This window comes from Ligilactobacillus salivarius DSM 20555 = ATCC 11741 (assembly GCF_001435955.1).
Lineage (GTDB): Bacteria > Bacillota > Bacilli > Lactobacillales > Lactobacillaceae > Ligilactobacillus > Ligilactobacillus salivarius.
Map to the genome: position 1 here is coordinate 1 of NZ_AYYT01000005.1, position 57,671 is coordinate 57,671.

Sequence of the window (57,671 nt, forward strand, 5' to 3'; positions counted from 1 at the left end):
TCGCAATCATGAAAAACATGAATATCACTGTGATAATTGTAGTTATCGTTCTAACGATGACCGTATCGGTGCCATGAATATCCAATTACTTGGAACTCAGTATATTAGCGGACAAGAACAACCTAAATTTGAACTAACAACTAATGCGTAAACGTGTTAGTTAAGTGGGTGCTGTCAACCACCCAATGACGTAGCCACGTATAGTGTGGGAGCAACGAAGTTGCGTTATTACCACTGACCGTAAGGTCGTGAGTTACAAGCCTCAGTCTTTAGACTGGGGCAGTTGACTTTTGGTTCTTAATAAAGATAGACTTATTTTTGGTTCTTAATAAAGATAGACTTATAATAGTAGTATAAGGAAAATTTAGCATGAAAATAGGGGATTTGTGCTAAAATAGTTAAAGTGATTATTATTAAGGACGTGAACTAATTGAGTAATGAAGAACTATTAATTTTTCATTTGCAAGTTGCACGTAAAAAGCCAGAAAATATTAAACATCCTGAAGGTTACTGTCCTTTCTGTGATAGAGAGAATTTGACTAATATATTAGATAAGGATGGAGATTGCATCTGGCTTGTAAATAAGTTTCGTACACTTCAAGATACAATGCAGACGATCATTATTGAATCTAAAGACCATCTTGGAGATCAAAGTAGTTACAGTCAACTTGAAAATCGGAAAATTATAAAATATGCTTTAGAATGTTGGCAAAAGATGATTAATCAAAATAAGTATAAGAGTGTTTTGCTATATAAGAATTTTGGACCACGATCTGGTGGTAGTTTAAGGCATCCGCATTTTCAAATTGTAGGATTAGATAAAAAGGATGGATATGCTAATATTTCATCGAAAAACTTCCAGGGAGTAGATGTCGTTTCTAAAAATAATGTTCAACTTAACATTTCTCGCTATCCTTTAAAGGGATTTGTTGAGTTTAATGTTCAAATGTCACAAGATGGTGATGTTGCAACTTTTGCTGATTATATTCAATCAACTGTTAAATTTATTTTGAGCGATGACTTTTATCATGGACACTATGACTCCTATAATTTATTTTTCTATAATATAGATCAAAAAATCGAGTGTAAGATAATGCCACGTTATGTAGCTAGTCCATATTTCATAGGTTACCAAATTTCTCAGGTTAATAATGAGGAAAGCCTTATGCAAATTGCAGAAGCATTACAAAAAAGAATTTTAGCAGAGTAGGTGATTAAATGGGTGAAAGAATTGCCGTCTTTTCAGATGTGCATGGGAATACGACTGCATTAGAGGCAGTTTATCAAGATTCAATCAAACAAAAAGTTGATAAGTACTGGTTTTTAGGTGATTTATTTTCTCCTGGACCAGGTGCTCAGGACTTATGGGATTTATTTAAACAAATAAAACCTGAAATATGTATTCGTGGAAATTGGGATAATTTGTTTTTAAATGCTCTCAGAGGAGTAGTTGATACTGATAGGACAAGTTTAGTTTATATCTCTAAATTGGCACAAACATTGTCTAAAAGGTTAGACGCTAATGAAGTAACGTCTACTATAAAAAAATGGCCTATAAGGGAAGAAACAAGGGTTAGAGATATTAGGGTAGGATTGACACACAATTTACCTGATTTAAATTACGGACAGGCTTTGTATCCTACTGAGAAACAGCGCAATTTCAATGAATTGTTTGATGGAAATCAAAATCTTGATTTAGCTATTTATGCCCATGTTCATCACCCACTAATGAGATATAGTAGCGATGAGCAATTCGTTTTAAATCCTGGATCTGTAGGGCAGCCGTTTTTTGCATGGGATAAATTTCAAAAAGATATGCGTGCTGAATATTTGATTTTAGAAATTGATGAACATGGAATTCAAGAAACGAACTTTAGGAAAGTCTATTATGATAGAGATTTAGAATATAAGCGGGCTGAACTAGCTAATTTACCTTATTTAGACATTTATAAGTTACAACTTGTGACAGGAAAAGTACATACACATGATCATGAATTGATGAAGAAAATTAATGATGAACGTGGTTACTTAAATGATGTAATAAAATTTAATGAAAAGGTACGAAAAAAAGGATAAAGAAAAAAGCAAGTAAATCTGACTAGAGCCAGAATTTACTTGCTTTCGTTATATTATGGTCTTATTTTAGTACCAACCATGTGATTGCCAGAATTGTTGAGCAGCAACCCATGAACCATAACGTGATGTTACGTATTGGTTAGCAACTCTTTCTTGGTTAGCAGCAGAGTAGTCACCATTTAAATATGATGCAGATAATTGATACTTACCAATGTATTGACCATTAGTAGCTGTATAACTACCACCAGATTCCTTATTAGCGATCCATGCTTTAGCAGCTTCTTCACTTGAGCTACCTGTAGCTTGGTAGTTGTAACCAGAGTTAGTAGTAGCTTGAGTATTAGCATTAGCGTTGTAGCTATAGTTATTATTGTTATTGTAGCTATAGCTAGGTGTTGTAGCTGCTTGGTAATTATAGTTATAAGTTTGAGCTGGTAATTGGTAGTTATTTGTTGTAGCACTTGTTGTAGTTGCATTATCGGAAGCTGTTGCTTGACCATTTTCACCTACTTCAAGTGTTTGACCAGCATAAATTAAGTTTACGTTTGCTAAGTTATTTAATTGTTGGATACTATCAACTGTTGTATTGTGCTCTTGAGCAATCTTAGAAACTGTGTCACCAGGTTGTACGGTAACTTGGTCCGCATTTGCTGCAATAGTTCCAACTGCGAGTAAACCTGCTGCGGCTGTAACTGACAATAAAGCTTTGTTGAATTTCATATAAAAAATATTCACTCCTGTAAATTAAATCTATTATTTGTGTATCTACTTAATTCGCCTGTTATGCGAATCAACGGTTAGAAGTATACGGAAAGAATATAACAGTGAAATTCCAGAAAGGTTACTAAAATCAGCTTTAATGTAATAATTATTACAGTTTGTAGTATTCAGAAACATAAAATCGTCATTTTTTAATAAGAACATTGCTATAATAGCAATTCAAGAGTGGAAATTATATGACAAAAATCGGCTTTTTTTGTCAAGCATTTTGTTTATTAGAAAATATTTAATGATAAAAAGTAGGAATTTTTGCTAATTTTCTTTGAAAAACGCTAGAATTTGGACAAAATACCATTTTTTGTAAAATTACTGTTATTTTGAAACAAAAAATGGAAGGGCTTTCCCTTGTTTTTTTACCCTTAAAAATAAAATAACATTTTACTTTTAACTAAGAAAAGAAGATAATACATTGCAATTATTATTAAAATAGATTTTTTTCGTAAGTTTTAAAATAAAAGCTCCCATAATTAGACGACAAGTTTTAACTAGGGAGACTTCAGATAGAAATTTTTATAATAAAAAAGCAAGGACGAATCCTTGCTAAAGTTACTTATCATGTTCTAGTTTACCAGTCCAACTATTTAAGCCACCTTTAACATTGATGGCTTTATATCCTTTGTTACGCAAAATCTTAGTAGCTTCTTCACTACGTTTACCAGATTGACTGATAAGATATATTCTATTTTTCTTACTATTAGAATAGCTATCAATTTGAACCAAAGGATAATTTCTAACATTAGGTAGATGTGCAGTGTGGAATTCGGGTGGAGTCCGTACATCTAAAACTGTTATCGGAGTCTTTTTAGCTAATAATTCAGCTAATTTATCAGTTGTAATAGTAGGAGTCTTACTAAAAAAATTAGTAAAAAACATTTTTAATCACCTTTATAATTTGTATATCTAATAGACAATTTTAAGTTAAAATTGCAAAGAATACAATAAAAAAATAGGAAGATAAAAACTTCCTATATATAGTAATTATATTAATACCAGTTATTTGCTTCCCAATGAGCTTTAGCAGCAGTCCATGAACCATAACGAGAAGCTACATATTCATTAGCAACTTTTTCTTGGTTTTCGGCAGAATAGTCACCATTCAAGTAAGTTGCAGTTAATTGATACTTACCATAGTAGATACCATTCTTAGCTGTGTAACTACCACCAGATTCCTTATTAGCAATCCATTCTCTAGCAGCATCTTCATCGCTAGAAGTAGAGCTAGTAGTAGTATTTTGAGTAGCTGTTGTAGTAGCAGCAGGTGTAGTACTTGCTGAAGAATAGTTAGAGTTAGTATTAGCTACAGTATTATTTACAGAACTAGTAGTATCTGTCCAAGTTGTAGTAGGAGCTTCAGCAGGTGTATTTTCTACATATGTTGTAGTAGCAGGTGCTTGAACTTCTGCTTGTGCTTGAGTTGTTGTAGTTTTTGTTTCTACAGGAGCTGCTGTTTGATCAGTAGTATTTGTGGAAACTGCATCATTTGTTGTAGTAGCTGCTTGATCAGTATTTGTAGCATCAACTTGTGCTTCAGAAGTTGTAGTATCGCTAGCAACATTAGTTTGAGCATCTTGAGTAGTTGTATCTTCAGGAGTAGCTGTTTGGTCAACAGTAGTTGTAGTATCTTGAACTTGATCTGTTGTAGCAGGCACATTATTTTGAGCAGCACTATAATCAGTTTGAGTATAGTTAGCTTGTGCATCTGTATTTTGAGCGTAATTTTGTTGGTATTGGGATGCAGTTTGATATGTAGTTGTAGTATAACTACCATCGCCCATTTCAAGAGTTTGACCAACAAAGATCAAATCAACATTTTCAAGGTTATTTAATTGTTGTACGTTATCAACGGTAGTAGCATGGTCTAAAGCAAGTTGAGAAACAGTATCACCGGATTTTACAGTGATTTTGTCAGCTTTAGCACCATTAGCAGCTGCACCAGTTGCGATAATACCAGTAGCGGCAGTTAAGGATAATAAAGTCTTGTTTAATTTCATATACTAAGTTCACTCCAAATTAAATAGATTTTCTGTCTATACTTATATAGTATAACTAAAAATCGTTTACATTAAAATAGTAAAAATATTACTAAGTTATTAATTTTTTGTAATCTTAGCTTTTTTTAATTATTTTTTTGAAAGGGGAGAAGAAATAATAAAGTTGGGTAAAGGTTGATAAATAGCTAATAGTAAGTAGAAATTTATTTTAGATAAAGTATTGTAATTTACTGATGCTTAGTGTAGTATTAATGACATATTAATTAATAGAAAAGAAGTGATTAGATTGGATTTAATTATTCCAAAGGATTATGATCCTAAATTATCAATCCGCGAAACCCAAGAAGCAATTCGTTATATTCGCGAAACATTCCAAGATGAATTTGGCAAGGAAATGGGCTTAAATCGTGTTTCAGCTCCAATGTATGTCGAAAAGAGTTCAGGGATTAATGATAATTTGAATGGATATGAAAAACCAGTATCTTTTACTATGAAAGATATGCCTGGCGAAACCATCGAAGTTGTCCATTCTTTGGCTAAATGGAAACGTATGGCCTTAAAGAAATATGGCTTCGGCTTACATGAAGGTTTATATACTAATATGAACGCTATTCGCAAGGATGAAGATTTGGATAATTTCCATTCTAGTTATGTTGATCAATGGGATTGGGAAAAAGTCATTTCCAAAGATGAACGCAATGAAAAAACATTAAAAGAAACAGTTGAATTAATCTTTAAAGTTGTCAAGCATATGGAACACGAAGTATGGTACAAATTCCCTAATGCTGTTTACCATTTGCCTGATAAGATTCATTTTATAACTTCACAAGAATTGGAAGACAAATATCCAGAGTTAGAAGATGCTAAAGATCGTGAAAATGCCATCTGTAAAGAACTAGGTTGTGTCTTTGTGATGCAAATTGGTGATGTTCTAAAGAGTGGTAAGCGTCATGATGGTAGAGCTCCTGACTATGATGATTGGAAATTAAATGGTGACATCTTATTCTGGTATGAACCATTACAATGTGCTTTAGAATTATCAAGTATGGGTATTCGTGTTGATGAAGATTCTATGGTGGAACAGTTGAAGAAGACAGGCGATGAAGATCGTTTGAAATTACAATATCATAAGATGATTTTGAACAAAGAATTACCATACACAATTGGTGGAGGAATTGGACAATCTCGCTTATGTATGTTACTTCTAGGTAAAGCACATGTTGGGGAAGTACAAGCAAGTATTTGGCCAGATGAAATGCTTAAAAAATGTGAAGAAAATGGTATTCATATTTTGTAGTATCAAGTGATGATTATCATTAGATATAAATAATGTATGTAATTTTAAATATGATACTAAATATTTTATTAAAAGTACTAGTAATTAAATGATTACTAGTATTTTTTTGTGTATTTAAGTAAACCATCTAAATTAATTAAAATTATATTGAAAACATTTTCAAACAAAAATGGTATAAAATATTGAAAACAATTAATAAAAAGGCTAAAATAACATTGTAAAGAATTATTTAAGATTAGTGGTATACTGATTTTTTTAAAATTTGAATGGAGGTTTATCGTTATGAGTATTTTAAGTTTGGCTCGTTTCCAATTTGCCATGACGACCATATTCCATTTCTTCTTCGTTCCATTTTCAATCGGAATGGTTTTTATGGTTGCGTTGATGGAAACATGCTATGTTCGTACAAAGAACGAAGCTTATAAGAAAATGACAAAGTTCTGGGGGAATATTTTCTTGTTGAGTTTCGCTGTTGGTGTTGTAACCGGGCTTATTCAAGAGTTCCAATTTGGTATGAACTGGTCAGATTACTCTAGATTCATGGGGGATATCTTTGGTGCTCCACTTGCTATGGAAGCTTTACTATCTTTCTTCATTGAATCTACATTTATTGGTTTATGGATGTTTACTTGGGATAGAGTGAAACCAGGTTTGCACTTATTCTTTGTTTGGATGGTTGTAATTGGTACAATGACATCTGCTCTTTGGATTTTGACTGCTAACTCATTTATGCAACATCCAGTAGGTTACACAATCCGTAATGGACGTGCTGAAATGACAAGTTTTTCTGCTCTATTAAGAAACCCACAAGTTTGGTATGAATGGGGACACGTTATTTCTGGTGCTATCATGATGGGTGGTGTAGTTGTAGCTGGTATGGCTGCATTTAGACTTTTGAAGAGAAAGTCTCTATCTGAAGTAAGTAAGGATATTTTCAAACGTTCAATGCGTTTAGGTATGATTGTAAGTTTACTAGGTTCCTTATCTGTAATGGGTGTAGGTGACCTTCAAATGAAAGACTTACTTCACACACAACCAATGAAATTTAGCGCAATGGAAGCATTGTACAAAGATACTGGTAAATCAGCAGGTTGGACAGTTGTCGGAATTGCTGATACCAAGAATCATAAGACAAATTATACAATTGAAATTCCAGGTATGTTGAGTGTTCTTTCCTATGGTAAGACAACTGGTTCAGTTAAAGGTATGGACACAATCAACAAAGAATTACAAGCAAAATACGGAACTAAGAATAATTACTACGTTCCAGTTAACACATTATTCTGGAGTTTCCGTGTAATGGCAGGTTTTGGTGCTTTAACATTCCTTGTATCTGCTTTAGGATTGTTCTTCACACGTAAGAAGAAGGCAAGCTTATTTAATACAAATTGGATGTTGTGGGTTGTAGCTTTAATGACATTTACACCATTCTTGGCAAATACATGTGGTTGGTTAATTACAGAATTAGGTCGTTACCCATGGACTGTATATGGATTGTTTACAATCGCACAAAGTGTATCACCAAGTGTTTCTGCAACATCATTATTGATTTCAAACATCTTATACTTTACAATCTTCACAGTTCTAGCTATTGTAATGGTTGGCTTTGTAGTTAAGGAACTTCGTAAAGGTCCTGACGAAGCTAGTGAACCTGAATTTGCAAAACATGGTTTAGATCCTTTTGACAAGGAGGCGTTTTAGATGACTGCTTTACAATTTTTATGGTTTATTTTAATTGGGGTACTATTTGCAGGTTTCTTCTTCCTTGATGGATTTGATTATGGTGTAGGGATGGCAACTAAGACTTTGGCACAAAATGATGCTGAAAGAACTCAATTAATTAGAACAATCGGTCCAGTTTGGGACGGAAATGAAGTTTGGCTCATCACTGCTGGTGGCGCAATGTTTGCATCTTTCCCTTACTGGTATGCATCCTTATTCTCAGGATACTACTTAATTTTATTAATTATCCTATTAGGTTTAATTATTCGTGGAGTATCATTTGAATTTAGACATCATGCTGAAGGTGCTAAGAAGAGAACATGGGATTGGACTTTAGCAATCGGTAGTTTCATCGTACCATTCTTCTTTGGTATTTTATTCATCAGTATGGTTCAAGGCATGCCAATTGATGCTAATGGTAATATGCATGCTGGTTTCTTTGATTACATCAATGTCTTTTCAGTTGTTGGTGGTGTAGCTTTAACTTTATTAGTTTACTTACATGGTTTGAACTACATTGCATTGAAGACAGAAGGTGCTATCAGAGATAGAGCTAAGAACTATGCTCAATTCTTATATTGGGTACTATATGTAGGTTTGGTTGTATTTGCACTATTGTTAATTTTCCAAACAGACTTCTTGAAAGTACATCCAATTAGCACATTAGCTATTTTAGTTGTAATTGTACTTTTAACTGTTTTAGCACATGTATCAGTATTTAAAGGTAAGGAAATTAATTCTTTCATTTATAGTGGATTGACTTTAGTAGCTTTAGTAGCATTACTATTCTCAGGTTTATTCCCACGTTTGATGATTTCCTCTATCAGTGCTAAATACAATTTAGTAATTTCGACAGCATCTTCAACACCTTATACTTTGAAGATCATGACAATTGCAACATTCTGTCTTTTACCTTTTGTATTGGCATACACAATTTGGGCATACTATATCTTCAGAAGAAGAATTAAAATGCCTACTATAACGGAGGGTGAATAATGTTTGATAAGGGTTTATTAACCCTGACAGACATTAAAAAAACTATGAGAGGGCTTGTAGGACTTTATATCCTACAAGCTTTTCTTATAGTTGGTCAAGCTGTCAGTCTAGGGTTAGTGATTACACATTTATGGAATGGAAAACCGCTTAAGGAACAATTTATCTATATTATTGGTTTTATGATTTCTTTTGCCGGAAGAGAAGGACTACAGTGGTGGAGCAATCGCTGGTTAGACGATTATGCACGTGTGGAAGCAAAAAAATTACGTAAAACTTTATTAGAAAAAGTCTTCATTTTAGGACCAGAATTGGTACAGAAACAAGGAACTGGACACATGGTCACTTTGACTTTAGATGGTATTTCTGAAGTTGAAGATTATATTCAACTAACACTTAGCAAAATGATTAGTATGATGATTGTGCCAATTGTAGTTTTAGCGATGGCCTTTTATCTGGATTGGGTATCAGGAGTAATCTTATTCTTCATCTATCCTTTAATTGTATTGTTTATGATTATTTTAGGATATGCAGCTAAGGCTAAGGCAGATAAACAATTTGTTTCTTTTCAACGTTTATCCAATCACTTTATTGATTCTTTACGAGGAATTGATACATTAAAATACTTTGGTTTAAGTAAACGATACGCCAACAGTATTTATAAGACAAGTGAACGCTTTAGAAAGACTACAATGAGTGTATTACGCGTTGCAATTCTTTCAACATTTGCGTTAGACTTTTTTACAACTTTATCAATCGCGGTAGTAGCTGTATTTTTGGGATTACGTTTGATCAATGGTGAAATTACATTATTTCCAGCTTTAACAGTATTGATTTTATCGCCGGAATACTTCTTACCAATTAGAGCATTTGCTAACGATTATCATGCAACTTTAAATGGGAAAAATTCTTTCCACTCAATTCAAGAAATTATCAATAGTGCTGAAGTCAAAGAAAGTAAGTTAGAGCTTCATCAATGGCAACCTACAGATAGTTTGAAACTAGATAATATTGAGTTTGCTTATGATGATAATGCAGAGCCAGTTAAGTTTAATACAGAGTTTACAGGCTATCAAAAAGTTGGAATTATTGGAATGAGTGGGGCTGGTAAGACAACTCTAATTAATTTGTTAAGTGGCTTTTTACCTTTGAAAAATGGAAAATTTGAAATTCAAGGTAAAGAAACCACTGATTTAAATGAAGATGCATGGCGAAACCAAATTATCTATATTCCACAAAGCCCATATATCTTTGATAATACTTTGCGTTACAATATTGCTTTCCATACACCTGATGCTAGCGATGAAGAAATTATTGAAGCAATTAAAGCAGTAGGATTGGAAGATTTATTAGAAGAACTTCCAGATAAACTTGATACATTAATTGGTAATGGTCAAAGAACTTTAAGTGGTGGACAAGCTCAACGAATTGCTTTAGCTAGAGCATTTTTAGATAAGCAAAGAAAAGTATTGATTTTTGATGAACCAACAGCTCACTTAGATATTGAGACTGAATTGGAATTAAAGGAAAGAATGTTACCTTTAATGAAGGATAGATTGGTAATTTTTGCTACACATCGTCTACATTGGATGAAAGATATGGATAAAATCGTCGTCTTAAAGGATGGAAAAATTGCCGAAGAAGGACAATATGATGAATTGTTAGCTCATCAAGCATATTTCTATGAATTATTAAATCGAGCAAAAGGTGGTGAAAAGAATGTTTAAGAAAATTCCATTATTACAAGAATTGAAAAAAGATACTTGGGTTAAGCCTTTCTTGAAAAAATACAAGAAAACTTTGGTACTAGCAATTTTCTTAGGAATTTTAACATTCTTTTGTGCAGGAGCCTTGATGTTTAATTCTGGTTATCTAATTAGTCGTTCAGCTACACGTCCAGAAAATATTTTGCTAGTTTATGTTCCAATTGTTTTGACACGTGCATTTGGTGTAGGTAGACCGGTATTCCATTATCTTGAAAGATTAACAAGTCATAACTGGGTTTTTAAAATGACTTCTGATTTACGTGTTAAGTTATACAAAGCTTTGGAAAAAGATGCTGTATTTTTTAAGAGTAAGTATCAATTAGGCGATGTCTTGGGATTGTTATCAGAAGATATTAATCACATCCAAAATTTGTATCTAAGAACTATTTTCCCAACCTTTGTTGCATGGGGACTTTATGTATTTATTGTAATTGGAGTCGGTATTTTTTCAATTTGGATGGGACTTTTGATGTTATTAATGATAGGCATTATGTTAGTAGCATTCCCAATCTGGTCAGTTATCGTAAATGGTGCTAGACAAGAATATGAAAAGAAAATAAAGAATGAATTATACCTAGACTTAACTGATAATATTGTTGGGATTACAGATTGGATTTTTGCTCAACGTGGTCGTGATTATGTTAAGCTACATGAACAAAATGAGGAAAAATTGATAGATGTTCAAGAAAAACTACATCATTTTGATCAAATCAGAGATTATCTCTTACAGTTAGTGTTTATGTTGGTAGTTGTGAGTCTTATTTTATGGGGCGGTACATACCTAGGTGGCAGTAATGGAGTATATACAGGTCTAGCTAACTGGATTGCTGCTTTTGTTTTGTGTCTTTTCCCTGTGGTTGATGCATTTGCAGTAATTCCAGCTGCTTCACAAGAAACTAATGTATATAAGGATTCTTTAGTTAGATTAAATAGACTACAAGATAATTCATTTGAAGAAGAAAAATCAGAAATTAAATTAATTGCACCTTATGATATTAAATTAGATAATGTGCATTTTAGATATGAAAATGGTAGTCGTGAAATCCTTAAGGGTATTAACTTAGATATATCTTCTGGCGATAAGTTAGCAATTTTAGGTCGAAGTGGTTCAGGTAAAAGTACGTTAGCTAACTTGATTAGAGGGGATAGAGTTGCTACTGAAGGTACGATTACTATAAATGATATTGACGTAAGCAAAGTTGGCGATCAAATTTCCAATTATATTGGAGTAATACATCAGACTCCATATTTATTTAATACTACTATTTTAAATAATCTTAGAATCGGAAATGAAGAGGCTACTATCGAGCAAGTATGGCAAGTGCTGGAACGTGTAGGCTTGAAAGATATGGTTAAAGCTTTACCACAAGGGCTGGAAACAATGGTGGACGAAGCCGGAATGCGTTTTTCTGGTGGTGAAAGACATCGAATGGCATTGGCAAGAATTTTGTTAAAAGATGCTCCAATTATCATTTTAGATGAACCAACTGTGGGCTTAGATCCATTAACTGAACAAGAAGTAATTTCAATTTTTAATCGTGAATTGAAAGATAAAACTTTAATTTGGATAACTCATCACTTACAAGGTGTTGAAGCAATGGATCAAGTTATCTTTATTGAAGATGGAACTATTGAAATGCAGGGTAGTCCTGATTATTTGAGAAAAACAAACGAACGTTATCAAAAGCTTAAAGCAATTGATGAAGGACGATAAAATAAAAGTCATCATTCTAAAAAATTAGAGTGATGACTTTTTAATTTGTACGTTTTAATAAGACTTTAGTAAGTTTAGCAAGTTTCTTTTTAGCTGTAGAATCAGGTAATTTATCGATATCAATAAGTGCTTTATTAGTAAATTTAGCAGCTAAATCTTTAGCTTTTTCTACACCACCTAATTCAACGACTAAAGCTTGGATACGTTGAATTTCAGGTAAAGTTAGGTCTTGCTTTTTAGCTAATAAAGTATGTAATTCATCTGAATCTTCATTAAGAACTAGCAATAATGGTAAAGAATAAACCCCAGTTGCCAAATCTTCGAGAGTTGGTTTATTAAGTCTTGATGCGTCAGAATAATCAAGAATATCATCTAAAATCTGGAAACTAATTCCGATATTTTGTCCGATTCTAGTAGCTAAGCTAACGGTTTGTGAAGAAGCTCCACCAAAATATGCTCCTTCAGCACTTGCTAAGCGGAAAAGATAGGCGGTCTTACCATTTACATTACGCAAATAATTCAAGAAAGTTTGTTGGGTATTGTAGCGATGTTTCATCTGATTTAATTCGCCTAATAAAATTTTCTTCATAGTTCTTGAATTGATCTTAAAAAATGGTGTGTCTAAAACATTATCAGTGATTAAATCAAAGAAGACTGTAAATAAATAATCACCAGCATAGACTGCAATATCCTTACCAAATTGGCTTTGGACACTAACTTCACCACGCCGTTTAGGAGAATCATCAATAATATCATCATGAATAAGTGTGGACATATGTAAAACTTCAAGTGAAGTAGCTATATCAATGAGTTTTTTATCGTCTACACGATTTTGTGAGTCTGCTGTTAATTTGGTAAATAGTAAGAAAAAGGCTGGACGTAAAAATTTACCGCCATTGCTTGCCATTTTTGATAGAGCAGCTTGTAAATCAGGATAGTCGACAGAGATTTTATCTTGAAGATTATGTTTAACTTTTTCGATATCTTTTGCCAATTCAGGGTACTGTAACCATAAATTGAATGCCATTTTTTCACCACCTTAATGATAGTCTATGTTTCTATTTTACCCTAAAATAGCCTGTGCAACCACGATGAATTAAAAATTATTTTGAAGAATATGATTTTGTAATGAGTAAATAAAAAATTGAGACAAATAAGCAAAATTATTTTGCTAAATATGAATTTTTTGAGAGATTATTGTAACTAATTACATAAGAATATGGTAATATATTATGTAGAGGGTAATATATTTTATTTTACTAGGAGGCAGAGTTTTGTCTTTAAAAGTCTTCCTAGAGCTTGTTGAGATCAAAGCTAAAACGGCAAGTATTTTACCATTTTTGATAGGAATTTGTTTTAGTTATTACTACTATAACTCAGTACACTTAGGTCTATCGGTGGTATTTTTTATTGCGATGCTTTTGTTTAATATGGCAGTTGACGCATTAGATAATTATAATGATTATCACCATGCAGTTGATAAACTAGAATATAAGCGTAAGACAAATATCATCGGAAGAGAAAATATCTCTCCTAAATTGGTATTTGTAATTTTAGCAATTATGACAGTAATTGCTGCAATTATGGGACTATATCTAGTATATGTAACTGGCTTGCCATTGCTTTGGATGGGAATGTTTTGTTTTGCTGTAGGAATTTTCTATTCCTCAGGTCCACGTCCTTTATCTAGTTTACCTTTAGGAGAATTTTTCTCCGGTATTACAATGGGTTTTGTAATAAGCTTAATCTGTGTTTATCTTAATTCATACCAAATATTTTCATGGCATTGGGAGAATCTAGCTAAGGTATTTTTGATTTCTTTACCAAATATTTTATGGATCTCTAATCTAATGTTAGCTAATAATATTTGTGATTATGACGAGGATGAAAGAAATAATCGACACACAATTGTTCATTTTATTGGTGTAAAAAATGCTTTATTTGCATTTAGCTTGAAGAATGTTTTAGCATTTGCTGCAATTATTCTATCTTTTTATCTCAAGCTAGCACCATGGACAAGTTTGTTAGCTTTGTTGGCAATACCATTTGTATATAAACAAGATAGGATGTTGATGAAAGAACAAGTTAAATCCAAAACATTTAAGTGTGCAGTAAAGATTTTAGCTTTTGGTTCATTTATACAAGTTCTAACCTATTCTATTGGATTATTATTTTTGTAGGAGGTTTTAAACCATGAAAGAAGTTTTAGTTTTAGGTGCTGGCTATGCGGGCTTAAAAGCAGTTAGAAATCTTCAAAAAGAAGTAGGAGACAACGCTCATATTACTTTAGTTGATATGAATGACTATCATTATGAAGCTACAGAATTGCACGAAGTTGCTGCAGGTTCTGTAGACAAGAATAAAATTACATATCCAATTAAAGATGTTTTGAATAACAAGGTTAAATTTATTCAAGACGAAGTAGTTAAAGTAGATGCTGATAAGAAGACTGTTGAATTGAAGAATTCAGGTCAATTACGCTATGACTACTGTGTATTAGCTTTAGGTTTTGTATCTGAAACATTTGGCATTAAAGGTGCTTTAGATAATGCTTTACAAATGACAGATATTGACCAAGCTGTTGCTATTCATGAACACATCGTTGAAACTATGAAGAAGTATCGTGAAACACAAGACAAGGAATACTTGAACATTGTTGTTTGTGGTGCTGGTTTCACAGGTATCGAATTAGCAGGTGCTTTAGTTGATGAACGTCCAAAATATGCTAAGCTTGCAGGTGTAGACGAATCTGAAATTTCTATCACAATTGTTGAAGCTGCAACTAAGTTATTACCAATGTTTAGTGAAAATCTTGCAAACTACGGTGTATCATTAGTTAAGAGTTTAGGTGTTAAGATCATGACGGGTTGCATGATTAAAGAAATCCAAGATGGTCGTGTAATGTACGCAACACAAGATAACGAAGAACTTCAAGCAGTTCCAGGTAAGACAATTATTTGGACAACTGGTGTTAGTGGTAGTCCCGTTATGGGTGAATCTGGTTTCAAGGAACGTCGTGGTCGTGTAATTGTTAATGATAACTTACTTGATCCAGATCATGATGATTTATACATCATTGGTGACGTATCTGCTCTTATGGATAAGGCAACAGATCGTCCATACCCAACAACAGCTCAAATTGCTACACGTATGGGTGCTTATGTTGGACATGCAATTGCTCAACGTTTGAAGGGTGAAGTTCCAGAACCATTTAGTTACAACTCCTTAGGTACAGTTGCTTCTGTTGGTAACACACATGCCTTTGGTCTTGTAGGTAAGAAAGAATACAAAGGTTTCCCAGCTTCATTCGTCAAGAAGATGATTATGAACAAATCATTAGCTGATATTGGTGGGGCAAAAGAATTATTTGCTAAAGGTCGTTTCGACTTATATCACTAGAATTAATGACAAGAGAGCTATCTCACTTAGGTGAGGTGGCTCTTTTTTATGGGCTATCCCTTGACTATGAAACCTATTTCCGCTACATTAAAATAGTTGCACTTTAAGAGAAAGGGCGAAAGTATGGAAAATAAAATAAAAAGATCTTGGCAACCCAAGAAAACACCAATTCAAAAGGAAATTTTAGCAGGGATTACAGGATTCTTTGCAATCTCTTATATTATTATTGTTAATCTGATAATTTTAACTGATGCAGGAATTCCAGCTAATTTAAGTGTCTTTGCAACAATTTTTTCTTCATTTATAGGTTCATTAATAATGGGTATTTGGGCTGATGCGCCAATTATCATTACTCCAGGAATGGGGGTTAATGCATTTTTTACCTATACTTTAGTTGTAGGGATGGATTTAACTTGGGAACAAGCTATTGCGATCTCAATAATTAGTAGCTTTTTATACATGGTAATAGCGTTTACTCCAATTAGTGAGTATTTAGCACAAAAGATACCACAAAATTTAAAGATAGGGATAACAGCTGGAATTGGAATGTTCCTAGTAGTTTTAGGATTAGAAAAAGCTGGCATTGTTAAGTCAGGTGGCAGTCGATCTTTACTAGCTATGGGTAACTTATTAGCACCTGAAGTTATTCTATCCTTATTAGGAATAATGTTAACTTTGATCTTATTTTTACGTAGAGTTCCAGGTGATTTTATAATAGGAATAATTGTGATTAGTATTTTAGGGAATATCATCGGAGTGAAGGGCTCGAACGTACCTAATATTAGATTGACCGAGATTAGTAAGTACAGTGAAATTGTTGCTCAAGGTGATTTTAGTCAGCTATTTACGTTAAAATTTTTAATAGCAATCTTTTCTATGACAATGATCTTAGTTTTTGAATCGATGGGGATTTTAGAAGGGTTACTGCCAATTAAATCACAGTTCAAAAAGGCATTTCAAGCAAGTTCAATTGCAGCTTTTCTTTCAGGATTTTTAGGAACTAGTCCAACAGTAGCAGCAGCTGAAAGTGCTTCTGGTATTCAAAGTGGTGGTCGTAGAGGGGCAATGGCAATTACTTCAGGTTTATTGTTTTTAGCAGCAATTTTCTTGATTCCATTATTATCATTTATACCTGAATCAGCGATTGCACCAGTAATAATTATTACAGGAGCCATTATGATGCAACAGTTAAGATTTGTAAAATTTGCAGATTTTAGTGAATGGTTCCCAACATTCTTGATCCTAGTCTTAATCCCTTTAACTAGTTCAATATCAACAGGTCTAGCTTTTGGATTCATCGTATATCCAATCTGTAAATTAGTAGTAGGAAATTATCGCGATGTATCTAAAGTGATGTATGCTTTAAGTTTATTATTTTTGATTCAACTAGTTTGCGAATCAATTATAGGATAGTATCAAAACGTTTGCGTGAATACGTAGACGTTTTTTTGATTTGCATATTAAAATTAATAAATTAAAATAATATTTTTTCGCTATATAAATTAATATCAAAAAATAAATAATGATTTATTGAAAAAAATTGCTGATATACGAAATTTTATACTTATTACTCACTTTGAGAAATATAAACGTTTATTAATAGTATCATTAAATATTCAGTTGTGATACTTGGCAAAAAAACTAGGATATAATTAGTAATCCTTATTAAAAATAGCGATTATATCACTAAAAAATGATGATTGACAACTAGAGCAAATATTTATATTATCTAATAGTACGAGTAATAATTTAAGAGTGAAAGATAATTTATTTTAGTATTTAGGTGGTGAAACACTATTGTACAAGGCGATTATTTTGTCTTTAGTGATGCCTCTGATGATAGTTAGCTTATTATACAGTCAGTGGACTTTTTATAAAAGTTATATTGAGGAACGTTTAAGTAAGGTTCAAAGTTATGTTGCTGTATTATTAATCTTTTGCTTATATCAATTCTTTATTATAGAATTTTGTCGCTCCACAATTGATGGCTTGTATTATCAATATTCAATGGCGATTTTGAGCTTCTATTTATCAAATTACATGCGTGAAAAATATTTAGGACATGTAATGTTAGTGCTTGCGCCATTATTTGATAATTTCTTTCTATATACTATCAACGATATTCCTGCAGCAGCGATGCTTAATTTTGCTTGGGAAGGTGCACTATTACTAATTATATGTGAAATCTTCATTAGAATTGAAGCACTGCCACTGATCTACCGCTGTACATTAGAATTCCTAATTGTTAACCAAATTCCACCATTGGTATATTTTGTATTGCCTGGTAAATATCATGCGATGAGTGCAACACATTTTACATTTGCATCAATAATAGATGTAACCTTAGGGACGTTATTAATGTTTGCAGTGGCAAATGTTTACGTTAACTTCCTAACTAAGCAATATGAAGAATTGAGAATGGCAAGATATGATGTATCTCATGATGGACTAACAAACTTGTTAAATTATGATTCATTTCATAGTCATATGAATGAGTTATCACAAAAGAGCAGTAGACATCAAATAATTTGCATCTTAGATATTGATGATTTTAAAAAGTTTAATGATACTTATGGTCATCTTGAGGGTAATGATGTATTGGTTTATTTTACTAAACGTTTGTTTGCTGAAGTTAAGGCTCATTTTGGTGAATTAGCTTCAGTATATCGTTTTGGTGGAGAAGAATTTTGTGTTTCTGTACATGGAGTAACAGTTGAAGATTGTCTAGAGATGACAGATAAACTAGCTGAAGAATTACGAACTAAAGATTATGTAACAGCAACCGGTGATAAAATTACAGTCACATTTTCTGGAGGAATTGCCCTAGGATGTGATAAGAAAGATATCAAAACTGTTTTAAGAGAGGCCGATAAAGCACTCTATTACAGTAAACGACATAAAAAGGGGAGTGTAACCTGTGCTAAAGATTTGGAAAAGAAGTCTACTGATACTGATATGCCTCTTAGCTACTAATTTTCCAAATTTAGTTAAGGCAGATACAGTTACTTCTAGTGATGCACTGGTTCATTTCATAGATAATAAGCTAACAGGAAAATATGGAATATATACTAATTATTTAGCAAAAATAGGCAATGATGATACTTTAGCAACAGGTCATCAATATTTAAGTGAATCATCTGGATATTATCTGCAATATTTAGCTGAAACAAAGCAAAATAAAAAGTTTAGAGCATTTTATGCGTTAACGAAGAAAACTTTTTATCGTCAAGGAGTATTCTTATATCGTTTTGATGCCAAACATCCAGATAAATATCAAGTTAATGCAACAGTGGATGATTTGCGTATTATATCCGCATTAGTGACTTATGATAAAGTTAATCACACAAAAAAGTACCAGTCTGAAGTTAAAGATCTATACAAGAAATTAAGTATAAGAGTGAAACAAGCAGGCTTATTGACTGATATGTATAGTCTTGATAGTAAGACACATAATCAGTTGGTTACTTTGTGCTACCAAGATTTATCTGTTTTGAAGAAATTAGATTCAAGGAGTTATCACAAAGCTTTACGAGTAGTGGAAGAGGGTAAAATTAGTCGTGAAGTGCCATTATATTATCAAAGTTATAACTTAAAGGATAAAAAATATGCTAAAGATAAGTTGGTAACTCCTCAGCTTTTAATAACATTTTTACATTTAGCTGAGGTAGATAAGTTACCTAAAGATAGTTTGAATTGGGTAAAACAAAAAGTAGACACACAAACTTTATACAATGCTTATTCTGTTACAGGAAAGGCAGAAGATAAGTCTACTTCAGCAGCTAATTATGCAATTGCGATGATGATAGGGAATGCAGTTCATGATGACCAATTGTATGATGCTGCAAAAAAAGTTTTACTATCGATGCAAGTTACAGATAAGAAATCTGAAATTTACGGAAGTTTTGGAGATAGTAAGACTAAACAGGTATATTCATTTAATGAATTAAATGCTTTAGTAGCATTAAATCAATAGGAATGTGAGTAATGATAGAAAAATTTAGGAAAAATATTTCTCCGCCCCTACTAGCCTGTGTTTTAGCAGCAGTGATAGTGGGGTATTTGTTATTTGTATCTCCAATTAATGGATATGCAGATAACGGGGATTTTGCCAGGGTAATTTATATTAATGGAATCTACCCATTAGATACGAAGAATTACCAGTATACAACTTATTTAACGCAACATTATGGGTTATTTAAATACTACAATGAACATATTGCGATGCTATTTTCTTCACAGGGTATTTTTGTAAAAACAGCAGTATTGTTAAATAAGTTATTCTACAGCAAAACAGTGTTTGATATTAGGTTTATGGGATTAGTTTATTACGTCTTTTATTTAGGGGCAATTTACTTACTAACTCTAGCTGTAACAAACTCAAATAGGCGCAAAAATGTAGATTATGTAATAGCACTAATTGTAGTTTTGATGTTTGCTGATTCATCGCTGACATTGTATTTTAACTCTTTTTTCGCTGAACCAGTTATGATAATAGCAATGATGTATATTACAGCTTCTTTATTATTACTGATGAAAAAACATTTTGCTCGTAGTTGGTATATGCTAGCAGTGTATTTTTTGTCATCATTAGCATTGGTAACTGTTAAACAGCAAAATGCACCATTAGCATTGAGTTTAGTTGTAGTTACAATCGGAATTTATTTTGTATATAGAAATAAATTGTCTAGATTACTAATTCCAATTTCTTGTTTAATCTTATTGGGATCAGGGATTGCGACTTATGTAATGATTACAGATCAATTTAGTAATATTAATAGTTATCAATCAATGACTCGAGGAGTAATGTTAAAAGAACAAGATCCGGGTAATTCTCTAGAAAAGGGTGGGATATCTCGTCAATATGGATTGTTGAAAGGGGATATTTATACCCAAACTTATGCCGCAACATCTATTAAGTCTAAAAACATAACCAAGGATTTTATTCCAAAATATAATTTTGCTTGGATTTTGAAATATTATCTAACACATAAGCAACAATTTAATGAAATGTTAGACGTAGCTGCACGTGATGGTTACCTAGTACAAATTAAAGCGGTCGGTGATTTTACTAAAAAATCTGGTGCAAAACCGCATCAACAAGTGCAATACTTTACTTTATATGGAGCGATGATGAAGGCTTTCTTCCCTAAAAAGTTTGCTTTCTATATGACATTATGTGTAGTTTTAGTTGCTTTATATATAGTAATTTTTGTTATTAGCGTAAAAAGTAATGAAATGGAATCTGCAATTAAAGTTTTTATGATAATTGGATATACAACAATGGTGATAGGGACCTTTATTACAGCGGTTGTTGGTGACGGTGATGCTGATTTAGCTAAGCATTTATTGATGGTACCTTTATCATTAAACTTAATTTTCTTGCAGATAATTTCAGATGTCTTACATCATAATTTTTGGCATCCTTCGAGGGAGGGTGAATATTGAAAAGATATTTATTATTAATTTGTTTGTCAATTCTCAGCATCTTGAGTATACATATTCCAGTACAGGCAGATGATAATCGACCAGTTTTGTTAGTGTATGATAGTGAAAATGTCTACTATAACGGTTCTAAAAAAATTGATTCTGTTCAAAGAATGTTAACGGCAGACGGGTTAAAGGTAAAAACAGTTATGTTAGAAAATTACCGAAGTGGAGAATTGAGCGACAACAAATATCGGGGAGTAGTAACTCTGATTAATTGGCAGGAAGCTGATTTAAGTAATGATAGCTTTACACATGATAGAGCTAAATTCTCAGGTACTAAATTGCATATTGGGCCTAATTTACAAGATGATGAATTAGAAGGCTTACATGCAAAAAAAGGTATGATTATTAAGCAGCAGTTAACACTGTCAGATGATGGAATAACAGAACAGATACCATATACTAATCGAATGGAATATTTGGTAGACGTTGCTGGTAGTGACAAATATGGTGTTTTGAATACGCAAAATGTAGGAAATCAAAAAACTTTACCATATGGGGTCAAAGTAGATAGTAATGCCTTCCTACCATTTTGGAATACTAGTGGTTTAGCAGTTAATTGTGAAGAGAAATTAATTGCTGATTTGTTTAATACGAAGACAGATAGTAGGCCATTATTAGTAATTAATAATGTTACACCAACAAGTAATCTAGAATATCTTGATAAGTTAGTTGATGATTTATATCGTAATAATATTCCTTTTGCAGTCAGTGCAACTAATGTCGAAGGTAATACCAATCAATTTGCTTATAAGAAATATATGTATTCTTTAAGAATAATTGAATTGAAAAATGGAATTATTTTTATGCGAGTACCATATTTATATTCCTATACTGGCAAAGAAATTAATGCGCAGAATTTAAAGGCAACAATGAGTGAACGTCTGCAATTAATGGTAAGAAGTGGTGTTTATCCAACTGGTTTATCTACGCCTAATCATTGGAATCAGGATGCAGTTTTAGGAAAAGTCGGATTAAAATCAGCTTCTAATGTTTTGCTACTGCCAGATCCTAAAACATATCCAAAAGTTAAGCAAACGGATTATAGTCAAGAATTTGATAAGGCATATTATGTAATGTCTTTAAAAGATTTGGATAAGGCTAAAACGACGGTATCTTTGACTAAAGCAAATAATTTAAATTACACTTTACCGACAGCCTTGAATATAAAAATGCCACGAACATTGTCGGAATTACGTAAGGTTGAGAAGAGTGTCTCGGGATCAGAATTAAATTGGGAAAATCCAGCTGCAGAAGATAATTCAAGAGAAATGAATTTTGCAAAAATGAAGTTGGAATACCATGCTGGAACGTATTTTGTTAATGGTAATGAACAAAATATTAACGATACTGCTCCAGTTCAAAAGAAACATAAACACAAAGAATACCAAGAAACTGGTTTGAATTTGATCTTATCTTATCAAGGTAAATTCTTAACAGTCTTCATTTTAGTAACTTTGATAGGCTTTGTCTTACTTATTTATAAAGGTCGCAAAGTTTATTGGGATAAATTTAAAAGAAAGTAGGAAAGTAGTTGTCATTACTTGATATATTATTATTTATCAGTATTTTTTCAATTTGGACAATTTTAGCGGTTAATGTTGTCTTGATTTTTGCTGGTTATATGAATTATTTAACAATGAAAGTTCATGATAAATTACCAGCAGATGCACCATTCGTAACAATTATGGTTCCTGCACATAATGAAGGTATTGTAATTGTTAGAACGGTAAAATCATTGCTAGCATTGGACTATCCTCAAGATAAATATGAAATTATTGTAATTAATGATAATTCATCTGACAATTCAGCTGAACTTTTAGCACAGGTACAAAGTAAGTATCCTAACCGAAATCTTAAAATTATCAATACTGATAATATAACCGGGGGAAAAGGGAAGTCTAATGCTTTAAATATTGGTTTAAAAGAGGCCAAAGGATCTATTATCGCAGTTTATGATGCTGATAATACTCCTGAAAAACAGGCATTACGTATTTTAGTATCTGAATTATTAGCTGATGATAAAGCTGGAGCAGTAATCGGAAAATTCAGGACACGTAATAAGAATGCTAGTTTATTAACACGATTTATTAATATTGAAACTCTGTCATTTCAATGGATGGCACAAGCAGGTAGAAAAAAACTATTTAATTTATGTACAATACCAGGAACTAATTTTGTTATTCGTCGTAGTTTATTGGAGAAAATTGGTGGTTGGGACGTAAAAGCCCTAGCTGAAGATACAGAGATAAGTTTTAGAACTTATTTAATGGGTTATCACATTAATTTTCAACCGGCAGCTGTTACCTGGGAGCAAGAGCCACAAACTTTTGTGGTTTGGTTTAGACAGAGAACGAGATGGGTTAAAGGTAATATTTATGTGATTTTAAAAAACTTGAAATTACTATTTAATCCTAAGAGTAAGGCTATTCGCTTTGATTTGATATACTTTTTATCAATTTATTTTCTATTAATGACATCTTTAGTTATTTCAGATACAGTTTTTGTTCTATCAGTATCTGGATTAGTTCATACATCAATTAATGGTTTTAGTAATTGGTTATGGTTCTTTGCGGTTATCTTATTTGTATTAGGAACTTTTATAACTATTACAACAGAAAAAGGTGAGATGACACTCCAAAATTTATTAATCATTGTCTTGATGTATCTAGTCTATAGTCAAATGTGGTTAGTAGTAGCCTTTTATGGCATGATCATGTATGTTCAAGAACAAATTTTTCATAAAAAAGCTAAATGGTATAAAACACAGAGGTATGAATAGAATGAAGAAAAAATTATTCATTGCGATTTTATCAATGTTAGTTTTGATGATTTCGTGGTGTACACAAGTTAAGGCAGATGATATGAAGAGTTATACGCAACCATTTCAAAATTCAACGCAAACTCTTTCAGGGAAATCTGTGTCAGATAATACATATTTTACAAAAATCGATTACTGGGATGTTAAGAAAGCAACTTTGAACTTGAGTTACCAAGTTTCACAAATTGCTGATGATCAAACATCTGACATTACAGTATCAATTAATGGGGTTAAATTTTACTCATTTAGACCTGAAATAAAAGATGGTGTTCAAACTAAGCAAATTGATATTCCTTTAAATTTAATTAAAGGGGCAAATAATCTTAAAATTTACGGACAAATTTTGAATAAGTCTGATAAATCAACGGTTGGTGTACAAACACCTGCTAACTGGTTGACAATTTATGAAGAGTCAAATGTTAACTTCCAATATAATTTAAAGCAACCAGATTATTATTTAAAGTCTTTCTATAACCATTTTTCAGGGGCAGATACAATTTCATTTGGACAATCTGTTATTGCAGTTCCTCAACAACCTAGTGATGCTGAGTTGTCAGCTGCAACTTATGCTTTAACTGGGGTAACTAGAACAATCGCAACAGATACAGACAAAGTTAGAATTTTACCATACAATGATGGTAGAGTTAAGGATGCAGATTATCGCGTTATTATCGCCAAATATGACAATTTACCTAAGAATTATAAGAGTAAGTTTTCGGTAGATAGATTGAAGAATCGTGGTTGTTTAAGATTAGTGTATAGTAAGAATAAATACACATTGATAATAACAGCCTTAAATGATGAAATGTTGCAAAAAGCAACTCGTTTTATAGCTAATACAGAATTGATGACAGAAACTAAAAAGCCAGTTAAGTATGTAAGATCTAAGACAGCAACTTATATGTCAAGCTTACATTACGATGGCAGTTACCAATTGACTAATCAAGGAGCAACTTTAACTGGAAGTGGACATCACGAAGAAACATTCTTTGTTGCTTTACCAGCTAGTCAAAGTAACTCCTATGGTAGTAAGGTAAAATTGAGTTTGAAGTATTCAAAGAACTTGAATTTTAAAAACTCTTTAGCAACTGTATATATCAATAACCGCAACATTGGCAGCTATAAGTTAACTAAAGATAATGCTGATAATGATGAGCTAACCTTCAATATTCCTAATAATATGAAAATAGGTAGTGGTTTTTCTGTCAGAGTAGCTTTTGATTTAGAACCAAGTCAAATTACTAAGTCAGATAATAGTGAAACACCTTGGGCAGCAATCAATACTAACTCAAAGATTTTTGTTAAGTCTATTGAAAAGAACGACATCCTATTTTCAAATTATCCAAGTTTATTCATTAGAAACAATACTTATAGTAACTTAGCAGTTGTTAAGCCTAGAAAGATGACAACAAATGATTTTGAAGCATTATCTAATATTTTCAATTTGATTGGTATCTATGCTAAGAGCAATACTGGAAAAATTGAATTCTATAGTCAACAACCTGATGATGAAACATTAAAGAACAGTAATGTAATCGTATTGGGAACACCTAGTCAAAATTCTATGATTAAGAACTTAAATGACAAACTTTATTTCCAATATAATAAAAAATATACAAGCTTTATCTCTAATGAAAAATTGAGTATCGAATATGATTATGGTAAGACAATGGGTACAGCTCAATTATTGCGCTCTCCTTACAATGATAAGAGAGGTATGTTAGTTGTAACAGGTATTACATCTAAAGACGTTTATCTAGCATCAACACAAATTAATTATCAAAAGACCATTGTTGAACATGGTGGCGATGCAATTGTGGTGGATAATGATAATAATATTTATAATTATCGTTTCAAGAAGAAAGCTGATTTAGACAAAAAGGTATCTTTGAAGCAAACAATTCACAAAAATACCAAGTTGATCATTTACTTAGTAATTGCTTTAATCTTTGTTGCTTTGCTAGCTGCAGCAATCTTTATGGTTCTATGGAAAAATAATCTGTTAAGAAAGGATAAAAATAATGAGAAGAAATGAGAATTATAGTTTAAATACTGATATTTATATTATCTTGTTGTTAGTTTGTTCAATCATGACAGCTATTTTCGTTGGAATTTCATCTAATTTGATGATTTTGAATTGTGTTTTCTTAGCAATTACTTGTTTCTTAGTATTGATTACTTATTTTCTCGGCCTATTAGCTGGATTAATCTTTAATTTACTGTTTGTCTTTATTCAGGGAAGTTATGTTTTATATGCAGATGTGGTCTTAGGAAAAGAACTAGATTTATGGTTAATTGTTTGGATTTTCTTACCATTGATTTGGTCATTATTAGTAAGCTTTATGACACGAAATCTTCAAAAACTACAAGAAGAAAATCTAAGTCTTAGAGAAAGTAATGCACGTAATCTGGGGTATAATAGTGAAACAGACTTGCGTACCATGAGATCTTATCGTCAAGATGCAGAAGTATTTATTGAAACTCATAAACGTTTTGACATTCCTGTTTCAACGGGAATAATTTCAATTCGTTACTTCCATCAAATTATGAATATTTTAACAGAAGAACAACATCATCATTTGATCAAAAGATTATCAGATATTTTATCTGAGAGTTTTAGAAATAATGATATTGTCTACAGTATTGATGGCGTAGGTGGTGTGCCTCAATGGGGAGTTCTATTATTCGCGGATTATGATGGAGCAATGGTGGCGATGGATAGAATTAAGCAAAGAGTAACGACTTTACTACGTGAAGATGAGGAATTAGGAAAGTATGATATTCAAATTTCTATTGGAGTTGTTGAATACAATGAAGATAAGATAAAGAGTGTCAGCCAATTTATTGACTCTGCTCAGCATGTACTTCAATACGACGTTTAGTTATATAAGTTGAATTGTATATTGAAAATTATTTACATAAAGATGATATAAGTATATAATTTAGCTAGTGGGATTAGACTTGACTAGAGGGGGAGATGGAATGAATTCTACTTTAAACATAGCACCAAATAATCTAACTTTAGCATTTCAACCTATAGTCAGAATAGTTAGTGAAGATACATTTGAAATATCTGATTACGAGGTATTGTTGCGGTCGAAGGACAAGAAGAGTTTCCCTGCTGCAATATTTGAAAAGATTGTAAATAATGAAAGTTGTAATCAAATGTTTTGGGGATGGTTTACTCCTGAAATAAAGAAAGTTTTAACAGACAAAAAAGTTAGAGTAGATATAAATATTGATCCACATCAATTTTTGTATCAATCAACCTGGGATTTTTTGAACAAAATGGTTGAGTACAACCAACAAATTACAATTGAAATTACAGAGCGTGTATCGCAAGAATTAAACTTGAAAAAGGGTTTAATTGATACAGTTAAGCATATAAAAGATTTAGGCTATCGTGTAGCTTTAGATGATATTAGTTCTGGACAATATAGTTTTAAAGTTGTTCAAGAAAATATCAAAGGTATTGATAGGGTTAAGTTATCCTTGTTAATTTTTAATGACGATAGCACAGACTCAAAGACGAAAAATCTCTTCATTATGTCTTGGATAAATTTTGCTAAGGCCAATAATGTTGAGTTGGTAATTGAAGGTATTGAGGATAATATCGCAGCTAAAGAGATGTTGTGCCACAATATCAAGTTGCAACAAGGATTTTTCTGGCAAGTACCTCAAGATTATATAAGTCCCAAAGAAGTACATAATTTTAAAGAATTTGAATAAGTAACAGAAGAAACTAGAAAATAGTTTCTAAATGAAAATATAAGTTCGACCCTTAATTTTGTGAATGCAAGATTGAGAGTCGAATTTTTTTATGTATCATAGTAACTAATGGTAGGCAGCAAATATCGATCCTAGTATTAACTTTTTAAAATAAAGCTGGTATTCTTAGAATAGATTAATAATAGGATTAGGAGAAAGTTTATGAAGAATATTTATGTTGTTGGAGCTGCGCTAATAGAAGATGGTAAATTATTAGTTACTAAGAGAAATAGTGATCGTATATTGGGAGATTTATGGGAATTTCCTGGTGGCAAAATTGAACAAGGCGAGCTACCTCAAGAAAGTCTTAAGCGTGAGTTAAAAGAAGAGTTTAATGATGAGATTATTGTAGGAGAAAAAGTTACTGAAACAGCGAGCTATGAATATGAATTTGGAACAGTACATTTGACGGTTTATTATGCTAAATTTTTGTCAAAGAATTTCGATTTAATTGCTCATAGTGAGGTAAAATGGATTGATCCGGCAGAAGTTTCAAAATTAACTTGGGCTCCAGCAGATATTCCTGCTGCTAAAGTAATAAGTAAAACAAATTTAAATGGGGTAAAATTTGATGCAGTCGACTAACCAAAAAATAAAGAATGCAATTTTGAATTCTTTTTTGGACAAAAATACATTTGAACAAAATGATGAATATGCTGCCAAATTAATTGCTAATACCAAAGATGAAACAATGTATAATCGTATCTTGGATGAAGTTCAACATTGTAAATCTTTTACATTTGCGGTGGCTTTTATTGAGAGTGGTATTCTTAATTCTTTAAAGACAGTTTTGAAAGATTTGAATGTTCAAGGAAGAATATTGACATCTACATATCTATACTTTAATAAACCTCAGATGTTTAGAGAATTATTAAAGCTACCAAATGTTGAAATAAGAGTCTATGAACAGAATCATGGTAAATTTCATGCGAAAGGGTATCTATTTCAACATGAAGGTTATCAGTCTGCGCTAGTGGGAAGTTCTAATTTTACTGCTGGTGCTTTAAAAGTAAATAAGGAATGGAATTTACTTTTTACTTCTCATAATAACGGAAAACTCACAGAAGACATAGCTTCAGAAATAGAGGAACAATGGAAAGGAGCTAGCAAATTATCTCCTGAGTGGATTGATGAGTATGAGAAAAAATACAAGATTCAAAATAAACCTGCGATAAAAGTTGTTTCTCAATCGGTAGATGAAGATAACAGTAATTACTCTATAATTAAACCAAATAAGATGCAAAAAGAGGCATTGAAAAATCTACAAAAATTAAGGCTTTTGAGAGAAACAAAGGGTTTAATTATCTCTGCAACAGGGACTGGTAAAACATATTTAGCAGCTTTAGATGTGAAAAATTATAATCCTAAACGCTTTTTATTTGTGGCTCATAGAGAACAAATACTAAAGAAATCCTTAGATAGTTTCCATAAAGTACTAGGTGGAGATAAAAAGACAAATTATGGAATAATATCTGGAAATACTAAAAATACTGATGCCAAATATTTATTTGCAACTGTTCAAACTTTGAGTAAAGTTGAAAATTTGAACCAGTTTAAAAGAGATGAATTTGATTATATTTTAATTGATGAAGCTCACCATGTTGGAAGTAAAATATATGGGAAATTACTAGATTATTTTACTCCAGATTTCTTGTTAGGAATGACAGCCACACCTGAGCGAAGTGATGATAAGAATATTTATGAATTATTTGATTATAATGTTCCTTATGAAATTAGATTACAAGAAGCATTGGAAGAAGAAATGTTAGTACCCTTTCACTATATAGGTGTATCTGATTATACATATAACGGCGAAGTTATTGATGATAATACTAATTTGAAATATCTAGTTAGTGAAGAACGAGTAAAATATGTTGTGGAACAAAGCAAGTATTATGGTTATGATGGCGATGTACTCCATGGCTTAGTTTTTGTTAGCAGAAAAGAAGAAGCAGATGAAATTGCTAAGTTATTAACCAAAAATGGATATCCATCACAAATGTTAAGTGGTGAAGATAATCAAGAACAACGTGAACAAGCTATTGAAAAATTAAAAAATGGAGAATTAACATATCTAGTTACAGTAGATATTTTTAATGAAGGGATAGATATTCCTTTTATAAATCAGGTAATTATGATGAGAAAAACAGAATCTGTAATAGTATTTGTTCAACAATTAGGTCGAGGTTTAAGAAAAGCTCAAGGAAAAGAATATTTAACGGTTATAGATTTCATTGGTAACTACAAGAATAATTATTTGATACCAGTAGCGCTGACAGGTGACCAATCTAGGATACGTGAAGGCATTAGAGAACACGTTGAAACTGGACAAATAGAAGGTTTATCGACAATTAATTTTGAATTAGTTGCGAAAAAACGTATTTTGAAACAGTTGAGAGGAAAGAAAAATCTCTTTACTTTAGAAATAAAAAAGGATTATCAAGAATTAAAGAGACGTTTGAATAAAACACCATTGATAGCCGATTTTATAAAGAATAACATGGTTGCTTCACAAGCTATTTTGTCTATTTTGAATAAAAAAGGTAATTATAATGATTTTCTTCTTAGGGTTGATAAAGACGCTGCTTATTTATGGGAAAATGATTATTTAGATAAGACCCTTACTTTTATTACATCAGAATTTTTAAGTGGAAAAAGAATACACGAATTATTGTTATTGCAAAAACTTTTAGACAATGGTGTGAGTTCTAGATCAGAGTTGGAAAAACTAGTAGTTGATAATGGAAGTTACTGTAATGATGATGTATTGAATAGTGTGGAAAGAATTCTAACTCTAGAGTATTACAAACCTAAAAGTTATGATGATAAGAACGATAAAGAGAAAAATAAAACAGAGTTTGCTAAGTTAGGTGGGCAAGCATTAATTGAAATCAGTAATAATAAAGAATATCGTTTCAATAAAGAAATCTCTAAATCATTGGAAAATAATCATGGCTTTAAAAATCTCTTTGTAGATGTTATCAAGGCTGGGTTATTAAATGCTCGTAAATATGATAAGGAAAATATCTTTACGATAGAAAAAAGATACACTAGATCAGACGTCAATAGATTATTGAATTGGCAGAGAAAAATACCAGCTCAAAGTATAGGGGGATATTTCATTGAAAATGGGTATTGTCCAATCTTTGTAACTTATGTGAAGAGTAATGATATAGATGATTCTATTAAGTATGAAGATAGATTTATATCTAATAGCAAAATTCATTGTTATACAAAAAATGGAAGGAAATTAGGACAAGGTGAAACATTAAAGATGTTTGCCGGAGTTAGTGAAGGGAACCCCAAATTAACATATTTACTTTTCGTAAAGAGATCAGATGCTGAAGATGATGATGAGTTTGTTTACTTAGGAACAGGTAAAGTAACAGCTGATTCTCTGAAACAAGAATATAGAGAAATAGATAAAAAAGGTAAGTTAGTAAATACACCAATTGTTTCGTATGATCTTAAGTTAGATACTCCAATCTCACTTACAAGATATAGAATGCTAACTGAAGGAAGTAATGAATAAGTAAAAAGAAAGGCATAGTTATGGAAGAAATTAACATTAAAAATCGAAATCTTTCCTTAATTGAGAAGTTAATTGATGTATGGAAAAGATCAGTAAGGGAAACTCATTTATTCTTATCAAATGAAGAAATAGAAGAAATTAAGAATTTTGTACCAATGGCTTTGAAATCAGTTCCACATTTAATTATCGAAAATGATGTAAATGGAGTTCCGATAGCGTTTATGGGGATTGATGATGGAAAATTAGAAATGCTGTTTATCGATCCCAGAGAACGAGGCAAAGGACTAGGAAGAAAATTATTAGAGCATGGTATAACAAAATATGGTGTAAAAGAAGTAGTTGTTAATGAACAGAACCCGCAAGCAAAAGGATTTTATGAGCATATGGGATTTAAGGTTTATGAAAGATCTGAAATAGATGAGCAGGGAAATCCTTATCCAATTTTATTCATGAAATTATAATTTAGTACCTCATAATTGTTAGGTAAAACTGACAGTTATGAGGTGTTTTTATTGTGAAAATGAATTTTGAACAATGAAATAAGTACGCTTTTTGCAGTTTCTAAGTCGCAAATAGCGGAACATTTAGATGTAAGATTCGTTATATTTAAAGTGGTTAGAAGATATAAGTCAGGAGGAAATTAGTATGCCAATTACATATAACGAACAAAGCAGAGAGTTTCACTTGTATAATAACAAAATTAGTTATCTAATTAAAATTTTAGCTAATAAACAGCTAGGACAATTGTATTTTGGAAAGCGTATTCCTAATAGAGAAAATCATGACTATTTAGTAGAGAATACATATCGTCCAGTTACTTCCTATGTTTTCGATGATGACTATTCATTTTCATTAGGAAACGTAAAACAAGAATATCCAGCTTATGGTACGACAGATCAACGACGCCCAGCACTTGATATAAAACAACCTAATGGCAGTCGAATTACTGATTTTAAATATGTTTCTCATAAAATTTATGCTGGGAAGAGAAAATTAACAGGATTACCAGCAACTTATGTAGAAGATGAAAGTGAAGCAACTACACTTGAAATAAATTTGTATGATAAATTAATTCAAGTTACATTGTGCTTACAATATACTATTTTTGAAAATAGTGCTGCAATTGCTAGAAGTGTGAAGTTTAGTAATGATAGCGATCAGAAATATCAATTAAAAACAGCACTAAGTTTAAATTTAGATTTGCCCGATGCTAATTATGAATGGTTACAATTTTCAGGTGCTTGGGGTCGAGAAAGACACTTACATAAGACACCTTTACGTCCAGGAATTCAAGCAATAAACAGTGCTAGAGGTGCTTCAAGTCATATGCAGAATCCTTTTGTTATCCTAAAAAGACCATTTACGACAGAAGAACAAGGTGAAGCTTTAGGGGTTAGCTTTGTATACAGTGGCAACTTTTTAGCACAAGCAGAAGTAGATGAATATTCAGTAACTCGTTTACAAATTGGAATAGATCCATTCCAATTCAGCTGGTGTTTAAAGCCAAATGAAACGTTCCAAACACCAGAAGCAATTTTAGCTTATACTAGCGAAGGATTAAACCAACTTAGTCAGACTTTCCAAAAATTATATACGACTAGGCTAGCTCGAGGATATTGGAGAGATAAAGAACGTCCAATTTTGATTAATAATTGGGAAGCTACTTATTTTGACTTTACTGAAGAAAAGCTATTATCAATCGCAAAGAAAGCAAAAGAATTGGGAATTGAATTATTTGTATTAGATGATGGCTGGTTTGGAGAGAGAACAAAAGAAACAGCAGGTCTAGGTGATTGGTACGTTAATCGAAATCGATTAAAAAATGGAATTTCAGGTTTATCAAGGAAAATTCATGATTTGGGGATGATGTTTGGTTTATGGTTTGAGCCAGAAATGGTTAATAAAGATAGTGATCTTTATCGAAAACACCCAGACTATATTATTGAAACGCCTAAACGACATGCTTCACATGGTAGAAAACAATATGTATTAGATTTTTCAAGGAAAGAAGTAGTTGATAATATTTATGAACAGTTAGTTAAGATTTTAGATGAAGGTGAAATAGATTATATTAAATGGGATATGAATCGTAATATTACTGAATGTTATTCAATAGCTTATCCTCCAGAACAACAAGGAGAAATCATGCATCGCTACATTTTAGGTGTTTATGATTTATATGAACGCTTAATTGAACGTTATCCAAAAATTCTATTTGAATCTTGTGCAAGTGGTGGAGGAAGATTTGATGCTGGAATGTTGTATTATGCTCCACAAGCTTGGACGAGTGATGATAGCGATGCAATTGAGCGTTTAAAAATTCAGTATGGAACGAGTTTTGGATATCCACAAAGTATGATGGGAGCACATGTTTCAGCTTCACCTAATGAACAGTTAGGACGAAATACTCCATTAAAGATAAGGGGAGATGTTGCCTTCTTTGGAGCTTTTGGATATGAACTTGATTTAGATAAATTAAGTTCAACAGAGTTAGCAAGTATTAAGAAACAAATCGAACTTATGAAAAAATATCGTAGTATATTCCAATATGGCACTTTTTATCGCTTAAAGAGTCCTTTTGAAGGAAATATTGTATCTTGGATGGTTGTATCTGAAGATAAATCACAAGCAATAGTGGGATACTATAAGATTTTAAATGATGTAAATTGCGAATACAGACGACTATGCTTACCAGGATTAGATGCAGATACTTTATATAATGTCCAAGAAGAATTGGGTTCATATTTGGGTAATTTTACTGGTGATGAGTTAGCTAATATAGGTTTAGTTACAACAGATGCCTCTGCTGGTCAAAATCAAGAAACAACTGATTTTTATAGTAAACTATTTATTTTAGAAAGGTGTGGGGAATTAAGTGACTAGACTGACAAAAAAACGCATAATGGCAATATCTGGAACAACTTTATGTGGTTGTTCTGTGGGAATTCTACAAGATTCAGCTTTAGGCTTGGATCCGTTTAGTTGTTTTGTTACGGGAATTGCCAATATTTTTGGCAGTAGTTATGGAACTTTTTACTTAATAGTAACTTCTATTTTATTGCTTATTGTAATTTTCTTAAAAAGAAGTTATCTTGGCTATACCACACTGGCTAATCTGCTGTTAACAGGAATAATAGCTGACTATACATTAGCTTTTTTGAATGGTTTTGTAAAAGCTCCAACATATTTAATTCGAATCATACTATTACTGTCAGGGTTAGGATTAATGTGTTTAGCAGCTTCGCTATATTTTACAGCAGCATTAGGTGTATCAGCATATGACGCAATTGCTTTAATATCTGCAGATAAATATAGAGCATTACCTTTTAAATATCATAGAGTTATAACAGATGGTTTTTGCGTAACAATAGGTTTAATTTTTGGGGCTACCGTAGGAATAGGAACTTTAATTACAGCCTTCTTTATGGGACCTATGATTCAGTGGTTTAATAATCATGTTTCTGAGCCACTGTTAAGATAGTAAAAAAGAGTTTCTAGCATTAATGAAAATCATAATGTTAGAAGCTCTTTTTGTTGTAGTCTGAAGTCACTAGGTGTTAAACCATAGGTAGCTTTAAAAGTTCTTGCCAGGGAATCAACTCGCTGGTAGCCACATCTTTGAGAAATTTCAAGTAAAGAAAGATTTGTTGATTCAATTAAATGTCGTGCTTGTGTAATTTTATAATTTTTTAAATATGTTTGAAGTGTCATTCCTGTTACTTTCTTAAATCTTTTTCCCAGATAACTTCTATCTAGTCCAATCATTTGTGCCAATGAAGCAGCCGAGATGTTAGGAAAGTTTTTATTGATTAAAGAAATAGCTTTCTCAACATAAACATCAGAAATAGAAGTGGTTGACTCACGAGATATAATTGTAGCATTGGAAATAATACTCAAAAATTCCAGCAAATAACTAAGATTGAGTAATTTCTTTGTTGTTGAATTAACTGACTTTAATAACAATAAATTAACTAACTCAATTAAGCGTTTGGAATCATTTAAACTGAAGATTGGTTCACGTTGATTTAGTGGAATTTGCTGCATAAGTTGATCAGCAAAATTACCAGAAAAGCCAATCCACACATAAGACCAAGGCGTATTTTTATCGGCAATATAGGTCGTTTCTTGTCCTGGTTCAATTAGAAAACCTTGTCCAGCATGTAATTTGTAGATTGATTGATCAGTTTTAAATGTTCCAGAACCAGCTAAGATGTAGTGGATAAGGTAATATGGTCTAACTGCTGGTCCATACTTATGTCCACTCAATGTATCTGAGCGTCCTACATTTGCTAGTTGTAATTGATCACTTGGAACTGAAATAAAGTTTAATGAAACTGCTTTTTCCATTTAATCACCACGATTAATCATAGCATAAAATAATAAAAAAGACCGAGAAAATTCTCAGTCTAGTTTAAAGTATTAAACAAAATATACGTGTTTAGCTGCGATATATTTCAAAATTTCTTTTAGCTCAGCTTCAGTTGGATAAGCAAAATTATTCATAAAATCAATCTTGCCATCTTCTGCTAATAATGGAGAACTAATGGTCAAATCATCAGCAATATGAGCTTGAGCTTCACGTTGAATTAAAGTTTTATCTGTTGCAGCAGGAGAGCCTTCTTTAAAATCAAGTTGTTTGAAATAAGAAATTAACTCAGCATAGCCAGGTAGCCACTTAATTTGATAATCTAGGCGATGTGCTAAATCGTCAATTTTTACCAATTGTTCAGGATCAAAAGGAGTCATTTCCAAATAAATTTGAGTACTATCTGCTTGTTCTAAAGTTTTTTCAATATTTTTTAACTGGCCAGTTTTAGAGAGATAATTATCACTATCATCGCGATCTTGATAACCTAAAATCAAGTAGTCCAATTTTTGTTGAGAAAAGAACTTTTTCCAAGCTTTAATACGTTTTTTGTGGATTCCATGAATATCAAATTTAGCAACATAGCCTAATTTTTGATGATCATGTTCCAAATAGAGAGCCATTGATCCCCATAAACCATCATCGCTATTGAGTGCAGTAATTTTTGAATCAGCAACGGATACAGCGAATCCATAAGGAAGAACCTTTAGATCTAAATTTAAATTAGCTATTAGTTCAAATTTAGTTAATTTTTGTAATAGTAAAAATAAATTTTGAGATACAAATGTTTTTGCAGGCAAAGTTGCTTGCTGCAAATAAGCTAAGTTATCAGCTGATAAATGACTAATAATCACAAATTTCTCTTTAGGGCTATCAATATTAATATAATTGTCGAAAAAGATAATTGTCTCATCAGTTTCAACAAATTTGTTTTCAAAATTATATTCCATAATATAACCTCATTAAAGATTGACATCAACTTTAAATGATAATGGAGATAGGGCGGTTGAAGCTGTAATTAGTTTAGCTATCAACTCATTGTATTTATCAAGTCCAATTTGTTGGCAAGCAATACTTTCTGTTGTTAGGTAATCTCTTAGTTCTTGACCAGAAAGCGTAAGGGCCTTAGCGTCAATTTCATGAACTTTATTGTTAAGTAAGATTGAAACTTCTTTTTGAGTATCTTTTAGCATTTTTCCAAATTCTTTGTAATGTGCATCAACTAGGACGCCAGCTAATTTGTATACCCAATAAGCAGACTTATCATCATAAGTTTCACCACCTACTTTATATGCAGGGTGGACATCAGTAGCTGCAGGATAGAATGGAATATAAGAACTTTGAGCAGTTACACCCATTGCTAACCATTGAATACCGCGTACATCAACTGGCATACCACTTCTAATTTGTAGAATATGTGATTCTTGAGTGGCAGCTAAACTAATAGGACGGAACTTATGACCATCAGCATTATCATTGTTTAATGGATCATATGGTGTATTTTGGTAGTGAGAACCTAATACATAGGCAATATCATCCAAATGGAGTAAACGATTAGCTTTACGAATGAAAGGTAATTCTTCACTCATTGGATCTTGATCATTATCGCCAGAAAGGTATTTTTGACCGTACCATACACGAGGAGTGCTATAGATTTCATCGCTATATTCATGTGTACCAAAGACATTACGGAAGTTAAAATTATCAAAATCAACTTCAAAATGATTTTGGTATACAAATTGTACAATACCTTTGGAATACATGAAATTATCAGGATCGTCAAGATCAACTTTTTGGATAGCTAATTGATTAGCTACTACTGCATAGCAATCATCTGGGATACGTTGTGCAACCCAATGATGACCACTACCACTTTCAAAGTACCAAACTTCATCTTCATCAGAGAAGAGGACACCATTTGTTTCACTAGTACCATATTTTTCAATAATGCTTCCTAGACGTGCAACACCTTCACGTGCAGACTTAATATATGGAAGAACAACAGTTACCATTGCTTCTTCACTAATACCATTCTCAACGAGTGGATCAGCGCCAAGTACACGTGGATTGGAGTAGGCACTTTCAGTAGCACTCATTGCTACACCATATTCGTTGATTCCATCTTCTTCGAATAAACCAAACTTATCAGTCCATTCAGGAGTGGCAGAGTATCTAAATCTAACCTTAGGAAGTGGTATTGTAAACTTGTTATCGTTTGATACAAAAACTTGCTCTTCTTCGAATTCTTTATGTTCATGAACAGTAAGATGTTTAGGCCAAGCAGTTTTAGCATCTTCATTACGAGCGATGATAGTTGAATTGTCAGCCATCGCTTTTTTTCCAACTAAAATGCTAGTACAAGCAGATAATTTTTTTTGAATTTTCACAATTTTCGCCCCTTGTATAAATATTATTACTGTATAATTCTAACATATCGTAAGAATGGATAAAAATAATTTGAAAAGTAATAGCTTTTTTGATTTAATTAAGTTAGTTAATTAAGAAAAGAGGGACTATTATGCCATTAGTACATATTGAATTAATCGAAGGCCGTTCAGAAGAACAATTAAAGAACTTAGTAAAAGACGTTACAGATGCAGTTACTAAGAATACAGGTGCTCCAGCAGAACACGTACATGTTGTTTTAAGTGAAATGAAGAAGAATCGTTACAGTGTTGCTGGTGTATTAAAGAGTGAAGAAAAATAATTAATAATTATAAAAGAGATTAACTATTGAAAGTTAGTCTTTTTTTATTGTCATTAAAATTAAGTGGGAAAAAGATTATCAATATGTTAGAATTAATAAAAATACATCTTGTGCAATTAGTTGAAAGGGGAATTAACTATAATTATGAAAAGAGAAATTCCAGTAAATAGTGAAGGACATTACACAATTGGGGGACTTGACTCTTTAGAACTAGCTAAAAAATTTGGCACACCTACAATTGTTTATGATGTTGCTAAAATCAAAGAACAAATTGCAAAGTTTAAAGCAGGTTTTGAAGAAGAAAATGTTAAATATCACATTTCTTATGCTAGTAAAGCTTTTTCAAGTTTAGCAATGTATGACTTGGTGGCTAAGAGTGGTATTGGAAGCGATGTTGTTTCTGGTGGAGAACTTTATGCAGCTTTAAAAGGTGGAATGGATCCACAAGAGTTGGAATTTCATGGTAATAATAAATCCCGTGCTGAATTAGAAATGGCAGTTGATAGCAATGTTGGTTATATAATTGTTGATAATTTCTATGAAATTGATTTATTAAATGAAGTACTTACAGAAAAGAATAAGACAGCTAATATTCTATTACGTTTAGCACCGGGGATTCATGCCGAAACTCATGAATATATCTCAACAGGTCAAGCTAAATCTAAATTTGGTTTTGACTTACAAAGTGGACAAGCAAGTGAAGCATTAGAAAAAACATTGGCTAACCCTCGTTTTAAAGTACTAGGTGTTCACAGTCATATTGGTTCACAAATTTTTGCAACTGCTGGTTTTGTAGAGGCAGCTAAGAAATTGATGGACTTTTTGAGTGCATGGAGAGAAAAATATAATTTTACAGCTGAAGTACTTAATCTTGGTGGTGGTTTTGGAATTAGATATACAGATCAAGATGAACCATTAGATGTAAAAGATTTTGTTAAGATCATTGTTGAAGCAGTCAAAGAAAAGAGTAAGGAATTAGATTATCCAATGCCTGCTATTTGGATTGAACCTGGTCGTTCAGTTGTTGGGGAAGCTGGTGTAAGTTTATACACAGTTGGTTCACGTAAAGATGTTGAAGATGTTGGAAGTTTTGTTGCAGTTGATGGTGGTATGGGTGATAATATTCGTCCAGCCTTATATGGTGCTGAATATGATGCTGTTTTAGCTAAAGATCCTAATGCACCAATCGCACAAAATGCTTCAATTGTAGGTAAGTTCTGTGAATCTGGAGATATTTTGATTAAGGATTATGATTTTCCTAAGACAGAACCTGGCGATGTGATTGCGATGCTATCGACTGGTGCTTATGGCTATGTTATGGCAAGTAATTATAACCGTAACCCACGTCCAGCAATCGTCTTTGTTGAAGATGGCAAAGCTCGTTTAGTTGTAAAACGTGAAAGTTATGAAGATATGATTCGCAATGAAATTCTTTAATTAGCTAGGAAGTGAGCAAGGTGGTAGTTGAACTAAAAAAGTTAGATATGAACCATTCACTTGAGTTTTGGGAGTTGGCTTTTTCTGATCCTAAAGCAGAATGGCGAAATTGGAATGGTCCTTATTTCGATAATCACTACCCAACTAGAAAAGATTGGGTAGCTGGTAGAGAACTTGATTATCTTGAAAATGATATGCGAAAGATAATCTATGTTGATGGTGAAATGGTCGGTTCAGTTTCTGCTTATTACGATGATGGATATCTAGAACGTTGGCTGGAAGTTGGGTTAGCGATTTATGATGAACGAAAATGGGGTCAAGGAATTGGCCGCCAAGCTCTAGAACTTTGGATTGACGAGTTATTTCAACGAATTTCGCTACCACATGTTGGACTCACTACTTGGTCTGGAAATCAGCGTATGATGAAGTTGGCTGATAGACTGGGTTTAAAATGTGAAGGACGAATAAGAAAAGTCAGATATTGGCAAAATACTTATTACGATTCTGTTAAATACGGTGTTTTGCGTGAAGAATGGGAAAATAGATAAGAAAAAACGATTTCTAGTAATATAGAAATCGTTTTTTCTTGCATTATGCTAATTTTAAGTAATCTTCAAGATATCTTGCTAGGCCATCATGTTCATTATCATATTCAGTGATATCGTTAGCGAGTGATTTTAGTTTATCAGTTCCATTTTGCATAACAACACCCCAACCAGCATAATCAATCATAGAAGCATCATTATGTTCATCGCCAAAAGCAATAATATTCTTTTTATCAATATTGTATGTCTTAGCTAGGAAATCCACGCCTTTAGCTTTATTGACACCTTTAGGAGAAAGTTCAAGAATCGGATTCTTACCACCCCAAACACCAACTGTAATCTTATCGCCAAAGTTAGCTTTTAAAGTTTCAACAATATTAGGTAATTTGTGTTCATCAACTAACATAGTCATCGCAGAAGGATCTTTTTGCAAGTTAATGGCATTTAAGACTTCATTTGCTTTCAAAGTTGATGGAAAGAAATCTGGAATAATATTATTAGGTTGATCAGCTAAAGCATAGTTTTTACTTTCGGCAGCGACAATCTTGATTCCAAGTTTTTCTTTTTCAGCTACTAAATCAAGTGCGATATCTTTAGAAAAAGTTTCAATGTATTCTTTATCCCAATTTTTATGTGGAATATGTCCTAAAGCACCGTTGAAATTAATCATCGGAGTAGGAATATTCAATTCATCGTAAAAGTTTTCAGAAATACGATTAGGACGACCAGTCACGATTGAAACGATATGGCCAGCTTGGGCAGCTTTTTGTAAAACTTCTTTAGTATATGATGAAATTTTAGATTCGTTATTTAAAGTTGTTCCGTCTAAGTCAATCGCAATTAACTTTCTTTCCAAATTATTCACGTCCTTAATCTTAATTTTTACCTGTAATAAAAACAGTAACGTTTTAAATTTAACATAAAGCTGTTAGAAATACTAGAGAGAAGTAAAGAGTTCGTTGTATAATTAATTCATTATATAGTAAGAAAAGAGGCGGAGTTCATGATTTCTATTAGTACAAAAGAAATTAATGATTTACCAATCCTAGAAATTTGCGATAGTGAGAAATTAGGTGAAGAATTACCACTTGTCTTTTTCTATCATGGTTGGACTGGATGTAAAGAAAGAGTTTTAACTCAAGGTTATGAGATTGCTAAAAAAGGATTTAGAGTAATTTTACCGGATGCTTTATATCATGGAGATCGTCAAGAGGGCGATGTAAAAGGGCATGTTCTTGAATTTTGGAAAATTGTCTTAAATTCAGTTAAGGAATTTCCAACTTTGGTTGATTACTATCGTGAAAATGTTGGAATTAAAGATGGTTTTGTAGGAGTTAGTGGTTTATCAATAGGTGGGATAACAACTAACGCTTTAATGACAACATATCCATGGATAAATGCAGGAGTTTGCCTAATGGGTAGTCCTAAACCAGTTAAATTTGCGAAGAAATTAGTTGCTGATGCGGCTACACAAGTTAAAGGAATGCCTGATACTGAAGTTGATAAGCAAATTTCAGCTTTAGAACCATTTGATTTATCCTTGAATTTAGAGAAATTAGCTAGTCGTCCGCTTCATTTTTGGCATGGTACAGCAGATAAAATGGTACCTTACCAAGATACAGTGGACTTTTATCGCGAAAACATAGGTAAAAGTTATACAGAAAATGTTACTTTAACCAAAACAGAGAATGCGGGTCATAAAGTCAGCCAAGAAACAACTTTAGAAATGGCAAATAAATTTAATCAATATTATCAAAAGTTTGTCGGTAAGAGGTAAGCAGAATCATGAGAATATTTAGAAATAAGTTGTTGATCATTTTATATGTCTGCTTATTAGCTTTTTGTAGTGTTTGGGTGTTCTTTAAGATTCAAGAACGCGATATTGTTAATCAATTGAACAATCATAACCTTTCACAAAATGCCTATGAAGTAGTGATGAAAGGAACAACTTCTTTGGAAGATATTAATAATAAGATTTCTAAGTCTAGCAAAATTGATGATGTTCAAGTTCATTATCAAGATAAGAAGAATAGTAATCTAACTTATTTCTTTGGAAAAGGTGATTACAGCACTACACCAATGGTTTCTGGCAGTTTTTTTGCTGATAATGACTTTAATTCAGAAGTTACAGTAGCTTTAGTAGGAAAGAATATCGCTAAAAAACTATACAAACCTAAAGATCAAGATTATTTAAAAGTAAACTCAGGCTATTTACCAGTATTAGGAGTTATGGGAGAAAAACGAAGCTCTTCAAGTTTAGATGATCAGATCTTTATTTCAGGTGCAATTTCAACTTTAAAGACTTTAACAAGTAATGATTATCGAATTGTGATAGATTCTGAAAAGCCTTTAGATGCAAAAGTTATTAAACATGTCTTAGGTGCCAAAGAAGTTAAGACAATGTTTACTAACTCATTGGGTATTCCTAAGGGTGTATGGTTAACTTCCTTAGTTCGTAAATTAGTTGCGCTATTGTTTATTTTTGCGGCTTTCTTGGCAGAAGCAATTTTATGGGGTGTATCTTACAAGAGAAGATATGCTATTGCACGTGCAACTGTTAATCGCGCAACTTTCCAAGAGTGGCAAGTCTTTACGATTTTAGCAATTGTAGGAATGATTGCAGGGACAATTTTAGGTTTGATATACTTTACTCTATACAGTTATACTGGAACTATTATTTTTAACTCCTTAATGTTAATAATCGGAAGTATCGTTTGTTACTTAACTATTTATGATAGAATAAAAAAACAAGTAAAGGAATAGATTAGAAGAATGGATTTACCTAAAGAGTTTATTGAGAAATATCAAAAATTATTGGGCGATGAAGCTGAGGCATTCTTAGCTAGTTTGGATGAAAAAAGCGTGATTGGTTTTCGTCTAAATCCTTTGAAACGTCATTATAAAGATGTAGATTATGATTTAACTGCTAGTGTTCCTTTTGCGCAAGATGGATTTATCGGCAAAGTAAGTGGGCGTTCATTAGAACATCAAGCAGGTTATGTATATAGTCAAGATTTAAGTGCGATGTATGTAGCGGCAGTGGCAAATGCTCAACCAGGGGATAAGGTGTTGGATTTGTGTGCAGCACCTGGAGGAAAATCTACACAACTTGCTGAACAACTCAACAATCAAGGGTTATTGGTAAGTAATGAAATTAATACTAAACGTGCTAAAATCCTAGCAGAAAATATGGAACGTATAGGTGCCAAGAATGTAATTATCACTAATGAATCACCAGATAATCTTGCGAAAGTATTCAAGGGATACTTTGACAAGATTGTAGTTGATGCGCCTTGTTCTGGAGAAGGAATGTTTCGTAAGGATCATAGTGCAGTTAAGTATTGGCATAAGGACTATCCTGCTGAGTGTGCTCGTCGACAGAAATTAATTCTAGAAGAAGCAATGAAAATGCTCAAAACTGGGGGAGAGTTGGTTTATTCAACTTGTACATTTGCTCCAGAAGAAGACGAGCAAATTGTAGCTTGGTTGTTAGAAAACTATGATCTAACTTTAGAACCAATTACTAAATATGATGGTATGGATAGTGGTCGCCCAGAATTTGCAGATGGCAATGAAGACTTAACAAAGACAATTCGTTTAATGCCACATCATTTTGAAGGTGAGGGACAATTTTTAGCTAAGTTAAAATTTAATGGTGAAGCTGCAAGTGTAGCTAAAAAGAAAGCTAAGAAGAAAAAGAAAAGCAAAACTATTTCAGCTGATGAATTGGATTTATGGCATAAATTTGTATCTGATTTTTCAAGTCAGGAATTGAATTTTGCTGATCAAGATTTACGTATTAATGGCGACTATCTTTACTATTACAATAAAGATTGGTTAGATATTAATAAGTTAAAATATGTTCGACCAGGTTTGATGTTGGGGACTTTCAAGAAGAATCGCTTTGAACCTAGTTATGCCTTGGCTTTGGCAGTACAGGAAGCTGCTGAAGAAAATGTAATTGAATTATCTAAAGATCAATGGGCAGAATACGTAGCAGGTAACACTATATTTTTGAGTGGTAACACTAGAAAAAATGGCTGGTATTTATTACGTTGTGAAGAAAAGAATTTTGCATTTGGCAAATTAGTTAATGGAACTATAAAGAACTTTTTCCCTAAAGGATTAAGATTTCAAGCTTGAAGCAGGAAAGAAGACTTACTATATGAGTATCAAAGAAATAAGTAATAGTGCTAAAGACATTAAGGCATTACAAGCAATAGCTAAGCAAACTTTTACTGAGACATTTGGTAGTCAAAATACTGCTGAAGATTTGGCGAAGTTTCTCAATGAAGAATATGATTTTGACAAGTTAAAAGCTGAAGTGGAAAATCCAGAATCATTTTATTACTTCTATTATTTTGAGGATGAACTTGCGGGGTATTTAAAATTGAATGTTGGTGCAGCGCAAACAGAATCAGATTATCCAGAAGCGTTAGAAATTCAAAGGATATACGTATTACAAAAATATCAAGGAAAAAGAATTGGTCTAGCTATGATGCAACAAGCGTTAGCAGTAGCAGAAGAATTAAAGAAACCCCAAGTTTGGCTAGGTGTTTGGGAAAATAACTTTAAGGCGCAAGCTTTTTATCAAAAATCTGGTTTCAAAAAAGTTGGCTCACATGATTTTATTTTGGGCGATGATAGACAAACAGATTATATTTTGTTAAAAACTTTATAAAGGAATGAAGGCTATATCAGGATTGGTATAGTCTTTTTTCAAGTTGTATTATATAAATATCTATACTATAATATATTTAGAAAAAGTAATGTAATTTAAATTATTTAATAGAAGGGATTTAGAAAAATTTATTTTAATGAGTGTTAAGGTGTATGTGACTATATAGTTATAATTGGCGATGAGGACAGTTTTAAAAGTAAATAATTTAATTGAATTAGCTAAGCAGTAATCAAAACCATGACTTTATCACTTTAGTTAGGGTTGATTACTGCTTTTTTCATAATAATTGTTGAGGTGGTAGTATGGATAACATAAAAAAAGAATATCGAGAACTCGATTTATTCGAAATATTCCAAATGTTATTGCGGCATTGGTGGATAATTTTACTGAGCGGTCTTTTATGCGGATTGGCAGCGTTTACCTATAGTAAGTTTGCGGTTGTTCCTCAGTATACTTCAGTTACGAAAATCTATCTATCCAATAAGTTAACGGAAAACCAGACTAATCCCACTCCTTCAACAGAGTTAATAAAAGACTATGAAGAAATGGTAAAAAGTCGAGCTGTTTTAGAGAATATTATCGAAAAACAGGATCTACGCTATAGTTATGGTGAATTAAGTAAGAAAGTTAATGCAGAAAATAAAGATGAAACTCAAATCATTAGCATAAGTGTTACTGATCCTAATCCAGTTGTGGCGCAGAGATTGGCCAATAGTATTCGCGATGAATCGATTAAACATGTTACAAAAGTTATGAAAGTTATTTCCGTTGGTGTGGTAGATAAAGCCAATTATCCTCAAAGTCAATCATATCCAATTACAATAAAATGGATTGAATACGGATTTTTAATTGGTTTTGTATTATCAATTGGGGTACTTTTGATACGCTTCATCTTAGATGACACAATTAAGACAAGCGAAGATGTTGAAAAGTATCTAGGATTGAGTACCTTAGCTGTAATTCCTAAGATTAGTGATAGTAATAATAAGAAGAAATACTATGGAAATTATGGTAAAGGTAAGAGCAAACGGAGAAAGAGGGTGTGAGTGGATGCAAAAGTTTGAGTTGCGTTTAGATGATATTGATTTTCAAAGTCAAGAATCATTTAAAACTTTAAGATTCAATGTTGAATTTTCTGGAGAGAAGAATCAAGTGTTTTATATAACTAGTACATATCCAAATGAAGGTAAAAGTACAGTTTCATTAGAGTTAGCCTTAGCTTTCTCTGATAATGGAAAAAAAGCATTGTTAATAGATGCGGATTTAAGAAAGTCAGTTTCAAGACAGTTAATTCGTACTGGTAGTATTGAGATGGGACTATCAGATTACTTAGTAGGCAGAGCACAATTTGATGATGTGATCGCTCAAAGTAATATAGAAAACTTTAGTATGATATTTTCTGGACCAGTTCCACCTAATCCAAGTGAAATATTGGATGGAGAAAGATTTAAGCATTTAATAGAAACTGTTAAAGAAAAATTCGATATTGTTATCATTGATACGCCACCAATGGGAAGTGTCATTGATGCAGCAGTGATTGCTAAAAATTGTGATGGTGGCATTATTGTAATTAATAGTGGACAAGCTAGTTATCGACAAATTAGAAAAACTAAAGAACAATTGGAACGTGCTGATAGTAAAATCATCGGATGTGTCTTAAATAAAGTAGATGCTTCCAATAATGATTACTACTACGGTTACTACCATAAATAAGCGTGGGGGGGGGGGGAACTATGAATTCTATCAACAAGATAAAATCACTTCCTCAATGGGTGTTTCGAGCATTCTACCTATCTTTGTATGACTTGATAACAGTCAATTTTGCTTATTTTATAGTGTTATGGTTACACTATAATTTGAGATACACAACCATCCCCTTAAAGTATTTACAAGCATATCTAAGTTTTGTACCAATATACTCTTTATTTACTTTGAGTGTTTTCTATTTTTTGAAATTATATAAGAGTATTTGGAAATACGTTAGTCTGAGTGAAATGAACCGAATATTATTAGCGACAATTGTAACAGCGATTTTTCATGGAATCGGTATTACCGTTTTATGCACAAGAATGCCTATTTCCTATTATTTAATGGGACCGCTATTTCAATTTATGTTTACCGTGAGTGTAAGGTTTGCATATCGTTTTATTAATTTAGTGAGAAGACGAAAACAAAGAAATGAAAATGCTAAATATAATTCTTTAATTATTGGAGCTGGTTCAGCAGGTCAAATTATTATTAAAGAACTAGAAAATTCATCAGTAGCACAATCTGTTCCTAAATGTGTAATTGATGATGATCCAAACAAATGGGGTAGAATGTTGAAAAATATTCCAATTATAGGTGGACGTGAGAAAATCATTGAAGCAGTTCAAAAATTTGATATCACACAAATTATTTTTACAATACCTTCTGCAAGTGCTAAAGATAAAAGAGAGATTTTGAATATCTGTAAGGAAACGGATTGTAAGTTATTGACATTGCCAGGAGTGTATCAATTATTAAACGAAGAAGTTTTCTTACAGCATTTAAAGCCAGTAGCGGTTGAAGATTTATTAGGAAGAGAACCAATAAAGGCAGATTTAGGCCAAATCAAGAAACAAATTCAAGGTAAAGTTGTATTAATAACTGGTGGTGGAGGCTCAATTGGTTCAGAGCTTTGTCGTCAGATTGCGACCTATGATCCTAAGCAATTAATCGTTTTTGATATCTATGAGAATAATGCTTATAGTATTGAACAAGAATTAAAAAGAAACTATCCTAATTTAAATTTAAAAGTTTTAATTGGATCAGTTCGAGATCAAAAAAGAGTAGATGATATTTTTTCGAGTTATCGACCAGATATTGTTTATCACGCTGCTGCCCATAAGCATGTTCCATTAATGGAAGGTAGTCCTAATGAAGCAGTTAAAAACAATGTTGTTGGTACTTATAACACTTCTAAGGCAGCCTTAAAGTACAATGCTGAACGATTTGTACTAATTAGTACAGATAAGGCAGTTAATCCAACAAATGCAATGGGAGCTAGCAAGCGTATTTGTGAGATGATTATTCAAATGATGGATAAAGACAGTCGCAATAGAAAGAAACGAACACAGTTTGTAGCAGTTAGATTTGGAAATGTTCTAGGCAGTAATGGTTCTGTGATTCCTTTATTCAAGAAACAAATTGCAGCCGGTGGTCCAGTTACAGTAACTCATCCTGATATTATTCGATATTTCATGACGATTTCAGAAGCAGTTGGGTTGGTTTTGCAAGCCGGAGCATATGCGGCTGGTGGAGAAATATTTGTTTTAGATATGGGACAACCAATTAAAATTGATACTTTAGCACGAAACTTAATTAAGTTATCAGGATTACATCCAGATGAAGATATCGAAATTAAATATATTGGTTTGCGTCCAGGAGAAAAGCTATATGAAGAAAAGTTAATGGCTGAAGAAGGATTACAAAAGACTGAAAATCAACTTATCTATATTGGAAAACCAATTCCATTTGATGAGAAGAAATTCTTAAAGGATTTACAGAGTCTAATTCAAAGTAGTTAAGAAAATCCTAAGAATATTGAAGCTCAGATGCAAAAAATTGTACCGAACTTCAAGTTTCAGGAGGTGGTAGGATGAAGCAAAAATTTGAGCCTTTCACAGAAAGAGTTTATTTATCTTCGCCAACAATGCATGGTGAAGAATTAAAGTATATGACAGAAGCCTATCAAACGAATTGGATGTCGACGATAGGGGCGAATATCGATTCAATTGAAGCTGATGTAGCTAAAAAAATAGGTGTGGGGTACACCGTAGCATTATCATCAGGAACAGCGGCTTTGCATTTGGCGATGAAACTAGCCAAGATTAAACACGGGGAAAAGGTATTTTGTACAGATATGACCTTTAGCGCTACAGCTAATCCAATAGTTTATGAAGGTGGAGTACCTATCTTTATTGATAGTGAGCCTGATACATGGAATATGAGTCCAGAAGCATTAGAAAAAGCTTTTGAATTATATCCAGATGTAAGAGTAGTTATGTTAGCTCATCTGTACGGAGTACCGGCAAAATTAACAGAAATTAAGGAAATTTGTAGGCAACACAAAGCGATTTTAATAGAAGATGCAGCTGAGTCTTTAGGGGCAACTTATCAAGGACAACAGACTGGATCATTTGGAGAAATTGGAGTTATTTCTTTTAATGGTAATAAAATTATCACCGGATCTTCAGGTGGTATGTTACTGACAGATAAGAAAGAATTAGCTGATAAAGCAAGGAAATTATCGACACAAGCTAGAGAAGATGCACCTTGGTATCAGCATAAAGAGATAGGATACAACTATCGCATGAGTAATGTAATTGCAGGAATAGTTCGAGGACAATTTCCGTATTTAGAAGAACATATTGTCCAAAAGAAGAAAATCTATCAACGTTATCAAGCCGGATTGAGTGAATTGCCGGTTAAGATGAATCCTTTTGATAGTGATAAGAGTGAACCTAATTTTTGGTTATCATGTTTAGTGATCGATAAAGAGGCGATGTGTAAGCAAACTAGGACAGATACCGAAGCTAGTTATATTTCTGAGCAAGGTAAATCTTGTCCGACAGAGATTTTAGAAGCACTGGCTGCCATTAACGCAGAGGGGCGTCCAATTTGGAAACCAATGCATCTTCAACCTATTTATGAGAAAAACGTATTTGTTAAAGTTGATGAAAATGGTGTAGATGAAGATATTTTTAATCGCGGGTTGTGTTTACCTAGTGATAATAAGATGACTCCAGAACAACAAGATAGAATTATTGATGTAATTAAATCATGTTTTGAGTGATGAGAAGTTTGAGTGGGATTTTGAGTGGAAGTTAAGGGGATGATGAAATATGATCCAGACTACAACCATTAAGCCAAAGGGTTTCTACGAAAGATATATAAAAAGACTACAAGCTATTGTACTTAGTTTGATTGCGATAATTATACTTTCACCAATTTTGCTAATCACATATTTATTAGTAAGAGTAAAGTTTGGAAAACCTGCCATTTTTATACAAAAAAGGGTAGGTAAAGATGGAAAAGTATTTGATTTGTATAAATTTAGAACAATGACTAATCAAAGAGGTAAAGATGGAAAATTATTACCTGATGATCAACGTTTGACTAGCTTTGGTAAAAAATTACGTAGTACAAGTTTAGATGAATTACCAGAGTTGTTCAATATTTTAAAGGGTGATATGGCATTGATTGGACCACGTCCTTTATTAGTGAAGTATTTACCTTTATATAATGATGAACAAGCTAGAAGACATGAAGTAAGACCAGGCTTGACAGGTTATGCTCAAGTAAACGGACGAAATGCAATTACTTGGGAAGATCGTTTTAAATTAGATGTAGAGTATGTTGATAATGTTACTTTTCTCAATGACTGGAAGATAATTTTCAAAACTATTAAAACAGTTTTTAAGAGAGAAGGAATATCAGAAAAAGGTTCAGCGACAATGGACGAATTTAAAGGAAATGGGCATAGAGTATGAAAAAATTAGTTATCCTAGGTGCTGGTGGTCATGGAAAAGTCGTAGCTGATATTGCTGTGAAAAACGGCTATGAAGAAATTGTTTTTTTAGATGATAATAAAACATCATGTGCTGGTTTTAGTGTCGTTGGAAAAATAGAAGATGCAGCTAAAATAAAAGGAGATAAATTTGTAGCAATTGGGGATGCAAATCTTCGCCAAAAATTAATGGAAAAGATTAAGACAGTTACGTTGATCCATCCCCGAGCTACAATCAGCAGAAGGGTAACTATTGGTGAAGGAACAGTGGTGATGGCTGGAGTGGTAATCAATTCTGATACTAAGATTGGTAAGGGATGTATTATCAATACTTCAGCTTCGGTTGACCACGATTGTACATTGGATGATTTTGTTCACGTTTCTGTGGGAGCACATCTAGCGGGAAATGTGAAGGTTGCGACTAGAACTTGGCTAGGGGTTTCAGCCAGTGTTATCAATAATATTGCTATCTGCAAAGATTGCATGATAGGTGCTGGAGCAGTAGTCGTTAAAGATATTAATAAAAGTGGAACTTATGTGGGAGTACCAGCTAGACTTTTAACAAGGTAAGAGGTGATTAGTAATGAAAAGAATTTTGATTATTGCAAATAATGATGTAGGCTTATATAAATTCAGAAAAGAACTAATTACGGAACTTACTAAAGAAAATGAAATCTATCTACTTCTGCCATATGGGAAAAATGTCGATAAATTAATAGCATTAGGTGCTAAATTCATTGATTGTCCTTATTTAGAAAGACGCGGAACGAACCCATTTAAAGATATTCGGTTAATGTTGTATTTTAGAAAAAATATTAGAAAACTAAAGCCAGATGTAATTTTGACATACACAATCAAGCCCAATATTTACGGTGGATATGCTGCTCGTTTATGTAAGATTCCATATATAGTCAATGTCACAGGCTTAGGAACAGCTTTAGAAAATGAAGGAATTTTACAAAAAATAACAAGTTTGATGTACAAAGTAGCTTTAAAAGATGCGAAAAAAATTTTCTTTCAAAATCAAGCTAATCAAGATTTTATGTTAGATAGGAAAATAATCGATAAAAGTAATAGTTATGAAATTATTCCTGGATCTGGAGTAAATTTACAAGAATATCAAAAGAAACCATATCCTAAACATGAAGTAGTAAAATTTGCTTTTGTTTCAAGGATTATGCGCCAGAAAGGTATAGATCAATATTTAGCAGCAGCTAAGTATATTAAAAAGAAGTATTCAGAGACAGAATTTCATATCTATGGCTTTTGTGAAGAAGAGTATCAAAGTGTGTTAGCTAAGTTGCAAGCTGAAAAGATTATTAATTATCATGGAATGGTTCAAGATATGAAATCTGTATATCAAGAAATTGATTGTTTGATTCATCCAACTTATTATCCAGAAGGAATGTCGAATGTTTTGTTGGAGGCATGTGCGAGTGGTCGTCCGATTATTACAACTGATCGACCAGGTTGTCGAGAAATTGTTGATGATGGGGTGAATGGTTTTGTCGTTGTAGAACAAAATAGCAAAGACTTAACTGATAAGATAGAACAATTTCTCCATTTAGATTTAGAACAAAGAGAAAAAATGGGAATTGCAGCACGCAAAAAAGTAGAACAAGAATTTGATCGACAAATCATAGTGTCTAAGTATCTTGCTGAAATACAAAATATTAGATAGAGGGTGATGAGAATGAAAATTTGTATTTGTGTGGGAACAATTTCTGGTATAGGTGGAATCCAAAGGGTAATTACACTTTTTGCAAATGAATTAGCTAAGAAGCATGAGGTTACAATTTCTTCTTACGATACACCTGAAATTTTATCCAATTCAGTTTATAAATTAGATAAAAGTATAAACTTTGTTGAATTTCCAAAGAATAAAATTGCGTCTAATATTCTTTATAGAATTGTTAGGAAAATACTATCTAAAGTTGCAAGAAATGATAAATATTTAGAGAAAATAGATTTTCCTAAATTTATGCAAAAAAAGCTAGTAACTTTTTTTAATCAAGGTGACTATGATGTCGTGATAGGTGTTGCTTGGTATCACAGCCTTTTGTTGGCAATGGTTGCTCCAGAAATAGAAGCTAAAACAATTGGTTGGCAACATAATTCATACGACGCTTATTTTTGTACTCCTGGACGTTATGCTTGGAAGAAAGCTGGTCTTTTTAAAAAGTATCTTTCCAACCTTGATGCATACGTTGTTTTAAATGAAACAGCTAAAGAAAAGGTAGATGCTAATTTTGGAATTAATTCAACTGTCATTTACAATCCTAAGAGTTATGTTTCTAAGGAAAAATCAGATATGAGAAATAAGGTCTTCCTTGCAGCTGGACGAATGGCTTATGCCAAAGGATTCGATACCCTGATAGATGCTTTTAAAATTTTTGCCAAAAAAAATTCGGATTGGAAGTTGCTGTTAGTCGGTGATGGTGAGGAACTTCCAGCGATAAAGGATAAAATTAAAGAATATGAATTGGAAGAAAGAATCCTAACTCCTGGGAAAACTGATGATATAAAGAAATACTTCTTACAATCTTCGGTACTGCTTTTATCGTCAAGATGGGAAGGAATGCCGATGATAGTTCTTGAATCTCTTGAAATGGGATGTCCAATTGTTGCATTTGATATTGATGCAATGGGTCCATTGGTTACTAATGGAATTGAAGGACTAATTGTTAAAAATAAGCAAGATGCAAATGCTTATGCTCAAGCGATGTTAAAAATAGCTGAAAATCAAGCTTTGAGAGATCAGATGCATCAGGCTGCAATTCAAAAATCACGTCAATTTTCCGTAGATAAAATAGTAAGTAAGTGGGAAGAAATTCTTAGGTAGAAAATTTCCGATAGAAATTAGGTGGCAACAATGAAAATCTTATTTGTTAATAACGGTCTAGCAGGTGGCGGTGTTGAGAAATTATTGAATGACATGTTGCCACTAATTAATGAAAGTGGGAATTACTGTGAACTATTAATTTTATTTGACGATAACGCTAAGTATTTGGAATCTCTGCGAAATCATGGGGTTAAAGTTCAGATTGTTCCTAAAAATATCTATAATAAAGGCCACTTTAAGAGAATGATATACATAATGAATTATATAAAGAATAATAACTTTGATATAGTTCACGCTAATGAATTTCCATTGATATATTATTGTTCTATTATAAAGGTTATTTTAGGGGAAAAGATGCCTAAGCTAGTAATGACGGAGCATAATACTGATAATAGGCGTCGTCATATCAAGTTAAGTCGACCATTAGAGAAAATAATTTATCGTAATTATGATAAAGTTACGTCGATAAGTGATAAGGTACAAGAGGTTTTATTGGATTGGCTACGACCTAATGATAGGGATAAATATGTGGTTATCTGTAATGGGATAGTCATAGAAGATTTTAGAAAATCCCAACCATATAAGAGAAGTGACTTGCTTCCGGGGATTGGTGAGAAAGATAAATTACTTTGTATTATTGGATCACTAACTGAACAAAAGAATTACTTCTTTATGCTAGAAGTTATGGAGAATTTACCTGATAACTATCATTTACTCTGTCTAGGTGAAGGTCCATTAAAACAAGAGATTATGAATAAAATCCAACAGAAAAAACTACAAAAAAAGGTTCATTTGTTAGGATTTAGAAAAGATGTAGCTAGGGTTTTAAAAACAATTGATGTATTGGTTATTCCATCGCTCTGGGAAGGATTTGGCTTGATTGCAGTAGAAGCCATGGCAAGTCAAACTCCAGTCATTGTATCAGATGTGCCTGGTTTAGCTGAAGTAGTTGGTGAAGCTGGAGTTAAATGTTCAGTAAATGACGTTGAAAAGTTTGTTCAAGCAATAAAGAAAGTAGTTAGTGATAGTGAGTATTCACATAAGTTAACCAAATTGAGTGAGAAACAAGCCAGTAAATATGATATAAGAAAAATGACTGAGAATTATTTGAGGTTATACAAGCATTTACTGGAGTGAGAAGGTGTAGGAATTGAAATTTTGTGGAGTAGTAGTTTGGTACAATCCTGACGGTGATATCTTAGATAATATTAGTTCTTACATTACTGATATTGATAAATTATATATTGTTGATAACTCAAATGGAAGTCATATCAACTTATTAGCTAATTACAAATATCAGAATAAATGTGAGTATATTCCTTTACATAAAAATCTAGGTTTAGCATATGCTTTAAATGTAGGTTGCAAAAAAGCAATCAAAGATAGATTTGACTATATTCTAACAATGGATCAGGATTCAATATTTGAACCAACAGCTGTTAGTAAATTAAAGGTAGCAGCTCAAAAAAATAAAAGATATGGTATTATTTGTCCAAATGTTAAGTCTATTTATCATGATGAGAAAACTAATTTAGACAAAGTAGCTTATCTAAAATGGAGCAAGGAAGAATTTAAAGAAATTCCCTGGACAATGACTTCTGGAAGCTTAACTTCACTCAAAGCTTACACTGATGTTGGTGGTTTTGATGATGACTTATTTATAGCTCATATTGATATAGATTTTTGTATCAAATTGAATCAAAATAATTGGAAAATTTTGATGGTGGGACCAGCGATTATTAAGCAGCGTTTTGGAAATTCTAAACCAGTTCGAATTTTATGGAAGAAAGTTCATCCGTCGTTTGCTAACCCAGTACGTACATATTATTTATTTAGAAATCAGAAATATTTAGAGATGAAATATGGAAAAGAGATCCATGAATTTATTGGAGTAGATCTATGTAAATTTTTTGTGAAAATTACTTTATTTGAGAAACAAAAAGCAAAGAAATACTTGATGATGCTTCGAGGATATAGGGATGCTAAGGCAAATAGAATGGGAAAATATAAGGACGGATGAGTATATGGGAAAATTGTTGACAATATTAACCCCAACATATAATCGTGGCGAATATTTAGAAAATATTTTTGTATCTCTACAACAACAAACAGATAAAGATTTTGAGTGGTTGATAATTGATGATGGTAGTACAGATAATACAAAGGAAATTGTAGAATCATTCATTAAAAGCAACAAATTAAGAATTAGATATTTTTATAAGGAAAATGGTGGGAAGCATACTGCTATAAATTATGGATTAAAGTATACTTTCACGAAGTTAATAGTCATTTTGGATAGTGATGATACTTTTACGAATGATGCGGTTGAAGTGATTGAGAAGACTTACAATGAAAATAAAAATAAAGAAAATATTTGTGGATTTACTTTTTTAAGACAGAGAAAAAATGGTGAACTATTTGGAAAAGATTTTCCTAGAGAAGGCAGATATAATTTCTTAAAATGGAGGCTAAGCAAAGTTTCTACTGGTGAAAGATGTGACGTATTTTATAGTGAAATTATGAAACAATATCCATTCAGTGAGTATGAAGGTGAAAAATATATTGGTGAAAGCACAATGATGATTAAAATGGCATATCAATACGATATGATTGGTAAAAATAGTGTGATTGGTATTTCAGATTACTTAGAAGGTGGTTTGACTAACAGTAATAGAGTATTGAGATTACACTCCTTATTGGGAAGTATAGAGTACTGTAATTTATGCATGATGCCAGGAATATATTGGAGAAGAAGATTAAAATCAGCTCTTTTATATGATACATATGGATTTTTGAAGAATATAGGACTTAAGCAACTCATTAACGATAGTAATGCACCATTGTTAACGACAATATTTTATCCAATATCTACAATTATAGGAAGATATTGGAAAAATAAATATAAATTATAGGAAGTGATGATATGGTTTATTATTTGGGAATCGCAACTTTAATATTTATTGGCTACTTCACTTCCAAAAATAGTGACAAATATTTAAATGCTATGCTATGTATATTATTTGTGTTTATTACCTTACATAATCCCTACATAACAGGAACTGATGGTAGATCATATCGAGCATACTTTAAGGAAAATATCCCAACCTTATTTCATTTTTCTGAGTATAATCACACATATGAAATTGGATATGCTTTACTAAACTCGCTAGCTAAAACCATTCATAACGACTACTTTATTTTTCAGTTAATATATAGTTTTATTGCCATCTTTTTATTAGGGTTGGTTTTGAAGAAGACTAAATTAGCTGATCAAGAAAAATTATTATTATTGTTTGTTTACTTCTGCTATCGTTTTTTTCAAAATAATATGGAATTTTTACGACAAAATATTGCTATCTTACTTATCTGGTTAGCAGTTCTTTCAATAAGTGATTATTACCAAGAAAAAGGTAAGAATAAAATTAAATATTTACTAACAATTATTGCTTGGACTTTCCACCGAAGTGCGATTTTCAATTTGATATTATTACCATTGATTGAGAGATTGAAAAGGACTGATGTTAAAAAATTAGTAGTAATAACTTCAGTTGCTTCTTTTGGAATTTTATTTTTAGGAAATAGTGCAATTTCAAAGATTGTTCAATTCGCCATAATAATTGGTGGTGATAGGTATTCTTCATACTTGATTAATCCAGGAGAAGTTGTACCACCAATTAATCCGGTTAATTATGGTATTCGTTATATATTTTATATTATGTATTTCTTAAGTATTGATAACTATGAATATAGCAAGAAGAAAACTATTTTGGTAGTTGCAAGTCTAGCAATTATTTGTGGCTCTATTAATCAAAATATATTCACTAGATTATTAGAATATTACATGATAGGAATTTATATAGCAATTGTTAAAAGTAAACATCTGATGACAGCTGGAAGATCTAGAAATTTGTATTTATTAATCTTGTACGTAGCTTTTATGATCATTCTAGCAAGGAATTTAATGTCGGTATCTGGTGGTACATATATGAATTATCAATTATATCCATTTAAATAAGGGGGAAGATTAGAATGGTAGCTAAAATAGGAGTAATAATCCCATATTTTGGAAAATTACCAAATTATTTTGATGTATGGTACCAGTCAGCAATCCAGAGTAAAAAGGTAGATTTTATTTTTTATACAGATTGTAAGATAGAACCGACACAAAATATTATTGTGCACAACTGTAGCTTTACAGATTTTCGTAACAAAGTCCA

Annotated in this window: 50 protein-coding genes and 2 pseudogenes (1 of these 52 running past the window's edge); 44 read left to right on the forward strand and 8 right to left on the reverse strand. The window is 32.2% G+C overall.

Annotation, left to right across the window (positions count from 1 at the left end; translation table 11 throughout):
• The 3 genes and pseudogenes from FC55_RS09880 to FC55_RS03810 form a co-directional block, all read left to right on the forward strand.
• Nucleotides 1-151, forward strand: a pseudogene (locus tag FC55_RS09880) (RNA-guided endonuclease TnpB family protein); the annotation flags it as partial.
• Between the two features lie 279 nt (nt 152-430).
• Nucleotides 431-1,210: a DUF4931 domain-containing protein gene (locus tag FC55_RS03805; protein WP_003700437.1), complete on the forward strand. Its 780-nt coding sequence runs from the start codon at nt 431-433 to the stop codon at nt 1,208-1,210.
• 8 nt (nt 1,211-1,218) lie between these two features.
• Nucleotides 1,219-2,076 carry a metallophosphoesterase family protein gene (locus FC55_RS03810; protein ID WP_003700436.1) on the forward strand — a complete coding sequence of 286 codons (858 nt, stop codon included), beginning with the start codon at nt 1,219-1,221 and terminating at the stop codon, nt 2,074-2,076.
• 66 nt (nt 2,077-2,142) lie between these two features.
• Here FC55_RS03810 and apf (FC55_RS03815) read toward each other — a convergent pair whose 3' ends face one another.
• From apf (FC55_RS03815) to apf (FC55_RS03825), 3 genes are all read right to left on the reverse strand, one after another.
• Nucleotides 2,143-2,796 carry an aggregation-promoting factor gene (apf, locus tag FC55_RS03815; protein WP_003700435.1) on the reverse strand — a complete coding sequence of 218 codons (654 nt, stop codon included), beginning with the start codon at nt 2,794-2,796 and terminating at the stop codon, nt 2,143-2,145.
• Nucleotides 2,797-3,402: 606 nt separating this feature from the next.
• Nucleotides 3,403-3,729 (reverse strand): rhodanese-like domain-containing protein, encoded by a 327-nt coding sequence (locus FC55_RS03820; protein ID WP_003700433.1) that lies wholly within the window; start codon nt 3,727-3,729, stop codon nt 3,403-3,405.
• Between the two features lie 110 nt (nt 3,730-3,839).
• Complete coding sequence (gene apf, locus FC55_RS03825) at nt 3,840-4,847, reverse strand: aggregation-promoting factor (RefSeq protein ID WP_003700432.1); 1,008 nt, start codon at nt 4,845-4,847, stop codon at nt 3,840-3,842.
• A gap of 286 nt (nt 4,848-5,133) precedes the next feature.
• Between apf (FC55_RS03825) and asnA the strand changes: the two genes are divergently transcribed.
• The 5 genes from asnA to cydC all read left to right on the forward strand — a co-directional run bounded on the left by asnA (nt 5,134) and on the right by cydC (nt 12,339).
• A complete protein-coding gene (gene asnA / locus FC55_RS03830) occupies nt 5,134-6,144 on the forward strand; it encodes an aspartate--ammonia ligase (protein WP_011476128.1) in 1,011 nt (336 codons plus the stop codon).
• A gap of 282 nt (nt 6,145-6,426) precedes the next feature.
• Complete coding sequence (locus FC55_RS03835) at nt 6,427-7,845, forward strand: cytochrome ubiquinol oxidase subunit I (protein WP_003700430.1); 1,419 nt, start codon at nt 6,427-6,429, stop codon at nt 7,843-7,845.
• Nucleotides 7,846-8,862: a cytochrome d ubiquinol oxidase subunit II gene (gene cydB / locus FC55_RS03840; protein ID WP_003700429.1), complete on the forward strand. Its 1,017-nt coding sequence runs from the start codon at nt 7,846-7,848 to the stop codon at nt 8,860-8,862.
• The gene (gene cydD / locus FC55_RS03845) at nt 8,862-10,586 is read left to right on the forward strand and encodes a thiol reductant ABC exporter subunit CydD (protein WP_003700428.1); all 1,725 of its coding nucleotides are present in this window, start codon (nt 8,862-8,864) and stop codon (nt 10,584-10,586) included. Before cydB ends, cydD begins: the two co-directional genes overlap by 1 nt.
• The gene (gene cydC / locus FC55_RS03850) at nt 10,579-12,339 is read left to right on the forward strand and encodes a thiol reductant ABC exporter subunit CydC (RefSeq protein ID WP_003700427.1); all 1,761 of its coding nucleotides are present in this window, start codon (nt 10,579-10,581) and stop codon (nt 12,337-12,339) included. Before cydD ends, cydC begins: the two co-directional genes overlap by 8 nt.
• A 40-nt stretch (nt 12,340-12,379) precedes the next feature.
• On the opposite strand, the gene FC55_RS03855 is transcribed toward cydC, so the two are convergent.
• Nucleotides 12,380-13,366, reverse strand: a complete 987-nt coding sequence (locus FC55_RS03855; RefSeq protein WP_003700426.1) for a polyprenyl synthetase family protein — start codon at nt 13,364-13,366, stop codon at nt 12,380-12,382.
• A gap of 247 nt (nt 13,367-13,613) precedes the next feature.
• Here FC55_RS03855 and FC55_RS03860 point away from each other — a divergent pair, with 247 nt between their 5' ends.
• The 16 genes from FC55_RS03860 to FC55_RS03935 all read left to right on the forward strand — a co-directional run bounded on the left by FC55_RS03860 (nt 13,614) and on the right by FC55_RS03935 (nt 34,827).
• Nucleotides 13,614-14,519 carry a prenyltransferase gene (locus tag FC55_RS03860; RefSeq protein WP_003700424.1) on the forward strand — a complete coding sequence of 302 codons (906 nt, stop codon included), beginning with the start codon at nt 13,614-13,616 and terminating at the stop codon, nt 14,517-14,519.
• A gap of 13 nt (nt 14,520-14,532) precedes the next feature.
• The gene (locus FC55_RS03865; RefSeq protein WP_003700423.1) at nt 14,533-15,738 is read left to right on the forward strand and encodes an NAD(P)/FAD-dependent oxidoreductase; all 1,206 of its coding nucleotides are present in this window, start codon (nt 14,533-14,535) and stop codon (nt 15,736-15,738) included.
• Nucleotides 15,739-15,861: 123 nt separating this feature from the next.
• Complete coding sequence (locus FC55_RS03870; protein WP_003700422.1) at nt 15,862-17,151, forward strand: NCS2 family permease; 1,290 nt, start codon at nt 15,862-15,864, stop codon at nt 17,149-17,151.
• Nucleotides 17,152-17,535: 384 nt separating this feature from the next.
• Nucleotides 17,536-18,711 (forward strand): GGDEF domain-containing protein, encoded by a 1,176-nt coding sequence (locus tag FC55_RS03875; protein ID WP_081036603.1) that lies wholly within the window; start codon nt 17,536-17,538, stop codon nt 18,709-18,711.
• Nucleotides 18,656-19,711, forward strand: a complete 1,056-nt coding sequence (locus FC55_RS03880) for a hypothetical protein (RefSeq protein WP_003700420.1) — start codon at nt 18,656-18,658, stop codon at nt 19,709-19,711. The genes FC55_RS03875 and FC55_RS03880 overlap by 56 nt, the downstream gene beginning before the upstream one ends.
• 11 nt (nt 19,712-19,722) lie before the next feature.
• The gene (wsfD, locus tag FC55_RS03885) at nt 19,723-21,183 is read left to right on the forward strand and encodes a glycan biosynthesis hexose transferase WsfD (RefSeq protein WP_003700419.1); all 1,461 of its coding nucleotides are present in this window, start codon (nt 19,723-19,725) and stop codon (nt 21,181-21,183) included.
• Nucleotides 21,180-22,751 (forward strand): hypothetical protein, encoded by a 1,572-nt coding sequence (locus FC55_RS03890; protein ID WP_003700418.1) that lies wholly within the window; start codon nt 21,180-21,182, stop codon nt 22,749-22,751. Before wsfD ends, FC55_RS03890 begins: the two co-directional genes overlap by 4 nt.
• Nucleotides 22,752-22,759: 8 nt before the next feature.
• Entirely contained in the window at nt 22,760-24,007 is a 1,248-nt protein-coding gene (locus tag FC55_RS03895; RefSeq protein ID WP_003700417.1) for a glycosyltransferase family 2 protein, read from the forward strand.
• Nucleotide 24,008: 1 nt separating this feature from the next.
• Nucleotides 24,009-26,081, forward strand: a complete 2,073-nt coding sequence (locus FC55_RS03900; RefSeq protein WP_035149837.1) for a cellulose biosynthesis cyclic di-GMP-binding regulatory protein BcsB — start codon at nt 24,009-24,011, stop codon at nt 26,079-26,081.
• Entirely contained in the window at nt 26,068-26,928 is an 861-nt protein-coding gene (locus tag FC55_RS03905; protein ID WP_003700415.1) for a nucleotidyl cyclase domain-containing protein, read from the forward strand. The genes FC55_RS03900 and FC55_RS03905 overlap by 14 nt, the downstream gene beginning before the upstream one ends.
• A 100-nt stretch (nt 26,929-27,028) precedes the next feature.
• A complete protein-coding gene (locus FC55_RS03910; protein ID WP_035149834.1) occupies nt 27,029-27,775 on the forward strand; it encodes an EAL domain-containing protein in 747 nt (248 codons plus the stop codon).
• 201 nt (nt 27,776-27,976) lie between these two features.
• Complete coding sequence (locus tag FC55_RS03915) at nt 27,977-28,399, forward strand: (deoxy)nucleoside triphosphate pyrophosphohydrolase (RefSeq protein WP_003700413.1); 423 nt, start codon at nt 27,977-27,979, stop codon at nt 28,397-28,399.
• Nucleotides 28,386-31,346 carry a DUF3427 domain-containing protein gene (locus FC55_RS03920; protein ID WP_003700412.1) on the forward strand — a complete coding sequence of 987 codons (2,961 nt, stop codon included), beginning with the start codon at nt 28,386-28,388 and terminating at the stop codon, nt 31,344-31,346. Before FC55_RS03915 ends, FC55_RS03920 begins: the two co-directional genes overlap by 14 nt.
• A gap of 20 nt (nt 31,347-31,366) precedes the next feature.
• A complete protein-coding gene (locus FC55_RS03925; RefSeq protein WP_003700411.1) occupies nt 31,367-31,807 on the forward strand; it encodes an acetyltransferase in 441 nt (146 codons plus the stop codon).
• A gap of 184 nt (nt 31,808-31,991) precedes the next feature.
• Entirely contained in the window at nt 31,992-34,229 is a 2,238-nt protein-coding gene (locus FC55_RS03930; protein ID WP_003700409.1) for an alpha-galactosidase, read from the forward strand.
• The gene (locus FC55_RS03935) at nt 34,222-34,827 is read left to right on the forward strand and encodes a YczE/YyaS/YitT family protein (RefSeq protein ID WP_081036604.1); all 606 of its coding nucleotides are present in this window, start codon (nt 34,222-34,224) and stop codon (nt 34,825-34,827) included. The genes FC55_RS03930 and FC55_RS03935 overlap by 8 nt, the downstream gene beginning before the upstream one ends.
• Before the next feature lie 29 nt (nt 34,828-34,856).
• Here the strand turns inward: FC55_RS03935 and FC55_RS03940 are convergent, their stop codons facing one another.
• The 3 genes from FC55_RS03940 to FC55_RS03950 form a co-directional block, all read right to left on the reverse strand.
• A complete protein-coding gene (locus FC55_RS03940; RefSeq protein WP_003700407.1) occupies nt 34,857-35,693 on the reverse strand; it encodes an AraC family transcriptional regulator in 837 nt (278 codons plus the stop codon).
• A 72-nt stretch (nt 35,694-35,765) separates the two neighbouring features.
• Nucleotides 35,766-36,662 (reverse strand): MBL fold metallo-hydrolase, encoded by an 897-nt coding sequence (locus FC55_RS03945; RefSeq protein ID WP_003700406.1) that lies wholly within the window; start codon nt 36,660-36,662, stop codon nt 35,766-35,768.
• Between the two features lie 12 nt (nt 36,663-36,674).
• On the reverse strand, nt 36,675-38,099 hold the full coding sequence (locus tag FC55_RS03950; protein WP_003700405.1) for a C69 family dipeptidase: 1,425 nt from the start codon (nt 38,097-38,099) through the stop codon (nt 36,675-36,677).
• A 128-nt stretch (nt 38,100-38,227) separates the two neighbouring features.
• Here FC55_RS03950 and FC55_RS03955 point away from each other — a divergent pair, with 128 nt between their 5' ends.
• From FC55_RS03955 to FC55_RS03965, 3 genes are all read left to right on the forward strand, one after another.
• Entirely contained in the window at nt 38,228-38,419 is a 192-nt protein-coding gene (locus FC55_RS03955) for a 2-hydroxymuconate tautomerase (protein ID WP_255320015.1), read from the forward strand.
• A gap of 144 nt (nt 38,420-38,563) precedes the next feature.
• Nucleotides 38,564-39,856, forward strand: a complete 1,293-nt coding sequence (gene lysA / locus FC55_RS03960) for a diaminopimelate decarboxylase (protein WP_003700401.1) — start codon at nt 38,564-38,566, stop codon at nt 39,854-39,856.
• Nucleotides 39,857-39,876: 20 nt separating this feature from the next.
• Nucleotides 39,877-40,404: a GNAT family N-acetyltransferase gene (locus FC55_RS03965; RefSeq protein ID WP_003700400.1), complete on the forward strand. Its 528-nt coding sequence runs from the start codon at nt 39,877-39,879 to the stop codon at nt 40,402-40,404.
• A 43-nt stretch (nt 40,405-40,447) separates the two neighbouring features.
• Here FC55_RS03965 and FC55_RS03970 read toward each other — a convergent pair whose 3' ends face one another.
• The gene (locus FC55_RS03970) at nt 40,448-41,257 is read right to left on the reverse strand and encodes a Cof-type HAD-IIB family hydrolase (protein ID WP_035149830.1); all 810 of its coding nucleotides are present in this window, start codon (nt 41,255-41,257) and stop codon (nt 40,448-40,450) included.
• A 147-nt stretch (nt 41,258-41,404) separates the two neighbouring features.
• Here FC55_RS03970 and FC55_RS03975 point away from each other — a divergent pair, with 147 nt between their 5' ends.
• The 17 genes and pseudogenes from FC55_RS03975 to FC55_RS10245 all read left to right on the forward strand — a co-directional run.
• Nucleotides 41,405-42,178 carry a prolyl oligopeptidase family serine peptidase gene (locus FC55_RS03975; RefSeq protein WP_003700398.1) on the forward strand — a complete coding sequence of 258 codons (774 nt, stop codon included), beginning with the start codon at nt 41,405-41,407 and terminating at the stop codon, nt 42,176-42,178.
• An 8-nt stretch (nt 42,179-42,186) separates the two neighbouring features.
• On the forward strand, nt 42,187-43,164 hold the full coding sequence (locus FC55_RS03980) for an ABC transporter permease (RefSeq protein ID WP_003700397.1): 978 nt from the start codon (nt 42,187-42,189) through the stop codon (nt 43,162-43,164).
• A 9-nt stretch (nt 43,165-43,173) separates the two neighbouring features.
• The gene (locus tag FC55_RS03985) at nt 43,174-44,544 is read left to right on the forward strand and encodes an RsmB/NOP family class I SAM-dependent RNA methyltransferase (protein ID WP_003700396.1); all 1,371 of its coding nucleotides are present in this window, start codon (nt 43,174-43,176) and stop codon (nt 44,542-44,544) included.
• 22 nt (nt 44,545-44,566) lie between these two features.
• Nucleotides 44,567-45,082 (forward strand): GNAT family N-acetyltransferase, encoded by a 516-nt coding sequence (locus tag FC55_RS03990; protein ID WP_003700395.1) that lies wholly within the window; start codon nt 44,567-44,569, stop codon nt 45,080-45,082.
• A gap of 302 nt (nt 45,083-45,384) precedes the next feature.
• Nucleotides 45,385-46,128, forward strand: a complete 744-nt coding sequence (locus FC55_RS03995) for a YveK family protein (protein ID WP_003700394.1) — start codon at nt 45,385-45,387, stop codon at nt 46,126-46,128.
• 4 nt (nt 46,129-46,132) lie between these two features.
• Entirely contained in the window at nt 46,133-46,795 is a 663-nt protein-coding gene (locus FC55_RS04000) for a CpsD/CapB family tyrosine-protein kinase (RefSeq protein WP_003704149.1), read from the forward strand.
• A 281-nt stretch (nt 46,796-47,076) separates the two neighbouring features.
• Nucleotides 47,077-48,630 (forward strand): polysaccharide biosynthesis protein, encoded by a 1,554-nt coding sequence (locus FC55_RS04005; protein WP_229104136.1) that lies wholly within the window; start codon nt 47,077-47,079, stop codon nt 48,628-48,630.
• A gap of 71 nt (nt 48,631-48,701) precedes the next feature.
• Nucleotides 48,702-49,898, forward strand: coding sequence for a DegT/DnrJ/EryC1/StrS family aminotransferase (locus FC55_RS04010; RefSeq protein WP_003700391.1), 1,197 nt, complete (start codon nt 48,702-48,704; stop codon nt 49,896-49,898).
• A 49-nt stretch (nt 49,899-49,947) separates the two neighbouring features.
• Nucleotides 49,948-50,595 (forward strand): sugar transferase, encoded by a 648-nt coding sequence (locus tag FC55_RS04015; RefSeq protein ID WP_003700390.1) that lies wholly within the window; start codon nt 49,948-49,950, stop codon nt 50,593-50,595.
• Nucleotides 50,592-51,182, forward strand: coding sequence for an acetyltransferase (locus tag FC55_RS04020; RefSeq protein ID WP_003700389.1), 591 nt, complete (start codon nt 50,592-50,594; stop codon nt 51,180-51,182). The genes FC55_RS04015 and FC55_RS04020 overlap by 4 nt, the downstream gene beginning before the upstream one ends.
• 13 nt (nt 51,183-51,195) lie before the next feature.
• Complete coding sequence (locus FC55_RS04025) at nt 51,196-52,293, forward strand: glycosyltransferase family 4 protein (RefSeq protein WP_003700388.1); 1,098 nt, start codon at nt 51,196-51,198, stop codon at nt 52,291-52,293.
• 12 nt (nt 52,294-52,305) lie between these two features.
• Nucleotides 52,306-53,454 carry a glycosyltransferase family 4 protein gene (locus FC55_RS04030; protein WP_035149825.1) on the forward strand — a complete coding sequence of 383 codons (1,149 nt, stop codon included), beginning with the start codon at nt 52,306-52,308 and terminating at the stop codon, nt 53,452-53,454.
• Nucleotides 53,455-53,484: 30 nt separating this feature from the next.
• Entirely contained in the window at nt 53,485-54,591 is a 1,107-nt protein-coding gene (locus tag FC55_RS04035; RefSeq protein WP_003700386.1) for a glycosyltransferase, read from the forward strand.
• Between the two features lie 13 nt (nt 54,592-54,604).
• Nucleotides 54,605-55,474, forward strand: coding sequence for a glycosyltransferase family 2 protein (locus FC55_RS04040; protein ID WP_003700385.1), 870 nt, complete (start codon nt 54,605-54,607; stop codon nt 55,472-55,474).
• Nucleotides 55,434-56,366: a glycosyltransferase family A protein gene (locus tag FC55_RS04045; RefSeq protein WP_003700384.1), complete on the forward strand. Its 933-nt coding sequence runs from the start codon at nt 55,434-55,436 to the stop codon at nt 56,364-56,366. Before FC55_RS04040 ends, FC55_RS04045 begins: the two co-directional genes overlap by 41 nt.
• Before the next feature lie 11 nt (nt 56,367-56,377).
• Nucleotides 56,378-57,469, forward strand: coding sequence for an EpsG family protein (locus FC55_RS04050; protein ID WP_003700382.1), 1,092 nt, complete (start codon nt 56,378-56,380; stop codon nt 57,467-57,469).
• A gap of 14 nt (nt 57,470-57,483) precedes the next feature.
• A pseudogene (locus FC55_RS10245) lies at nt 57,484-57,671 on the forward strand (DUF6625 family protein); it runs 755 nt beyond the window's last position.

Coding starts and splice junctions, on each gene's coding strand:
- FC55_RS03810 (WP_003700436.1), top strand. CDS start 1,219: ATGGGTGAAAGAATTGCCGTCTTTTCAGATGTGCATGGGAATACGACT.
- apf (WP_003700435.1), bottom strand. CDS start 2,796: ATGAAATTCAACAAAGCTTTATTGTCAGTTACAGCCGCAGCAGGTTTA.
- FC55_RS03820 (WP_003700433.1), bottom strand. CDS start 3,729: ATGTTTTTTACTAATTTTTTTAGTAAGACTCCTACTATTACAACTGAT.
- apf (WP_003700432.1), bottom strand. CDS start 4,847: ATGAAATTAAACAAGACTTTATTATCCTTAACTGCCGCTACTGGTATT.
- FC55_RS03835 (WP_003700430.1), top strand. CDS start 6,427: ATGAGTATTTTAAGTTTGGCTCGTTTCCAATTTGCCATGACGACCATA.
- cydB (WP_003700429.1), top strand. CDS start 7,846: ATGACTGCTTTACAATTTTTATGGTTTATTTTAATTGGGGTACTATTT.
- cydD (WP_003700428.1), top strand. CDS start 8,862: ATGTTTGATAAGGGTTTATTAACCCTGACAGACATTAAAAAAACTATG.
- cydC (WP_003700427.1), top strand. CDS start 10,579: ATGTTTAAGAAAATTCCATTATTACAAGAATTGAAAAAAGATACTTGG.
- FC55_RS03855 (WP_003700426.1), bottom strand. CDS start 13,366: ATGGCATTCAATTTATGGTTACAGTACCCTGAATTGGCAAAAGATATC.
- FC55_RS03865 (WP_003700423.1), top strand. CDS start 14,533: ATGAAAGAAGTTTTAGTTTTAGGTGCTGGCTATGCGGGCTTAAAAGCA.
- FC55_RS03870 (WP_003700422.1), top strand. CDS start 15,862: ATGGAAAATAAAATAAAAAGATCTTGGCAACCCAAGAAAACACCAATT.
- wsfD (WP_003700419.1), top strand. CDS start 19,723: ATGATAGAAAAATTTAGGAAAAATATTTCTCCGCCCCTACTAGCCTGT.
- FC55_RS03900 (WP_035149837.1), top strand. CDS start 24,009: ATGAAGAAAAAATTATTCATTGCGATTTTATCAATGTTAGTTTTGATG.
- FC55_RS03905 (WP_003700415.1), top strand. CDS start 26,068: ATGAGAAGAAATGAGAATTATAGTTTAAATACTGATATTTATATTATC.
- FC55_RS03910 (WP_035149834.1), top strand. CDS start 27,029: ATGAATTCTACTTTAAACATAGCACCAAATAATCTAACTTTAGCATTT.
- FC55_RS03915 (WP_003700413.1), top strand. CDS start 27,977: ATGAAGAATATTTATGTTGTTGGAGCTGCGCTAATAGAAGATGGTAAA.
- FC55_RS03920 (WP_003700412.1), top strand. CDS start 28,386: ATGCAGTCGACTAACCAAAAAATAAAGAATGCAATTTTGAATTCTTTT.
- FC55_RS03925 (WP_003700411.1), top strand. CDS start 31,367: ATGGAAGAAATTAACATTAAAAATCGAAATCTTTCCTTAATTGAGAAG.
- FC55_RS03930 (WP_003700409.1), top strand. CDS start 31,992: ATGCCAATTACATATAACGAACAAAGCAGAGAGTTTCACTTGTATAAT.
- FC55_RS03940 (WP_003700407.1), bottom strand. CDS start 35,693: ATGGAAAAAGCAGTTTCATTAAACTTTATTTCAGTTCCAAGTGATCAA.
- FC55_RS03945 (WP_003700406.1), bottom strand. CDS start 36,662: ATGGAATATAATTTTGAAAACAAATTTGTTGAAACTGATGAGACAATT.
- lysA (WP_003700401.1), top strand. CDS start 38,564: ATGAAAAGAGAAATTCCAGTAAATAGTGAAGGACATTACACAATTGGG.
- FC55_RS03975 (WP_003700398.1), top strand. CDS start 41,405: ATGATTTCTATTAGTACAAAAGAAATTAATGATTTACCAATCCTAGAA.
- FC55_RS03980 (WP_003700397.1), top strand. CDS start 42,187: ATGAGAATATTTAGAAATAAGTTGTTGATCATTTTATATGTCTGCTTA.
- FC55_RS03985 (WP_003700396.1), top strand. CDS start 43,174: ATGGATTTACCTAAAGAGTTTATTGAGAAATATCAAAAATTATTGGGC.
- FC55_RS03990 (WP_003700395.1), top strand. CDS start 44,567: ATGAGTATCAAAGAAATAAGTAATAGTGCTAAAGACATTAAGGCATTA.
- FC55_RS03995 (WP_003700394.1), top strand. CDS start 45,385: ATGGATAACATAAAAAAAGAATATCGAGAACTCGATTTATTCGAAATA.
- FC55_RS04000 (WP_003704149.1), top strand. CDS start 46,133: ATGCAAAAGTTTGAGTTGCGTTTAGATGATATTGATTTTCAAAGTCAA.
- FC55_RS04005 (WP_229104136.1), top strand. CDS start 47,077: ATGAACCGAATATTATTAGCGACAATTGTAACAGCGATTTTTCATGGA.
- FC55_RS04010 (WP_003700391.1), top strand. CDS start 48,702: ATGAAGCAAAAATTTGAGCCTTTCACAGAAAGAGTTTATTTATCTTCG.
- FC55_RS04015 (WP_003700390.1), top strand. CDS start 49,948: ATGATCCAGACTACAACCATTAAGCCAAAGGGTTTCTACGAAAGATAT.
- FC55_RS04020 (WP_003700389.1), top strand. CDS start 50,592: ATGAAAAAATTAGTTATCCTAGGTGCTGGTGGTCATGGAAAAGTCGTA.
- FC55_RS04025 (WP_003700388.1), top strand. CDS start 51,196: ATGAAAAGAATTTTGATTATTGCAAATAATGATGTAGGCTTATATAAA.
- FC55_RS04030 (WP_035149825.1), top strand. CDS start 52,306: ATGAAAATTTGTATTTGTGTGGGAACAATTTCTGGTATAGGTGGAATC.
- FC55_RS04035 (WP_003700386.1), top strand. CDS start 53,485: ATGAAAATCTTATTTGTTAATAACGGTCTAGCAGGTGGCGGTGTTGAG.
- FC55_RS04045 (WP_003700384.1), top strand. CDS start 55,434: ATGCTAAGGCAAATAGAATGGGAAAATATAAGGACGGATGAGTATATG.
- FC55_RS04050 (WP_003700382.1), top strand. CDS start 56,378: ATGGTTTATTATTTGGGAATCGCAACTTTAATATTTATTGGCTACTTC.